This is a genomic window from Mycobacterium sp. (assembly GCF_035623875.1).
Lineage (GTDB): Bacteria > Actinomycetota > Actinomycetes > Mycobacteriales > Mycobacteriaceae > Mycobacterium.
Map to the genome: position 1 here is coordinate 1 of NZ_DASPSP010000283.1, position 41,193 is coordinate 41,193.

A 41,193-nucleotide genomic window follows, 5' to 3' on the forward strand; every position below is an offset into this window, starting at 1 on the left:
GTCGCCGCAGATCGGCAGGGCGCCGACACCGAGATCGCGCATGTGCTCGGCTGCGGCGGTCAGTGTTTCGTGCTCGCCGACACAGGTGGCTCGGGCGTGCATGATTTCCCGCGCAGTGGTCATAGCTTTCTCCCTAACTTCCGGATCTATTGGCCGATAGTCGGAACCTAGGGTGATAGGCCGGGAACCTGTAGGGCCATTGGGCCCTTCGTGAGAACAACTTGGGACCCAGCAGTGGTGCATGGCCGCCGGTTGATCTGCACACGGCCTGACGCGCACTACTCGGATCCCGATAGGCCACCCGCGGATGCAGCATCGACGGTGCCCATCGGCGAATATTCTCGGTTGTCGTGAAAGCCGCTGTGCGGCAGCAGCATTCAAAGAGGAGGATGCAGACGCCCTGGTGGCCACGGCAACTGGGTGATTGGGCAAGAAGATCCCCTATGTTTTCGTGGTCCTGCGCACGGCCAAACGCTGAACCGGCTGGCACTAGAGGTCCTCCGCCGTAAACCCCGCTACTCCGGTGCGCTGGCGCCGAGACTGCGACAACTCGAACTGCGCCTGATGGCACTCGCGTCATTTGGCTTCGAGTTGCTCGACAGCATTCTGAGTATCGTGCGAATCGTCGAAAAAGACTGAGGCGAACGGACCTTGCGCGTTGACCAGCGATCGGAGGTGTTGTGATCGCATGTCGTCGCCGCTTTCGCCTCTGGCTTGTCTGGGTATGTGGCTGCTTCTCGCCAACGGTATTAAGCGCGAGAAGCGCGCCGGGAGAGCCATTAGCTACCAAAGAGAGGTCTTTGGTCACGATCACCTGTTTCTTTGCGCCCTTACCGGCCAAGGAGGCGTCGGCACAAGATCGACACGTCCAGGGGCGGCAAAAGGGAGGTAATGCCATGGAGTCGCTGTCGTCTGTGTGTCGACCCCGTACGGGAACACCGGGCGACCTCGTCGGTCTCCGAGCGGGGCATCTGTTTCATGGGGGTGCACCCAAGGTTGCGGAAGTTCGCGCGTGATGGACCACGGGCCGCTGGCTCCCAGACTGCGTCGTGACTGATGGCAAGCGAAGAGTCGGCGTCTGCCGTTCTGGCGCTCGTAGGAGGCCTAGTCGCCGAGGTTCACCCCCGTGCGACGCCGCCCGCGGTGACGCTTGACAGCGCGTTCGACGACTTGGGCATCGGCAGCCTGGAGCTAGCGGAACTGTTGCTGCGGGTTCAGGACGAGTTCCGGGTGGCGCTGCCGCCGCACATTCTGGCCAGCGCAGAAACTCCGCGTGACCTCTTGCAGGCCGTCGCTCGCGCTCATCCCTCCACCGGCGAGAATCGCGGTGTGGTCTCGCCTCCGGCCATCGCGCCGGGCGGCGTGGCACCGGCAGCAGCCTCGACCTTGAACGAGGCCCTGGATTGGCACCTGGGCGCGACCCCGGACCGGACGCACATCCGCATCCTCGACGAGCCTGGCGGTCCCACGGACGTGACCTATGCGGCCCTGTACCAAGAGGCCGCTGCCGCAGCGACCGGGTTGCTTGCGCACGACATCATGCCGGGCGAGGCGGTTGCCATCATGCTGCCCACCTGCCGGGCGTATTTTGTCACCTTCGCCGGTGTGGTCCTCGCAGGCGCCGTTCCTGTTCCCGTTTACCCGCCGGCCCGGCCTTCCCGCCTGGCGGACCACCTGCGTCGAACCGCCGGCATCCTCGCGAACGCCCGGGCCGCGCTGCTGGTCACCGTGCCCGAGGCGGTAACGCTCGGACACGTATTGCGATCGAATGTCGAAAGCCTCCGTCACGTCGTCGTCCCCGAATCTCTCGCCGGCGCAAGCGAAGGCGCCCTTGCGCGACCGCGAGCCGACGACCTCGCGCTGGTGCAATACACCTCGGGTAGCACCGGTCAGCCCAAAGGGGTGGCGCTCACGCACCGGAACCTGCTCGCCAACATCCGCGCGATGGGGCAGGCCGCGGCGGTATCGGCGTCGGATACGTTCGTCAGTTGGCTGCCGCTGTATCACGACATGGGTCTGATCGGCGCTTGGTTCGGGTGTCTGTATTTCGGTGTTCCGCTGGTGGTGATGAGCCCACAGTCGTTCCTGATCCGCCCGTCATGCTGGCTATGGGCGATCCATAACAACCGAGGCACGATGTCGGCCGGCCCGAACTTCGCCTACGAGCTCTGCCTCGCCAAGGTCCGCGATGCCGAGATCGAAGGGCTCGATTTGAGCTTGTGGCGGTTAGCCTACAACGGCGCCGAGCCGGTCAGCCCCACGACAGTCGAGCGGTTCGCTGAACGCTTCGCTCCTTATGGGTTGCGGCGCAACGCGGTAACGCCGGTGTACGGGCTCGCCGAGTCCTCGGTCGGGTTGGCTTTCCCGCCCCTGGGCCGGGGTCCGCTCATCGACCGAATCGGCCGCGACAGGTTCGTGCGTTCCGGTCAGGCCGCGCCGGCGAAACCGGGTGAGCGCGATGAGCTTCGTTTCGTCGCCTGCGGGCGACCCCTGCCGGGTCACGAGATCCGGATTGTCGACGCCGCCGGCAACGAATTGGGCGATCGCCGTGAAGGTCGCATCGAGTTCCGCGGGCCGTCGGCGACCGCGGGCTACTTCAACAACGTGCGAGCGACGCGTGCGCTGTTCCACCAGGATTGGCTCGACACCGGCGATCTCGGCTACCTGGCCGACGCCGACTTGTACGTCACCGGTCGGGTCAAGGACGTGATCATCCGGGCGGGCCGCAACTTGCACCCCGCCGAGCTCGAAGAGGCGGTCGGCGACCTCGCAGGTGTCCGTAAGGGTTGTGTGGCCGTGTTCGCCTCACCCGATCCTCAGGGCGGCCCTGAGCGACTCGTGGTGATGGCCGAGACCCGAGCGAACGGAGACGCGCGCGCCGCGCTGCGCTCCGAGATCGCCTCCACGACAGCGGATTTGCTGGGTGTGGCCCCCGACGACGTGGTTCTGGCGCCGCCGCGCACGGTCCCGAAGACTTCGAGCGGCAAGATCCGGCGGGCCGCCAGCCGGCAGGTCTACGAGACAGGCAAGATTGGTGCCCGACCACGGGCGCTATGGTGGCAGTTGGCCCTTGTGCGCCTCCAAGGAGCCGTCCCGTCGCTGCGCCGCGTCGGTCGTGCGGCCACCGCTGTCGCGTTCGCAGCCTACACGTGGGTGCTCTACGCGGTCCTTGCGTTATCGGTCGTGGTCTTGCTGGCAGTGCTTCCGCGGGCGCAATGGCGCTGGCGGGTGGCCAAAGGCGCCGTCCGGCTGCTGGCCCGCCTAACCGGGACGGCGGTCAGTGTGCTTGGCCGCCACCGCCTCCCGCCAGGAACCTCCATCGTCGTGGCCAACCACTCGAGCTGGCTCGACGCAGTTGTGCTCGCCTCAGTGCTGCCGCGGTCGTTCCGCTTTGTCGCCGGCGAGGTACTTCAGCATCAGGTACTCAGCGGATTCGCGCTCAAGCGGTTGGGCACCCTATTCGTCGAACGCTACGAGCGCGAACACGGTGTGCTCGACACCGACCGCCTCGTTGCCCTGGTCCGAGCTGGGCGGTCACTCGTGATTTTCCCCGAGGGCCGCTTGGCGCGCGCGCCCGGATTGCGCCCCTTTCATATGGGCGCATTCATCGTGGCTGCCGAGTCCGCTGTGCCGGTCGTCCCCGTTGCCATCCGCGGGACGCGGGCAATGCTGCGGCCGGAGCATTACTTTCCGCGACGAGGAGCGATCGACATCGTCATCGGTGAGCCGGTCCAGCCTTCGGGGACAGACTGGGCTGCAGCAATAGAGCTGCAACGCGCTGCCCGGGGTGCCGTCCTGCGCCTCTCAGGGGAGCCGGACGTCGAATGACAAGACGGTCGCTGGTTTCCGCATAGAAATGTTTGTAACAAGCTGACGGCTGGCCGGGGCGGTACAGTCCGTCAGGCAGTCGAATAGCGCCGAACGAGCATGCCTCAGCTTCGACAACCACTCCCGGGTATATAGTGCCACTTGATATTTCGCCGTCTTCTCTCGTCCGACATCGAGTGCAATAGGCCACTGTGTCAGCTCGGGGGCGTTGGTCCCCGACGGGAGTGGCCATAGGACCCTTCAGTGCGTCGGCATATCGCCACACACTCAATGACATGCAATTTTGACCGCTGGACGGGTATCGGTGGCAGGGCATCTCACCGTCCCGGAGCATCCGGCCGCCAAGCATCGCGCGCAATAGATAGGAAGCCGCTATGGCCTTTTTCCAGGTGGTAGCGCTTGACCTCGATGGCACGCTCACGTCGCGAGGCGATCTCTCCGCCGAGGCCCTAGATGCCATCGACGAAGTTCGACGAGACGGAGTAGCGGTCATCCTTGTCTCCGGCCGGATCGCGGCGGAATTGCAGGCCGAGTTTCCCCAGATCACTGACCACGTCGACGCGTCGGTGCTCGAAAACGGGGCGGTCGCAGTTGTCGATGGAACGGCTCGTGCACTATCGACGCCCGTGGATGCCGCATTCGACGACGTACTCACCGATCGGGGCGTGCCGCATCGACGCGGAGAGGTGCTGGTGGCCGTTGACGGTGAGCATGCGGCAACCGTGCTGGAAGTGATCGGCGAGCTGGGACTTGACTGCCAGATGGTGCGCAACCGGGCTTCATTGATGGTGCTGCCGGCAGGAGTGACGAAAGGCACGGGGCTGTGCTCAGTGCTAAGGGAGCTGAACCTCTCGCCGCACAACGCCATCGCGGTCGGCGACGCCGAGAATGACCTGTCGTTGTTCGGGATGGCTGAAATCGGTGCCGCGGTGGCCAACGCTGTGCCTTCCGTCAGACAACACGCCGATCTGGTGCTCGAGGCAGAAGACGGGGCTGGTATCGCCAGCCTGCTGACCGGGCCCTATCTGACTGGCGCAGGACGCTTGTGCCCGCTACGACTCTGGATCGAGATCGGTACCTTCGATGACGGCACGCCAGCGCGAATACCGGGCAGTCAGGCCAGGATCCTGGTTACCGGCCCTGCCGGGTCGGGTAAGAGTTACCTGGTCGGACTATTGGCAGAGCGATGGATCCTGGCTGGCTATTCCATTCTGGTCATCGACCCCGAAGGCGACCACACCGAATTGCAGGATCTGAGCCAGGTGCACGTTGTCGATGCCCGTCGCTACCTTCCCGAGCCGACGGAGCTGGTCAATACACTGCTACACCCATACAGCAGCGTGGTGTTGGATATGTCAGTGGTCGCCGAGCGCGACAAACTTGATTACCTGCGCCGGATGCGCTCGACGGTCGAAGCGTATCGCGAACACCATGGGTTCCCACACTGGGTGATCTACGACGAGGCGCATCTACTCGGCACCGAGGAGGCAGCCCGATGGCTACGGCGAGCGGGCTACGTATTGTCTTCGTTCGCACCGGCATCGCTGCCGGCCCACGAGATCGACGATACCGACGTAGTGCTGGAGCTCGCGCACGACGAAATCCCCGGGGGAGTCGCCTCTAAGCCGCTCCCGCGGGCCACGTTGCGTCTTGGTTCCGAGCCTGCTCGTCAGCTCACACTCGCAGACCGCCGGACCACACACGTACGTCACCGTCACAAATACGCCGACGTCTCGTTGCCCAATGAGCGACGGTTCCACTTCCGGCGGGTAGACGGCCAGTACATCACGCCGGCCGCGACGATGCACGACTTTCATAGTGCGATACGGCATTTGGACCCAGAAGCGCTTCGCTACCACCTCGAACGGGGTGATTTCTCCCGCTGGCTGGGCAGCACCATTGCCGACAAGGACTTCGCCGCGCATGTGGCGGCATGGGAGGACGAGCTGCTGGCGCGTCAAGCCGCGGACCTAGAACGAATACGCCACCGGCTAATCCATGCTGTGGAGGAAAGGTATCTCGACACCGAAGACAAAAACTAAGAAGGTGGCTGTTGTGGTCACTTCGTCGTGTTGGCGATGGCGAGTTTCGATCGGACAAGAACCTGGGGCGCGTTGGAGTTGTGCGACTGGGGAATGGCCGCGAGAGTGAAGTCGGCGATCGCGCCGGGTCGAAAGACGAGGCAGTACGTCGAGCCGCCGAATTGGAAGTAGCCGAGTTCCTCGCCTTTTGCCACGTGGTGGCCGGGCGCGATTCTTTTGTCGATCATGCAAGAGGAGACCTCCGCTATGCCAACCCCTATGAACGCCACCAGGCCGATGACCGGATGTCGGCTTGGATGAGAATGATCGCCCGTACTGCCACGTGGGCCAGGTAAGGCTGTGAATCCGGGGGCTCAAGGATGTCCCAGCTCTCCGAAACGGCCTCTGAGTAGTAGGTGCCCGGTTGGACGAACGCCTTGATAATCGTCCCGGCCACCGGGCTGTGCCACCTGTGATAGTTCATCGCAGTTAGATACGCCTGATAGACCGTTCCGCCGACGAACTGATCAACCGACTCGTCGTTGGCCAGCATGTCCTGTAACGAATACGGTTGGCTTTTGATCCAGAAGCAATCCCGGCGCTGCACACCCGCGGCGATACGGTAGGGCGTCGACTCGCATGCGCTGACGATCACCTTGTCGTCGTTCGGCGCGGCGACTGGGCGCTCCCCCTCCTTGAAGCGTCGGGTGAAAAAGTCGTTCCACGAGACGAAGCCCCAGTGCTCACAGTCGGGATCGTGTTTGAACTGCTCGATGCCGATGGCACGGCGGGCCGCGGGGCACTGCCAGCCGGATGGCGAATCGTTGAGCACATACAGCGAGTCGGCGCTGTCGAGAAACTTGCACCATGCGGTCAGGATCTTTTTGAGCATTGCGTTGATCCGTGGGTCACGGAAGGCCGCGAACCCGGCTGGTGTGCCCATCGTCGAGTCGAAAATCGCGCCCAGTGAAATGATCACCGCGTTTTGGCCGAACGCCGGCGCCATCGTCAAGACCTCGTTGATCAAACGCAGCATCTGCTCGATACCGTGCAGGTGGCTCTTGCGGTACGGGTCGGTGCGCGGCACCTGGGCGATCATCTGATGGACGTACATGCGCACCACCGGATCGGTGTGGATCAGCTGCTGGAACTCGGTGAGTACAGGATGTAGCGCGATCCGCTCGCCTTTGGCTTTCATCCGCTCCCGATGCCCGGTAAGCCATGACTCTAAGTCGCCGTGATCCTGCGGCAACCAGCCGGCGCGGCGCCGCACATCCATACCCTCGGTAGGAGTCGTCACAAGAACCAAATTTAACGACGCCGGCTCTGGCATCAACCGCACATATCCAGAAAAGCCCTCCAGTTCGTTGCAGCATTGATCGACTGCCCCGTCATGCAACCCAGGTGCGTTGGGACGAGGCCCGACTTGATGCGTAGGGACCAAAGTCATCACTTCCCGATAAGCAGCTGACCTTCGCTGCTATCGGTCGTACGTTTATCTCGGAAGTGAACATGACCGAATTCATGCGCAACAGCGACGCCTTTACCTGGGCGATGGAAAGCGATCCACGGCTGCGATCAACCGTGGTCACCGTCGTGCTGCTGGAGCGAACCCCGGACTGGGACGAGGTACGCGAACGATTCGACCTGATGAGCCGCAACCTGCCGATGTTTCGACAACGGGTGGTGGCGTCGCCGCCCCCGGCCCCGCCTCGGTGGAAGTATGACCCGGACTTCGATCTGGACTATCACATCCGGCGAGCGGCTGCCCCCGGGGCCGGCACGCTCGACGACGTGCTCGAGACGGCTCGACTGGCCGAGATGCAGGATTTCGACCGGGCCAGGCCCCTTTGGGAGAACACGCTGATCGATGGCCTGGAAAACGGGGGCGCGGCCGTGATCTGCAAATTCCACCACGCCCTCACCGATGGAATCGGCGGCATCCAGATCGCGATGCACCTGTTCAACATTTCCGAAAAGCTGTATGAGCATCAGCCGCTGCCGCCCGAGCCACAGGCATCGAGACCGTCGTGGCTCAGCGGCTACCGCGACACCTGGCGCTACGACGCTGGACTGCTCGGTACTGCCGTGACAAGCCTGGTCAAATCGGCACCGCAACTCGTGTACAGCAGTGTTCGGCGGCCGGTCGCGACGGTCCGATCGGCAGCGGCGACGGCGGCGTCGGTCTACCGGACGGTGCGGCCCATAAGTCAGACCGGATCTCCGCTGGTGAAGAATCGCAGCAAGATCCGGCGTCTCGGGGTGCACCAGGTGTCGAGGCCACTACTGCGGGAAGCGGCGCACCGCAGCGGTGGGGCGCTGAACGACGCGTTTGTCGCCGGGGTGGCTGGCGGGTTACGCCGATACCACGAGAAACACGGCGTCGCAGTCGGCGACCTGCACCTCACCATGCCGATCAGCCTGCGGACCAAGGCCGATCCCATGGGCGGAAACCGGATCACCCTGATGAGGTTCGACGTGCCGGTGGGCGAGGCCGATCCCGGCGCACGAATAAGGGCAATACACCAACGCACCGGCGCGGTACGCGATGAAAAATCAATCCCTTATACACAATTAATTGCCGGCGTCCTCAATTTCATGCCGCGGTGGTACATCGGCGCGGTCCTGCGCCACGTCGATTTCTTAGCTAGCGACGTGCCGGGTGTACCGGTGCCGGTCTTTCTCGGCGGGGCCCCGGTGCGCGCGCAATATGCGTTCGGCCCGACGATCGGCTCGTCGGTCAATGTCACATTGCTCACCTACGTCGACACGTGCGCGCTGGGCATCAACGTCGACACCGCCGCGATCCCCGACTACGACGTGTTCTATGACGCTCTCGTCGCCGGCTTCGACGAAGTGCTGGCGCTCGCAGGCTGAATCAGCTCACCGTTGGCGAGGCCAGCGCATCTTGAACGTGTGCAGCCATCAGGGCCTCACGCGTCTCATTCCGCCCGGCGCGCATGAATTCGGCCCAGTCGCGAGTGCTGAGGAACTGGCGGTAGAAGCCGACGCCGCGCACCCTCTCGTAAGAAACCGGCTCGATCATGATCAGTTTCGAAGCCGCCCGGAGCCGAGCCAGATTTTCACGCGCGAGCTCGACCTGCTGGCAGGTGCGCACCTGGCTTGCGACATACAGAATGCTGGCCCTGCGATACTCCCAGCCGGTGGCGTCTTCCCCTTCGAATGCGGGCGGGTAGAACCCGTTGATCGCCAAGGTGACATCGCAGGGCTGCTCGATGTCGAGCAGAGGGTGGACTGGGAAGATATCGACGATCCCGCCGTCGCACCAATGAAACCCGTTGAACTCGACGGGCTGGATGAACAGCGGCAACGCGATCGCCATATGCACGGCGCGCGCTACCGGAAGCTCCGGATACGTTCGGGGACCGATGAATTCAACGCGATTCTGCTCGACGTTCCATATCGGCGCGTACGCAGGGACTGGCAGGTCGCCCAGCGTCATGTCCCCGAGTAGACGTCGGTAGGTGTCTTCGATCACGTCGCCGGCAATGATGCCGGCGAACCCCCGCCCGGCGGACAGCGCCAGCCGCAACAGCCGGCTCCAGTCGAGATCGACGTAGTCCCGGGGAAGCAGCCCGAGGGTGAAGGACGCCACTTTCTCCGTGCTGATCCCAGCCGCCAGGGGGAACCCGAATAAGGCCGAGCCCGAGCACAGCGAATAAACAGACGGACGCAGACCGGCTTCCTCGAGTGCACGCGCGGCACCCACCAGCGACGCCATTGCGCCGCTTCCACCTGTCGCCGCCAGTGCGATCCGCTGACCGCTCGCGACTCCGGTGGAGTACGGCTGGATCGCGGGGAAAGGTTGCCGCTTTTCGCCACTGACACCGCCAGCCGGCAGAGCCAGTGCGGCCCGAGCTGCATCTGTGAGCAACCCGGCGTCCTGACGCAATCCCGCCGCCCACTCACGGCTGCGGGTTATCGCGTTGAAGTACTGGCGAAGACGAAAAACGTCCAGCAGTGTGCCGAGCATGGTCACTGACTATGCATTGCCCCCGGATCGCAGCCCAGAGTCCTCGGTCACCAGCGCAGAGGCCGATTGTCCCGAGCCTCAAAGCGATTGTCGGCGTTACGCCTAGCCGCCGCCGTAGGTGGGCCCTTGCACGCCATCGCGGTAGGTAGTGCATTTCTGCGCGATGCAGCAGGTCTCGATCAGGCTGGGGGGCGAACCGAAGTGAGGTGACACCTCCTCCGACGTGTATTGGCCGCCGGAACTCGCACACTGACTCTGAACATCGGTCTGTGCATGGGCAAGAGGCGCGGCCAAGATAGTCACCGCCACCGCAATTCCGAAAGTAGCCGCGGGCCGGGCACTTAATACAGGGCGCTTCATGTTCCTCCGTAGATCTGACGGCAACAGTTTACCGGCTCCGTGCTCGACCTCGACTTCACCGGCCTTCGCACCTGCCCCTAGACGCAGGTAAACTACAGGTATGTAATTCGGCGTGACGCGGGCGAGATCGCCCTCACCGACCAAAGGAACGGCCCATGGACCCACTCAAAATATCCAATGTTGAACTCGACGATCGGGATCCTTTTCGAGCGACCTTCAACGTGCACCTGACCCGCGACATGACCGACTTCGAGCGCCAGACGCTGCCCCCGCTGCTCTCCGGCAGCTTCTCACCGTCAGAGGCTCGAGGCCCGGCGGTGGTGGCCATCAGAAACGCGACCATCGCGATGATCGAAGATCACCGGGACCTCCTCAAACAGATTGTGGCGGAAGCCGAATCCCTGGCTAAGACAATGGAACACGATCAACACGCGGTTGCCGCTCAAGTCGCAGCCAGAGTGGAGGACGTCCGGCAGCGCGCCGCCGCCATCGACTGGAGCTGACGCATTAGTCGCGGATAATAAGGCGATGACAGCTGCCACGCGTCGGTTCCTGGTCGCGCTGCTCGCCGTCGTGTCCGCCGCCAGTTGGGGTGCCCGCGCCAATGCCGATGTGCCTCCGCTCAGCGCCGCGGCGCGCTCGGCGGGATTTGTCGACGTTCGCTCCGTCGTTCCCAGCGCAGTGATCGATCTGCGCTACGCGACCTCGAATAATTTCACCGGCATCCCGTTGTATCCGGCCGATGCACGCTGCTTGGTGCACGAATCGATGGCACCCGGCCTTGCCGCGGCAGAAAAGACCTTGGCTTCGCACGGAGACGTGCTGGTCTTCTGGGACTGCTATCGGCCGCATGATGTGCAGGTCAAGATGTTTAATGTTGTGCCGAATCCCGCCTGGGTGGCCAAGCCCGGTCCTTATGCGCGCAGCCATGAGGCGGGACGCTCGGTGGACGTGACGATGGCAAGCGCACAGGCCCAATGCCCGCCCGCCCGGCAGTTGGGCGGGCTGTGCCTGGCCGATATGGGAACCGACTTCGATGATTTCTCGCCGCGCGCAACTGCCTTCGCCACCGACGGCGTCAGCGCGGACGAGCAGGCAAGCCGGGCCCGGCTACGCGATGCGATGAGCGCCGGCGGTTTGTCGGTGTACTCCGGTGAGTGGTGGCATTTCGACGGCCCCGGTGCCGGGGTCGGGCGCCCGATCCTCGACGTTCCCGTCGACTGAGCCTTCATACGTCTATCCCATAATATGGGATAGACGTTTCGTAATATGAAATACCCGGCGGTAGCCTCCGGTTCCGGGGATGGTTCGATCGCCGAGGAGCCGCACGATGAATAGCAAACCCCAGACCGTCTACACCCACGGGCATCACGAGTCGGTGCTGCGCGCGCACCGCAGGCGGACCGCGGCGGACTCCGCCGGCTACCTGCTGCCGCACCTGCGACCGGGGATGTCGGTGCTCGACGTGGGTTGCGGCCCCGGCACCATCACCGTCGACCTGGCCGCCCGGGTCGCGCCCGGCCGGGTCGTGGGCGTCGAAATGACCGATGAGGTTTTGGATCTGGCTCGCGCGGAGGCGCGCGAGCGCAACCAAACGAACATCGAGTTCGTGACTTCTGACGTGCACGCTCTCGACTTCCCCGACGACACCTTCGACGTTGCGCACGCCCATCAGGTGCTGCAACACGTGGCCGACCCGGTGCAGGCGTTGCGAGAACTGCGGCGGGTGTGTGTGCCGAACGGGATCGTCGCGGTCCGCGACGCCGACTACGCAGGATTCATGTGGTTCCCGCCGCTTCCGACGCTGGATCGCTGGCGCGAGCTGTACGACGACGCGGCGCGCGCGAACGGCGGTGAGCCCGACGCGGGGCGGCGGCTGTTGTCGTGGGCCCAGGAAGCGGGATTCGACGACATCACACCCACCGGCAGCATGTGGTGCTTTGCGACGCCGGAGACCCGCGACTGGTGGGGCCGGATGTGGGCGGACCGGATCGTCGAGTCGGCCCTGGCCCGTCAGCTGGTGGATTCGGGGATGGCCACCGCCGCGGAGCTCAACGAGATCTCATCGGCATGGCAAGACTGGGCGGCCGCTTCGAATGGCTGGCTGGCGATCCCTCATGGCGAGATCTTGTGCCGAGCCTAGAAAGCCCGCGGCCTCTCCTTTAGCCTGGTCAGGCTGCGGTATTGGCATTCTCTTTTTTTGCAAGTACGTTATCAGTCGATGGATAACCACACCGAAACCTCATCCGGCATCCCGCTGGAGCCCGTGTACGGGCCGGGGGATAGGAGTACCGAGCCGCCGCCACCGGGCGTCTACCCGTTTACCCGGGGCAACTTCGGCAGCGGCTATCGAGGCAAGCTGTGGACGTTTAGGCAGTACTCCGGGTTCGGCACCGTCGAGGAATCCAACCGCCGTTACCGCTACCTGCTGGAACAGGGCGGGACCGGGTTATCGGTGGCGCTCGACCTGCCCACCCAGTGTGGATACGACTCCGACGATCCGGAGTTCGGTGAGGAGGTCGGCCGGGTCGGCGTCGCGATCGACACCCTGGCCGACGCCGAGATCCTGTTTGACGGCATTCCGTTGGACAAGATCAGCACCAGCCTCACGATCAACGGCACCGCTGCGATCCTGCTGGCGTTCTACGTGGCGGCCGCTGAGCGTAAAGGCGTGCCGCGCGCCAAGCTCACCGGGACCATCCAGAATGACATCCTCAAGGAATACGCCTCGCGCGGCACCTGGATCTGGCCGCCCGAGCCGTCGCTGCGTTTGATCGCCGACACCATCGAGTTCTGCGCGGCCGAAGTTCCCAAATTCAACGCAATCTCGGTGGCCGGGGCGCACTTCCGTGACGCCGGGGCCAACGCGGTGCAGGAGATGGCGTTCACGCTGGCCGACGGCGTTACCTATTGCGACACCGTGGTCGAGCGCGGCCGCATGACCATTGACCAATTCGCACCGCAGATCTCGTTCTTCTTCTACACGCATGGCGATTTCTTCGAGGAGATCGCGAAATATCGTGCCGGACGGCGACGTTGGGCGACAATCGTGCGGGAACGCTACGGCGCCACAACCGACAAGGCGTCGATGTTCCGCTTCGGCTGCGTGTGCGGTGGGGCGTCGCTGTATGCCCCGCAGGCGCAGAACAACCTGGTGCGGGTGGCTTACGAGGCGATGGCCGCCGTACTGGGCGGCGTGCAGTCGATGTTCACCGCGGCCTGGGACGAGCCGTTCGCGTTGCCCACCGAAGAGTCCACCACGCTGGCGCTACGCACCCAACAGATCCTGGCCCACGAAACCGGTGTTGCGCGCGTCGCGGATCCGCTCGGCGGCTCCTACTTCGTCGAGGCTCTCACCGACGCCACTGAGGCCCGCATCATCGAGATCATGCGCGATCTCGAGCAGCACGGCGGGATGGTCCGCGCCATCGAAGACGGCTACCTGCAAGGCCTGATCGCCGACGAAGCCTTTCGGATCCACCAGGAGATCGAGGCGGGCACGCGCCCGATCGTCGGGGTCAACCGGTTCGTCTCCGAGGAGCCGCCGCCCGACATCGTCACCTACGCACTGGATGCCGAGGGACGTGACCTCCAACTCAAACGGCTCTCCAAAGTGAAAGCTGAAAGGGATTCTGCCGCAGTAGAATCCAGCCTTGCAGCGCTGTCGCGTGCAGCCGAGGGAACCGACAATCTGATGCATAAGCTGATCGACTGCGCAAACGCCTACTGCACGGTCGGTGAGATGGTCTCGACGCTCAAAGCGGTCTGGGGCGAATTCCAGCAGCCGGTGGTGTTTTGAATGGCAGTGCGGATCCTGGTCGCCAAGCCCGGTCTCGACGGACATGACCGCGGCGCCAAGATCGTCGCCCGCACGCTGCGCGACGCGGGATTTGAGGTGATCTACACCGGTATCCGGCAGCGCATTGAGGACATCGCGTCAATCGCCGTACAAGAAGATGTGGCGGTCGTCGGGCTGAGCATTCTGTCCGGTGCGCATGTCGCGCTGACCGCCCGCACGATCGAGGCGTTGCGTGCAGCCGACGCCGCCGACATCGCCGTGGTGGTTGGCGGAACGATACCCGAGGCTGATGTGCCCAAGCTGTTGGCCGCCGGGGCGGCAGCGGTGTTTCCGACCGGGACCCCGCTGGATGTTCTGGTGCGGGAGATCCGCACGCTGACCGGCAGTCCCCAACCCACAGTGGAGGAACCGTGCGCCTCGGAGTAATGATCGGCGCGGAGCGTGGCGATTCCGCGCGCAAGGTCACCAAACTGCTTGCCGACATCGAGTGGGCCGAAGCCGCGGGCATGGATACCGCTTGGATTCCCCAGGTGCCCAACGACTTCGACGCGCTGACGGCCGTCGCACTGATGGCCACCCGCACCACCCGCATCGAGCTGGGCACGGCGGTCGTGCCGCTACAAGCGCAGCACCCGATTGCGTTGGCGCGCCAAGCGTTATCCGTGCATGCCGCCGCAGGAGGTCGGCTGGCGCTCGGGGTGGGGCCATCGCATCACTGGATCATCCGCGACATGCTCGGATTGTCCTACGCGCGCCCTGCCGCCTACACCCGCGATTATCTGGAAGTGCTGCACGCCGCGCTGAACGGGCCGGGGCCGGTGGACGTGGAGAACGAGACTTTCACCGTGCACAATCCACTGGATCTCGGCCCGGTGGCGCCGCTGCCGGTGTTCGTCGCGGCGCTGGGCCCGGTGATGCTGACGCTGGCCGGGGAGCGGGCCGACGGCACCGTGCTGTGGATGGCCGACGAGCGGGCTGTCGCCGAGCACGTGGTCCCGCGGATCACCAAGGCCGCCGACAACGCGGGCCGCTCAGCGCCGCGAATCGTCGCCGGAATACCCGTTTGCCTGTGTGCGGCAAACGAAGTCGACGCGGCTCGCGAGCGCGCCAACCGGATCCTGGGCGAAGCCGAGGTCTCGCCCAACTATCAGCGACTGCTGGAGTACGGCGACGCGCGCGATGTCGGCGAAATCTGCGCGGCCGGCGACGAGGCGGCCATCTTGGCGCGGATGCGCCGGTTCGCCGACGCCGGGGTCACCGACCTGTCGGTGCGGCTGCTGCCGATCGGCGACAACCGGGATGAGCTCATCGCCTCCAAGCAGCGCACCCGCGAGATGATCGCCGCTCTCGCAACGGAACTGCGGTGACAACCGCTGCACCGCTGGCGGGGATACGAATTCTCGAAGTCGGCACGATGCTCGCTGGCCCGTACGCGACGATGCTGCTCGCTGACCTCGGTGCCGAGGTGACCAAGATCGAACCCCCCGGTGGTGAGATCTCGCGCAGTGTCGGGCTCAGCTACTTCGCCAGCCTCAACCGCAACAAGTCGAGCATCTGCCTGGACTTGAATTCCGAAACGGGACAGCAGCGTTTGGGTGAACTGGTGTCGGAATCCCACGCGCTGCTGGTGAATCTGAAGCCGTCGGCCATCCGGCGACTTGGCCTGACGTATGAGCAGCTGCGACGCTGGAACGAGCGGATCGTCTGCGTGGCGATCACCGGCTTCGGCCTGTACGGCGGCGATGACCCGGCTTTCGACTACGTGGTTCAGGCGGGTTTCGGTATCGCGGCATTGACCGGCGATCCGGACGGACCGCCCACGCTGCCCGGCTATTCATCGGCCGACAATTCCACCGGAATGTCTGCGGCGCTTGGGCTTCTGGCCAAGATCATCTCCGGCACCGGTGGACAAGTTGATGTGTCGCTACGCGACGTGATGCTCTCGCAGCTCAACTACCACGCCTCCGCCTACCTCAACGACGGTGTCGAGCCGACGCGCAGGCACAACGGCGCCCACTCGTATTACGTTCCGGCCCAGCTCTTCCCGACCGCCGACGGATACCTCGCGCTGTTCATCACGCACGACGGCTTCTGGAAATCCTTCGCCGCCGAGGCGGGTATCGACGGATTAGAACGGATGGCGGAAAGGGTCGCCCGGCGCGACGAGGTGCTCGCCGTCGTCACTGCCACCCTGGCGACAGATACCGCCGCCAATTGGGAATCCCGCCTTCGTCCGCTCGGGGTGCCTGCGGCCGCGGTGCGGACCTTGCCCGAAGCGTTGGAGGCGACACCGGAAATCGTGGTCACCGCAGGCGATTTCCGCCTGGTCGGCAATCCGATCCGGGTCGACGACTACCAGCCCGACTACCGCCCGCCGCCGAAGCTCGCCGACGACTGAGATCAGCCCGGCGGGGTGAGGTGCGCTTCGGCCAGTTTGCGGAAAGCCGCCAGCAATCGGCTGCGATCATCGGCCCGACTGGCCAATACGACGTGGCTGGGTTCGACACCCTCCAACGGGACTGTGACGATGTCGGGACGCAGGCTGTTGCCGTGAAAGCCGGCCGTGATAGCCACCGCCTGCCCGGCGGCAATGACTTCGAACTTGTCTTCCAGCGCCTCGATGAACGGACCATCCGGTGCGCGGCGCCCGTCGGGGCGCGGATCGACCCGCCAGAAGGCACTCCAGGTCGGATCGGAGCCACGCACACGTGGGATGGGTTCGTCCGCGATGTCCTCGAGGGTGACCGATCGCCTACCGGCCAGGCGATGATCGGACGACACCGCCAGCACCCGGGGCTCGTCATAGAGGATCGTCACGTGCAGGCGGTCGGTCGGAAAAGGCAGCCGGGTCACCACCGCGTCGACTCGATGGTCAAGTAGCGCGTCCCGCGCTTGGTCCCAATCCAGGTGCAAGACTTGCACTTCGGCGTCCGGGTGCTCGCGGCGCATCTCGCGCACCGCCGGGGTGACGATCAGGCCCGACGTATAGCCGACCGTGATGCGGCTGGGCTGGGCCGCCGCGCGGGCCTGTGCTGTGGCCTGCGATGCCGAGCGCAGCAGCGCCTTCCCGCGTGGCAGGAACACCTCGCCGGCCTCGGTCAGCCGGGTGCCTTGCGGCGTGCGATCCAACAGGCGCACACCCAACTGCTGCTCCAGGCGCCGGATCTGCCGGCTCAGCGAAGGCTGGGCGACGCGCAGGGCGGTGGCCGCGCGACCGAAATGTCGGTGCTCGGCCACCACGACGAAGTAACCGACCAGCCGCAGGTCGAGATCCACCACCGGCGATGCCGATTCAGTCATGCACGAAGTATAGCCACCTGAGCTAACACCGTAGCCGCACATAATCTTTGTGAACTGCGGTGATGCCTAAATTGCATCGCATCATATGGAATAGGACTTGGACAGGTTTGGTAGGGCCGTCGTTGACTTGATGACATCGACCAGGAAGGGATATTCCATGCACGTCTTTGTCACCGGCGCGACCGGGCACATCGGTTCCGCCGTTGTCACCAAACTCCTCGAAGCCGGCCACCACGTCATCGGGCTGGCCCGCTCGGACCAGTCCGCCGCCGCGTTGACGGCCAAGGGCGCCGATGTACGCCGCGGCGACCTTGACGACCTCGACGGCCTGCGGGCCGCTGCCGCGGCGTCCGACGGCGTCATCCATCTGGCCTACCGGCACGACTTCGATAACGACTTTGTCGGCGCCGCCGAGACCGACCTGCGCGCGGTGCAGGCAATGGGTGAGGTGCTGGCCGGCTCCGACCGACCCCTGGTCAACACGTCGGGAACGCTGTCGCTGGCGGGAATCGCGCAGGGACGGACCGCGACCGAAAACGACGCCGCCGAAAGCGGTCCGCGGATCGACTCAGAGAACGCGACCGTCGGGCTGGCCGAACGTGGCGTGCGATCGTCGGTCATCCGGCTGTCCCCGCTGGTGCACAGCACACTGGATCATCACGGCTTCGCCCACCGCCTGATCGACATTGCCCGCGAAAAAGGCGTCTCGGCATACATCGGCGATGGCACCAACCGATGGCCCGGCGTCCACACGCTCGACGCCGCGCACCTATACCGGCTCGCGCTCGAGGAGGCTCCCGCGGGCACCCGGTTGCACGGTGTCGCCGACGAGGGTGTGCCGTTCCGCGACATCGCCGCCGTCATCGGCCGTCACCTGAACCTGCCGGTGCAGAGCATTTCCCATGAAGAAGCGGGTGAGCACTTCGGATTCCTTTCCGTCTTCGGGATGCTCGACAATCCGACGTCGAGCGCCCTAACGCAGAAGCTGTTGGACTGGCATCCCGAAGGACCCGGGCTCATCGAGGATCTCGACCAAGGCCACTACTTCGTTCTCGGCTAGCCCTGCGTTGGGTTGGTGTAGACGCGGGTGGGTGAGATCAGCACAGCGGTGCGACGTTGTTCACGCATCACCCGGTCGTAGGTGTCCCAGTCGTCGTGGGTACCGCCTGCCGCGGTGAAGACCTCGCGGAGCAGGATCCGGAGCCGCTCGTCATCGACATCGGGGTGCGGATCGTCGGGTCCGATCAGCTGCGCGGAACCCTCGACGGTCGCCCACTGCCAACCGGTGCGGGCCACCACCGCGGTTCGCGGATCGGCGCGCAAGTTGGCCAGCTTGCGGGTGCCCCCGATAGCCACGAGCGCGACGATCGGCGCATTCGTCAGCGGGTGCTGCATAACACCGGCGTTGACGACCGATGCCTGGACACTCCCGTCGGCGCGCGTCGTGGTGAATGTGACAAGCCCATGGTCGGCGGCGGCGAGATCAGCGAAGGCTGAAAGGTCGGTCATGGTTGAGATTCCGTTCCAGCCCGGTTTTCCCTAACATCGCTGCAGTGCGGGGCTACTCGTAAACCACTGCCACCGACGTTGTGTCGGGCACCGCCTGACACGTCAAGATATAACCGTCGGCGAGCTCGTCTTCTTCCAGCACGTCGTTGGTGCGCATGGTGGCAGTGCCCTCGGTGAGCCTGGCCATGCACGTCCCGCAGTTTCCGGCCTCACAACTGAACGGCGGCGACAGCCCGGCCCGCCGCGCGGTCTCCAGCAGCGTCTCGCCGGCGACCTGCGGTACCGACACCTTCTTGCGCTCAAGGTGGATCGTCACGGTGCCACCGGCTGCACCAGGGTCGGGTCGGTCGGCGACCTGGGCTGGGGCCGCCTTCACCGGCGGTGACGCGTCGAAGTCCTCGACGAGGACTCGCGCGCCGGCTGGCAGCGCGGAGCGCACCACGGCCATGAATCCTTCCGGGCCGCATACATAGCATTCGGCATCGGTATCGCTGCCAACGAACTTCGCCACGGCATCCGCAGCCAACAACCCCTGCTCGGCGTCGATATGACGGTCCACCGACAGCCGGCCGGGGTAACGCTCGACGAGTTCGTCGATGACCGCCTCGAAGATCACCGACGCCCGGTCGCGGTCGGCGCACAGTATCCGCACCGCCCGGTCGGTGGTCGCCAATGCGCTCTTGGCCAGCGACAGGATCGGCGTCACGCCGCTACCGCCGGCAAAGGCCAGCAACGGCACCGCTGGGGCCGTTGCCGGGCTCAGGACGAAGGTGCCCGCGGCCCTGGTCATGGTCAGCTCGTCACCCTCGACCACGTTGTCGACCATCCAATTGGAAACCTTGCCGCCGGCCACCCGCTTGACCGTGGTCATCAGCTCGCTATCGGTTTCCGGCGCACTCGACATCGAATAGGACCGATACAGCTCCTCGCCGTCGACGGTCACATGGAACGTGCAGAACTGTCCGGCGCGATAGGGGAACGGTTGCTCGTGCGGGTCGAGCACAAATGTGCGGGTGTCGGCCGTCTCCTTGATGATCCGGGTCACCGTGGCCTGCTGGAACACGTGGCGTTCCGTCATGCCTGCACCCTCCACACTTTGCGTTCTTCATCTCAGAGAATACTATTCTCTCAAAACGATAGGATGTTCTCAATGTCCTCCATGTCGCAGCGCGGGTTGGCGCCGCCGCGTGAGCCGACCGCGCTCGTGTTCGACGACCGGCAGTACAGCCTCGGGCAGCTGGGCGCGCTGGCTGACGGGCTTGCGGCGGGCCTGCACGGGCGTGGCGTGACGGCCGGTGACCGGGTGGCGTTGATGGCGTCCAATCGCCCGGAGTTCGTCGTGGCGCTGCACGCGATCTGGCGGCTGGCCGCGGCCGTCGTGCTGATCAGCCCCGCCTGGAAGCGCGACGAAGTCAAGCATGCGCTGGCGTTGACGAATCCGTCCCATGCCGTCGGCGACCATGAACTGCTCTCGGAACTGATGCCGATGCTGCATCTCGACGAGCCGATCGCGCCGGGTGAACCGGCGTTCGGCACGCCGCCGCCGGATGCGGATGCAGTGTTGGCGTTCAGCTCGGGCACCACCGGCCTGCCCAAGGCTGTGCGGCATACCCACACGTCGCTGCGCGCCGCCGTCCGACATTGGCGTGACGCGCTGGGCTTGACCTTGCGCGACCGAATCCAGATCGCCACCCCGCCGTCGCACATTCTCGGCTTGCTCAACATCGAGACGGCGCTGCAGACCGGGGTATGGATGCGGTTGCATCGCCGATTCGACATCGACCGAGTCCTGCAGCACATCCAAACCGACCGGATCACCGTTGAGATGGCCGTTGCGCCCATCGCGCTGGCCATCGCCTCGCATCCGTGCCTCGAGTCCTACGACCTCTCGTCGTTGCGGTTCATCATGTGGGGCGCGACGCCGGTCAGCGAGAGCGTCGCCCAAACCGTCACCCGGCGCACCGGCATCGGTTGGCTTCCGGCATACGGGACTACCGAGCTGCCGGTCATCGCCTGCAACCCGCTTGACGGCGCCCGGCTCGACTCCGTTGGGCGGCCGGTGCCAGGCGTGCAAGTACGGGTGGTGTCGCTACAGAACGGCGAGCCGGTCGACCCGGGTGAGGTCGGCGAGATCCAGGCGCGGTCGGAGTCGCTGATGGCCGGCTATCTGCCGCCCGGGGCGACGCGAGATGCCTTGTGCGACGGCTGGTATCGCACCGGCGATGTCGGATATCTCGACACCGGAGGCTGGCTGCGGATCACCGATAGGTCCAAAGAGATGATCAAGGTCCGCGGCTTCCAGGTTGCGCCTGCCGAGATCGAGGCTGTCTTGCACGCTCATCCGGCCGTCGAAGACTGCGCGGTGTTCGGCATCCCGGACAGCGTCGACGGGGAGTCGGTGGTCGCCGCCGTCGCGACGCGGGCACCGGTCGACGCCGCCGAACTCACTGCCCGGGTGGGTGAGCGGCTCGCGTCGTACAAAAGCCTGAGCCGTGTGGTGTTCGTGCCCGAAATACCTCGGCTGCCTTCCGGAAAGGTGCTACGCCGAGTTTTGAAGGAGCGTTATGGATGTACGTCTGACAGCTGAACAACAGCAACTGCGCGACGCCGCGGCCAAGCTGGCCGACGACCTGGGCCCGGGGTCGGTGCAGGATCTTGCCGATAACGATCGAATTGCCCGGTTGGACAAGCAAATCGAGATAACCGGTTGGCGATCGCTGCGGTCCGACGGGGCCACCGGCGTGGAAGTGGCCATCGTCGCCGAGGAATTCGGCCGCGGATTGGTGGACGCGCCGTTTCTCGGTCCGGTGCTGGCCGACGACCTGGCCCGGCACATCGGCCGCGACGGCGCTGGGTGCACGATCGCCGTGGGCGGTCACGGTATCGACGCTCGGGGTTATCAGCGGGCGTTGGCGCTCTACGGGACGACGGTGCTGGCCGCCGAGCTGGGCGCGGCCGGCGAGGCCGTAGATCTGACCAGGTCCACCGCCGATGTCGCCGGAACGGCGGGCGCCGTCGGTGAGGTGGACTCCGACGGGGCCGGGCGGTGGCTGGCACTTGCCTTGGCCACCACGTCGGCGGACCTGGTCGGAACGGCTCGAGGTGCACACACCCTAGCTTGTGATTACGCGAAAATCCGTGAGCAATACGGTAGTTCGATCGGCTCCTATCAAGCCATCGCGCACCTGCTCGCGGAAAGCCTGGCGCTGATCGAGGGTTCGGTGAGCGTGCTGCGACATGCTGCCTGGGCGGTCGACGAGCTAGCGCCGGCCGAGGCGATCCGGGCTGCTCGAGTGGCCAAGATCTACTGCGCTCGTACCGCGCGAACGGTGTGCGAGACCGCCATCCAGGTGCACGGCGGCATCGGCAATACCTGGGAGTGTCTGGCGCATGTCTACCTACGGCGTGCGCTGACATCGACCGAACTGTGGCCCGTCAAGCTGGAGGAGATCGACGTTGGATTTTCGTGATTCGGCCGACGAAGCCGCCTTCCGTGACCGGCTGCGCTCCTGGCTTGCGTTGCACGCCAAGGAGTTTCCAAGCTCGGGCGACGAGTACTGGGCTCGGCAGGGCGAATGGCATCGGGCGCTGTATGAGGGCGGCTTCTTCGGGTTGTCTTGGCCGCGCGAGTACGGCGGACAGGAGCTGGCGCCGGTCTACGACGTCATCCTCGACGAAGAGCTGGCGCGGGCCGGTGCTCCGCCCCGGCCCAGCCTGGGCTACCTGGTCTCTGGCCTGACCCGACACGGCAGCAAGGAGCTGTGCCACCGGTTCTTGCCCGGCATGATCAACGGCACTGAGCGCTGGTGTCAGGGCTTCAGCGAGCCCGGCTCCGGCTCGGACCTCGCGTCGCTGACCACTACCGCCACCCGCGACGGTGACAACTATGTCATCCAGGGACACAAGATTTGGACCAGCTACTCCGATGTCGCCGACTGGTGTTTGCTGTTGGCCCGCACCGATCCGGACGCCAAGCGCCACCGCGGCATTTCGGCGTTCATCATCTCGATGAAACAGCCTGGCGTGCAACAGCGTCCGCTGCGGATGATCAACGGCGTCACCACCGAATTCGGGCAAGTGTTCTTCGACGGCGCGACGGTGCCGGCCGAGCACATGGTGGGCGCACCGGGCGAGGGCTGGCCGCTGGCCATGACGGTGGTCGGCCACGAACGCGAACCCTCCACGCTGGGCTACGCGGCTCGCTACGGCAAGCTGGTGCGTCAGCTGGCCGCGCGCACCGACGGTCCCGCGTCTCCCGAATTAGCTTGGGCCGCAGTGCAGACCGAGATGCTGACCCATCATGTCCGGCGGCGGTTGTCCGAACAACTCGACGGCGTGACGCACACGTCGGACGGATCGCTGGACAAGTTGCTGATGACCTGGGTCGAGCAGTCGGTCGGCCACGCCGCGCTGGCTGTCGCCGGCATCGACGACCCCGGCCTGCTCAGCGCCTACCTCTACAGCCGCGCCCAAAGCGTGATGGGCGGGACATCGCAGATCCAGAAAAACATCATCGCCTCACGAATCTTGGGATTGGGAGCCTGACGTGTACGACATGCCGACCGAAATCGACGTTCAGGCCGACGGGCCGCTGCGGATCATCACGCTGAACCGGCCCGATTCGCTCAACTCGGTCAACGACGACCTGCACCACGGGCTTGCGAAGTTGTGGCAGCGGATGAGCGACGATCGCGGTGCCCGTGCCGCGGTGATAACCGGTGCAGGCCGCGCCTTTTCGGCCGGCGGTGACTTCGCCTACCTCGCCGAATTGGCGGGTGACGCCGACCTGCGGGCGAAGACCATCGCCGACGGGCGCGAGATCGTCCTGGGCATGGCCCGCTGCCGGGTGCCGGTGGTGGCAGCGGTCAACGGCCCGGCCGTCGGGCTGGGGTGCAGCCTGGTCGCGCTCAGCGACATCGTCTACATCGCCGAAGACGCGTATCTGGCCGACCCGCACGTCCAGGTGGGCTTGGTGGCTGCTGACGGCGGACCGCTGACCTGGCCGTTGCACATCAGCCTGCTGTTGGCCAAGGAGTATGCGCTGACCGGCACCCGGATCCCCGCCGAGCGGGCGGTCGAACTCGGCCTGGCCAACCACGTGGTGGCCGATCCGGTCGCCGAGGCAGTGAAGGCCGCGAAAAAGATTCTCGAACTGCCGCAGCAGGCGGTCGAAAGCACCAAACGCGTCCTCAACGTGCATCTCGAGCGCGCCGTGCTGGCCACGCTCGACTACGCGCTGTCCGCCGAGAACCAGTCCTTCCAGACCGAGGACTTCCGCTCGATCGTGACCAAGTTGGCAGCCGGGAAGAACTGACCGGCCGCCGTTAGTCACGCCCGAGTGGCGTTCGGCGGCGACTGCTGCGCTGGCGTGACGCTCGAGGCGCACACGGCGGCGGCATGGGTTCGGCTACGGTCATCGAGGTTCCGGCTGCATGATCGTTAAATGACGATCGCTGAACTGATCGCGGCCGCGCGTGGCGGTTCCCCGCGGGCCGCAGGCCGGTTGCTCAGCCTGGTCGAAGGTGAGCGTCGCGACGAGGTGCTGGCCAGCCTCGGTCCGTCGTCGGTGCTCGTGGTCGGAATCACCGGCCCACCGGGCGCTGGTAAATCGACGACGATCGCGGCGTTGGTGGGGGCGTACCGCCAGCGCGAGTTGCGGGTGGCGGTGCTTGCCGTCGACCCATCGTCGCCATTCAGCGGCGGTGCGCTGCTCGGCGACCGAATCCGGATGGCCGCGCACATCAACGACCCCGATGTGCTGATCCGCTCGGTGGCCACCCGGGGTCATCTGGGCGGGCTGGCCGCGGCCGTTCCCGCAGCCATCCGACTGCTCGGGGCGCTGAGCTACGACGTGATCCTGCTGGAAACCGTCGGGGTGGGGCAGTCCGAGATCGAGATCGCCGCGGTCGCCGACCCGACCGTGGTCATCCTCAACCCCGGTGCCGGCGACGCGGTGCAGGCCGCCAAGGCGGGTCTGCTCGAGGTCGCCGACATCGTGGCGGTGAACAAGGCCGACCGGGAAGGCGCCGAGCAGACCGTCCGCGACCTTCGCGCCGAGACCAAAGCTCCGATCATCAGCCTGATTGCCGCCAAAGGCGAAGGGCTCTCGGAATTGATGGAGGCGATCGACGCCCATCACCGCGCCGACAGCCGCGATCGCCGGTCCGCTCGCGCGCGGGCCCAGATCCTGTCGCTGGCGCAAACCCTGCTGCGCACTCACCCGGACCTGGATCGGCTCGCCGAATCGGTGGCCGATGGCCGCGACGATCCGTACACCGCGGCCGAACAGTTACTGACCCCCGGGGCGGCGAGCGGGTTTACCGCGCCGGCAGGTTGAGGATGCGCCGTGTCGTGCGCAGCAGATCGGCGCGCAGGGTCTCGTCGTCGATGCCGGCAACCAATGGATGCATGACGCCGGCTGAGATTGCTCCCGACAGCATCGCTGCCGGAACGCGCCCCACCGGGCCGGTGTCACCGAGCAGCACCGCATAAAGCCGGCTGACGAACTGCTGGAACGGTTGATGTTCAGCGAGAAAGCGCACGATCACCGGGTCGAACTGCAGCACGCTCATCATCCGGCGGCGCGCGACGGCGATATCAATCACCTTGCCCAGCAGCAGCTCTCGCGCTCGTATCGCGGACTTTTCCGCTTCGGCCGCCTCCAAAGCAGGCTCGAGCCCGCCGAGTTCTCGTTCGGTGAGCGCGATGACGATGTCGTCTTTGGATTTGAACTGCCGGTAGACGGCGGCCTTCGTGACCCCGATCTCGTCGGCGATCATCTGCAGTGACGTCCCGCTGACTCCGTGCTGCGCAATCAAATTGAAGGCGGCGTCGAGGACGCGGGTCTGGGCGGCGGTGCGGGTGATGGTGCTGAACCGAATGGCGGACCGTGCAGAGACCACAGCAAGAGACTAGACGACCGGCATTGCCGTGCTGTTGCCGATCGGCTACTGTGCCGATCAATGAGCAACGACGTTTTGGTCATCATCGGTGTCGGCGGGATGGGGCTGTCGATCGCCCGTCGCGTCGGAGCTGGACGAACGATCCTGCTGGCTGACCTGAATGCCGCGGGTCTGAAGACCGCCGCGGATGCACTCGGTAACGACGGGCATCGGGTGCTGACCCGAGAAGTCGACGTCACCTCCCGCGGTTCAGTGGCCGCCGTTGCGGAGATGGCCGGTGAGGCCGGCCGTGTCACGGCTGTTGTTCATACCGCGGGACTTTCGCCGCAACAGGCATCCGCTGAGGCGGTTATGGCGGTCGACCTGCTGGGGGTCGCGCTGACGATCGACGAGTTCGGCCGGGTGATCGAGCCCGGCGGCGCCGCGGTCGTCATCGCCAGCATGGCCGGCCACATGCAGCCAGCGCTTGATCCCGCGGTCGAGCAGCAGCTGGCGACCGCGCCGACCGACGAGCTGCTCGGCCTCGAAGCGTGCTCCAAGATCACCGACAGTCGGATGGCGTACCCATTCGCCAAGCGGGCCAACCAAATCCGGGTTGCCGCCGCAGCCGGATCCTGGGGCGAGCGTGGTGCGCGGATCAATTGCATCAGCCCGGGCGTCATCTCCACCGCGATGGGCCGATTGGAGCTGAGCAGTGAATCCGGCGCACTGATGCGAGCCATGGTCGACAACTCCGGTCTGCGACGTCTTGGGACACCCGAGGACATTGCCGCCGCCACCGAGTTTCTGCTCGGGCCGTCGGCCGCGTTCATTACCGGCACCGACCTGTTGGTCGACGGCGGAGTCGTCGCCGCGATCCAAACCGGCACAATCGATCTCGCCAAGGCACTCGCCGATCGATGAGAGCCTCCATCGTGACGGCGCCGGGAGAGACGCAAATCATCGAGCTACCGAAGCCCACGACTGGTCCCAGCGATGTCTTGGTGAGGATGCGGGCCTGCGGTATCTGCGGGTCGGACGCGTTGTACATCTCGTTGGGCGGCGTGCCGCCGCGGCAGGGCCGGATGCCGCTCGGCCATGAGCCCGCGGGCGAAGTCGTCGAAGTCGGTCGAGACGTCACCGGCATATCCGTGGGCGATCATGTCGTCATCAACCCGATGGCCGCGCCGAGTGGCATCATCGGCAACGGCGGTCCCACCGGTGCGCTCGCCGACTATCTGCTCATCGAGGACGCTGTCCGCGGCAGAAGTCTCGAGGTCGTGCCCGATCACATCCCGTTCGAAGTGGCGGCGCTGAACGAGCCGATGGCTGTTGCGCGACATGGCGTTAACCAGGTGGCGCCGAAACCTTCGGACAAGGTCGTGGTCTTCGGCGCGGGCCCGATCGGACTCGGCGCGACTATCGGATTCAAATCAGCTGGCGTACAACACGTCACAGTGGTCGACTTGATCCAGTCACGGCTGGAAAAAGCCCTCAAAGTGGGAGCCGACGCGGTCATCAACTCCGCCGACGAAGACGTTGCGCAACGCCTGATCGATATCCACGGACCAGGCGAGTCGATGTTCCCGGGCAAGGCAGGCACCGACATCTACCTGGACGCCGCGGGCGCACCCGCGGTGATCAACACCGCCTTGACAGCCGCGAAGACGGGAGCCAAGGTCGCGGTTGTCGCCGTCCACAAAGAACCGGTACCGGTCGACTTTCTCAACATCATGAGCAATGAAGTCACCATCGTCGGGTCGATGGGCTACCCAAAGGAAATCTTCGACGTCACCGAAGACATCATCGCCAACTGGAAACAGTATGCCGTCATCGTCAGCCACACCCTGCCTTTCGACGACGTCGCGGAGGCGCTGCGGATGGCCACCACGCCCGGCGCCGCCGCCAAGGTAGTGGTCACGTTCAGCTGACGACGTGGTCTTGATTTGCTGCTTATCAACGTGTTCCATGAACCCATGACGCGTTCCGCCGATGAGCTGGTAACCGAATTCTGCAAGCTGTGGTCGTCTCCCAACCCGGAGGAGCTGGCCGGCTATTTCACCGAAGACGCCGTCTACCACAACATCCCCATGGAGCCGGTGCAGGGTCGCGAGGCGATCCAGCAATTCATCGCGGGATTCGTGGCCGTCGTCGACGGCATCGACTTCAACGTGCACCGACAGGTCAGCGACGGCACGGTGGTGATGAACGAACGCACCGACGTGATGCGCCGCAAGGACGGCGGAGAAGTTCCGTTGCCGGTGATGGGTGTGTTCGAGGTGCAGAACGACAAGATCGCGACGTGGCGTGACTACTTCGACATGGCAGCCATCACGCAGGCCTTTACCTAGGCGTCAGCTAGCTAATCAACCGGTTTGCCGGTCGCCGCGGAATAGCCAGCGCGGAAGCCGAAAACCATTGCCGGGCCGATGGTTCCGCCGGCGCCGCCGTAGGCGCGGCCGGTTACGCCGCCCATCGCGTTGCCGGCGGCGAACAGACCCGGTATCGGCCCGCCGCTGACATGCATGACCCGTCCGTCGCGGTCGGTCCGCGGCCCGCCTTTGGTTCCCATCGCACCGATCGAGACCGGGACCGCGTAGTAGGGAGCGGTATCGACGGGGCCGAGCGTCTTGCCGGCCGTCGTCGTCGCGCGGTCGTCGCCCCAATAGCCGTCGTATGCGCTTGAGCCACGGCCGAAGTCGGGATCCGATCCAGCGAGGACGTCGCGGTTCCAGTCCTCGATCGTGCGGTTGAGTCCGTCGGGGTCAATGCCGGTTTTGGCGGCCAATTCGGTCAGATCGGCCGACGGGCAGAACCAGTCCGGTACCGGCTCATCCGGCTCAACGCCGAGGAATCCGTAGTGCTTGTGGTGAATCGAGTCGAACACGATCCACGCCGGGTCGTTGACGTAGCCGTCTCGTGGGTCGAGGTAGTGGAAGGCGCCGGCCATCGAGTTGTAATCGCAGGCCTCGTTGACGAACCGTTTCCCGGCCCGGTTGACGATGATGCTGCGCGGGCGCGTTCGCTCCAGGCGCACGCTGCGGCTGCGTGGTTTCCCGTCGATCGTGTCGCCCGGGATCTGCACGATCGGCACCCACCACGCTTCGCCCATGTTGGCCAGGTCGGCGCCGTGAGCCATCGCCATGCGCAATCCGTCGCCGGTGTTGCTGGGCGGCGAGACGGCGCCGTGCATCGGTCCGCGCAGAAAAGCGTTCACCAACCCGGGATCCCATTCGAAGCCGCCGGTGCCGAGGACGACGCCGTGACGTGCACGCACGGCCAGCTCCTGGCCGGCGCAGCTGACCCGGACCCCGACGATCTCTCCGTTTTCGGTATAAAGCTCGTCGGCCCGGGCATTCGTTGTAGGGGTCACGCCGGAGTCCAGCAATCCCTTGAGCAGACCGGCAATCAGCGCAGTGCCTGCCACACACAGGTCTGTTGTGCTCTCATCGACCGCCGCGTGCAGCCTCGCCCGGGTCTCAGCGTCGAAACCGACGTTGGACCAGTCCGCGGGGAACGACGTGATCCGATCCCGCCACTCGCCCAGCCGGGCGAGATCGAAAGGAGCAGCGGTCAGCGATCGTCCGCCGCCCGGGCGGCCGCCCGGCAACTCGGGTTTGTAATCCGGGAAACCATGCGCGATTTCGAAATGCAAACCGCTGTGCGCCTCCACGAAGTCGAGCATGGCCGGCCCGGTTCGCACAAACGTCTCGACCAGCGCCGCGTCCATCGAGCCGAATGACTGCGCGTCGAGATACCTCAGCGCGTCATCCACTGTCAACTCGCCGTCGGGCGAACGATTATGCGCGGGAATCCACACCACGCCGCCCGAAACGGCGGTGGTGCCACCGACGGTCGCGGCTTTCTCGTAGACCGCCACCGAAGCGCCGTTGGCGGCCGCGGTCAATGCGGCGGTGAGTGCGGCGCCGCCGCTGCCAAGTACGACGACGTCGACTTCGTGGTCCCAAGACGGCATAAGCACGTTTTCCTTCCTGCTCGAGGTCAGCTGAGGATCGCCGATAATTCCTTGGCTGCTTTGATGACTGCGTCCTTGCCTCGCATCACCACATCTTCCCGGTGCGAAATCAGGTTGATACACGTCGGCGGCGACGGTGGCAGGCGGTGCACGGGGACGGCCAGGCCGTAGGTGTTCGGTTCGATCTCACCGTGGGTGATCACCCACTGTTGCTCGCGGGCGCGACCGACGAGATCGCGTTCTTCCAGGCGCGGGGGCATGCTCGCCAGCAGTGCGATGCCCGCGGCTCCCCGGTCCAGCGGGTATCGGCTGCCCTCGTGGAAGGCGAGCTGGTAGGCGACCTGGGTGGGGACGATCACCGCGACGGCAACCTGCTGGTCGCCCTCGGCGACGAGCAGCGAGACCGTGGTGCCGAGATCGTCGGCCAGGGCGCGCAGGGTCGGCAGACTCAACTGGCGCACATTGCGATCGAACGACGCACCGAGAACCGCCAGGCCCGCGGCCGGCCGGTAGCGCCCGTCGTCGCCCTTGGCGACGAACCGGAACTGAGAAAGCGTGGCGAGCAAACGGTAGGCGATCGTCCGATGCACGCCGACGCCGTCGGCGACCTGTTGCACGGTCAGCCCCGATGGCGCATCGGCCACCAGCTGTAGCGCATTGAGCCCCCGGGCCAGCGTTTGGGAACCGGGCGCGGTCGCGGGCTGGGTGCTCGGGGTCTCCGGCATGTCAGCGCACCGAAACCAGACGAGCCGACGGGACCTGCGCCCTCCTTGACAGACCACCGCCGGAGAGTGATGCTCTATACATAGTGCACATTAGTGTGCGATTTTAGCACACACGGTCGACGCAAAACGAGAACAAAATTTCCCAGCAGCGCGAGAGGAACGAGTGGCCGAGCACGAGAGCGTGTGGAGTGATCTGCAGGGTGTCCCGTTCGCGCAGGGCTACCTCGACGCCGGTGGCGTGCGAACCCGCTACCTCCGTGCCGGCGACCCGGCCAAGCCGGTGCTCATCTTGTTGCACGGGTCGGGTGGCCACGCCGAGGCGTATGTCCGCAATCTGGACGCGCACGCCGAGCATTTCTGGACCTGGTCGATCGACATGCTGGGTCACGGCTACACCGACAAGCCCGGCCATCCGCTGGAGGTCGACCATTATGTCGAGCACCTGATGGCGGTCCTGGACGCCATCGGCGCCGAGCGTGCCAGCCTGTCCGGTGAATCGCTCGGCGGCTGGGTGGCCGCCCGCGCCGCCGTCGACCATCCCGACAAGGTCGACCGGTTGGTCCTCAACACCGCGGGCGGCTCGCAGGCCGATCCCGAGGTGATGCGACGGATCATCACACTGTCCATGGCCGCCGCGGAGAATCCCACCTGGGAAACCGTGCAAGCGCGGATCAAATGGTTGATGGCCGACAAATCCAAGGACTACGACGATCTGGTCGCCAGCCGGCAGCGGGTGTACCGCCAGCCGGGCTTCGTCGCGGCGATGCGCGACATCATGGCCTTGCAGGATCCCGAGATCCGGGCCCGCAACATCTTGGGCCCGGCGGAGTACGGGGCCATCACCGCGCCCACCCTGGTGTTGTGGACCAGCGACGACCCGACCGCCGATGTCGCCGAGGGCCGCCGTATCGCGTCGATGATCCCCGGCGCGCGGTTCGAGGTGATGCCCGGATGCGGTCACTGGCCGCAGTACGAGGACGCCAAGACCTTCAATCGCCTGCATCTCGACTTCCTGCTGGGGCGCTGACTGTGGTCCGTAACCAAGAGGTCCGAGACGTCGACGTTGTCGTGGTCGGCGCCGGCCCGGTCGGTTTGACCCTGGCCAATATCCTTGGCCTGCAAGGTGTACGCACCCTGGTGGTCGACGAGCGCGCAACGCTGATTGACTATCCCCGCGGTGTGGGGCTCGATGACGAGTCGCTGCGCACCTTCCAGGCGATCGGTCTGGTCGATCGCATCCTGCCCCACACGGTGCCCAATCAGATCCTGCGATTCGTCGACGCCAAACGTCGGGTGCTTGCCGAAATGGCACCGCCCGACGCGCGTTTCGGCTGGCCCAAACGCAACGGGTTCGTGCAGCCGCTGGTCGATGCCGAGTTACTCAGCGGCTTAGACAGATTCGAGCACGTCGACGTGTGGTGGGGCCGTCCCATGACGTCATGCACCGAAACCGCCGACGGGGTGACCGTCGAACTCGACGGCGAGGGTGGGCGAAAGAACCTGCGGGCGCGTTACGTGGTCGGATGCGACGGAGGGCGGAGCACCACTCGGCGGCTGATGGGCGTGTCCTTCGACGGCACCACCTCACCGACGCGCTGGCTGGTCGTCGACGTCGCCAACGATCCACTGGGACATCCCAACAGCGAGGTCGGTGCCGATCCGCAGCGTCCCTACGCGTCGATCTCGATCGCACACGGGATTCGCCGCTTCGAGTTCATGATTCACGCCGACGAGACCGACGAGCAGGCCGAGGATCCGGCCTTTCTTGCGCGCATGCTTGCGTACTTCGTCCCCCACCCCGACCGAGTCGACGTGATCCGGCACCGGGTCTACACCCATCACTCACGGATCGCCGGGGCGTTTCGGCGGGGTCGCCTCCTGCTCGCCGGAGACGCCGCCCACCTGATGCCGGTCTGGCAGGGCCAGGGCTACAACAGCGGTATCCGAGACGCGGCGAATCTGGGTTGGAAGCTTGCCGCGGTGGTGACCGGATACGCCGAGGATGCATTGCTCGACACCTACGACGTGGAACGCCGCAAGCATGCGCGGGCGATGATCGACCTGTCGACAATGGTGGGCCGGGTCATCTCTCCGACCAACCGGCGGGTCGCCGCGGCCCGCGATCTTCTGGTGCGGTCAGCGTCAATTGTCCCTTCGCTCAAGCGGTATGTGCTGGAGATGCGGTTCAAGCCGATGCCGCGATACGAGCAGGGCGCCGTCGTGCACTCCGAGCCGCGCAGCGCCGACTCGCCGGTCGGCACCTTATTTGTGCAACCCCGTGTGGACACCCGCGAGCACCAGGACGTCCTGCTCGACGACGTCCTGGGCGGATGGTTCGCGGTACTGTGCTGGAACAACAACCCGCGTGAAATCTTGTGCGCCACAGCGTTTGCGAACTGGAAGGCGCTGGGTGCGAAGTTTGTGGCGGCACGGCCGCTGAGTCAGCTGCACTGGACCGGACACGACGATCCGGACGTTCTGGTCGTCGGCGACCGCGGCGGCGAGCTGAAAGCCTGGTTCGACACCCACAAAGAATCCGTGTTGTTTCTGCGCCCAGACCGTTGCATCGCGGGCGCCTGTATCGCTCAACTCGCACCCGAGCTGAGTGCCTCGCTCTTCGACGTCCTCACCTTGACACCGGGAGGAAACCGTGCCACTAGCCCTGTGCTGTATGTCCCACAGCCCGCTACTGAATCTGCCCGGGCCGGCGCAGGACCTCCTTGACGACATCGATGCGGCGCTTGTGCGGGCAAGGGAATTCGTCGAAGCCTTCGACCCGGAGCTCGTCGTCATCTTCGCCCCGGATCACTACAACGGCTTCTTCTACAAGCTGATGCCACCGTTCTGCATCGGTGCACACGCGCAGGGCGTCGGCGACTACGGCACCTACGCCGGGCCGCTCGACGTGCCCGAGGCGCTCGCGGTCGCATGCGGGAAGGCGGTCCTGTCCGCGGGCGTCGACATCGCGATATCGGCGCACATGGACGTCGACCACGGGACCGTCCAACCGCTGGAGAAATTGTTCGGCGACGCCAGGGCGCGCGCAGTGATACCGATCTTCATCAACTCGGTCGCGACCCCGCTGGGGCCGCTGCATCGTTGTCGGACGCTCGGCACCGCGGTCGGTCGCTATCTGGCCACTCTGAACAAGCGGGTCCTGGTAGTGGGATCCGGTGGGCTGTCCCATGATCCACCGGTTCCGACGCTGGCAACGGGGACGCCGGCGGTCGTGGAACGAATTGTGCACGGCCGGCCGATGACCCCCGAACAGCGGCTCGCGCGGCAGGCGGCGGTAATGGACGCGGCCAAGAGCTTCGCCGGCGGAGGGAGCGAACTTCAGCCCCTCAATCCGGCGTGGGATCACCAATTCCTCGAGATCCTCGACGGCGGGCAACTCGACGAGCTGGACAAGTGGTCCAACTCGTTCATCGCTCAGAAGGGCGGCAACTCCGCTCATGAGATCCGCACCTGGGTCGCCGCCTTCGCGGCGCTGGCGTCCACTGGGCCATATCAGACCGCGGCGCGCTATTACCGGCCAGCCGCCGAGCTGATCGTCGGCTTCGCCGTCAGAACGGCCGTGCCGACATGAGCCACCAAGTCGACGTACTGGTCATCGGTTCTGGAGGCGGCGGGATGACGGCGGCGTTGGCCGCCCACGCCTCCGGCTTGGAGACGCTAGTCGTCGAAAAGTCGAGTCACTTCGGCGGTTCCACCGCGCTGTCGGGAGGCGGCATTTGGGTACCGGGAGCGCCGGCGCAACGCCGAGCAGGCTACGCGCCTTCGCCGGACGGCATCGTCGACTACATGCGCCGGATAACCGAGGGCTTGGTCAGCGATGCGCGCATCGAGCAGTACGTCGACTCAGCACCGGAGATGATGGAGTTCCTTGAACAGCTCAGCCCGTGGTTCGAGTTCGTATGGAAGCCCGGCTATGCGGACTACTACCCGGAATTGCCGGGCGGTTCCGAGCTAGGCAGCACGATCAATGTTCCCCCGATCGATTTGCGCACGTTGGCGGAAGAGGAACAGCATCTGCTTGCGCCCTTGGCATTGGCGCCTCGGGGAATCTGGCTGGGGCCCAAGGAGCTTCGGTCGTTCTACCAAGTTCGCCAGTCATGGGTCGGCAAGGTCGTCCTAATGAAGCTGGTGTGGCGGATGATCCGGGCACACGTCTTCGGGGATCGGATCGCGGCGATCGGCCAGTCGCTGGCCGCGCGGCTCCGGCTGGCGATGAAGGACCGCGGTATCCCGCTGTGGCTGGACTCACCGATGACGGAACTGCTCACCGACGACGACGGGTCGGTCGCCGGCGCGACTGTCGTGAAAGACGGCACACCGCTGCGGGTCTACGCCAGACGTGGGGTCATCCTGGCCACCGGCGGATTCGACCACGACCTCGCGTGGCGCAAAGAGCACCAGCCGACCGTGGAACAGGATTGGAGCTTCGGCAACCCCGCGGCCACCGGCGACGGCATCCGCGCCGGCCAGAAAGTCGGCGCCGCCGCCGACCTGCTCGATGAGGCCTGGTGGTTCCCGGGCATCCAATGGCCGGATGGCCGAATGCAGTTCATGCTCAACGAGCGCATGATGCCGTCGCAGTTCATCGTCAACGGCGAAGGAAAGCGCTTCATCAACGAGGCAGCTCCCTACATGGACTTCGGCCACGCCATGATCAAGGGTCAGAAATCCGGTGTCACCCACATCCCGTGCTGGCTCATCACCGACCATCGGTCCTTCAATCGCTATGTCGTCGCCGGACATCTTCCGCTACCGAAGATTCCGGGCGCCCCGGTACCCACTGGGCGGAAGATCCCCGTCGCGTGGCTGGAGTCGGGAGTAGTCAAAGCGGCGAAGAGCTGGGATGAACTCGCAACCAAGATCGGGGTGCCGGCCGGCCAGCTTCGCGGTACCGCCGCACGTTTCAACGAGCTGGCCCGCAGCGGCCACGACGACGACTTCAACAGAGGTGACAGCGTTTACGACAATTACTACGGAGATCCCACCCTGCCCAACCCCAACCTGTATCCGCTTGGCAAGCCGCCCTACTACGCCTTTCAAGTCGTTCTCGGCGACCTGGGCACATCAGGTGGTCTGCGCACGGATGAATACGCCCGGGTGCTGCGCACCGACGGCACCGTCGTACCCGGCCTCTATGCCGTGGGGAACACCTCGGCAGCGGTGATGGGACGCAGCTACGCCGGGGCCGGCGCGACCATCGGGCCGGCGATGACCTTCGGCTACGTCGCGGCCAAGCACCTAGTCAGTGAAAACTTCATTCGCTCAATTATTTCAGGAGGTACCAGTTGAAAATCTCGTTGTTCTACGAATTCGCCCTACCCCGGCCCTGGCAGCCGGACGACGAGCACGTCCTGCTGAAGGACTGCCTCGACGAGGTCGAGGTGGCCGACAAGGCCGGCTTCTCTACCGTCTGGCTGACCGAACACCACTTCCTGGAGGAGTACTGTCACTCCACCGCGCCGGAGATGTTCCTGGCCGGGGCCAGTCAGCGGACCAAGAACATCCGGCTGGGATTCGGCATCATGCACCTTCCGCCGGCCGTCAACCATCCGGCCCGGGTCGCCGAACGCATTGCCACCCTTGACCTCATCTCGGATGGACGGGTCGAGTTCGGCACCGGTGAATCCTCGTCCATCGGTGAGCTGGGCGGCTTCGGCATCGACCCCGCCGACAAGCGGGCCCAGTGGGAAGAGGCGCTGGAGGTCGCGATCCGCTGCATGATCGAGGAACCTTTCGCCGGGTTCAAGGGCGAGCACATCGAGATGCCGGCCCGCAACGTGATCCCCAAGCCGCTGCAAAAGCCGCATCCGCCAGTGTGGGTTGCCTGCACCCGGCCGGCGTCGGTGCAGATGGCGGCTCAGAAATGCATCGGGGCACTGAGTTTCGCGTACACCGGCCCCGGCCCGCTCACCGAGCGGGTGAACGGCTACTACAAGGAGCTCGAGGAAAGCGGCGTGCCGATCACCCCGCAGATCAACCCGAACATCCTTGCCATCGGTGGCGATTTGTCGATGATGGTGGCCAAGACTGACAAGCAGGCACTCGAGCGCCTCGGGATGGGCGGCGGGTTCTTCTCATTCGGGATCATGCACTACTACATGACCGGTATCCACACGCCCGGACGAACAGGAGTGTGGAAGCGCTATCTCGAAGAATGCGAGAAGGACCCGACGCTGGCCTACGGTCCCGGTCGCGGCGCCATCGGGTCGCCGGCCACCGTCCGCGAGTTCCTCCGCGGTTACGAGGAGAGCGGCGTTGACGAGATCATCTTGCTGCTCAACCCGCGCAGCCACGAAGGCACCATGGAATCCATCGAGCTGATGGGTAAAGAGGTGCTGCCGGAGTTCATCGAGCGCGACGCAAAGGCAGTGGCGGACAAGGCCAAGCGGTTGGCGCCGGTGATCGAGAAGATCGAGGCGCGTCGGCCGGAGTCGACCGCTCCGAAGTTCGACGAGGGTTACTCATTCGGCGGCTTGCCCACCGGTCGCGGAGGAAAGTTCACCGCGACCGAGATCCCCGAAGCCATGGCGGAAATCAACGAAGGTCGCGTCCAGGCGGCGCAACGTGCCAAAGAGCAGAAAGCGCAGCAGTCGTGATAGCGGAAGTCGCTTGACAATTGGGACAGATCGAAGAGCTGTGGCGTTACGACGGTCGCCGTGCTGTGGTGACCGGGTGTGCGTCGGGCATCGGGGCCGATGTCGTCAGGCAGCTCACCGATCTTGGGGCCGACGTCGTTGGGTTGGATAAACATCCGCCGAGCACCGACATCGCGGAGTTTCATTCCCTCGACTTAACCGACCCGGGGTCCATCGACCGCGCAGTCGCGTCGATCAGCCGCGACATCGACGCGCTGTTCAACATCGCCGGTGTCTCCTCTGGCGTCGGCGATCCGTTGCTCGTCGTCACGATCAACTTCCTCGGCCTACGGCATGTCACCGAGGCGGTGCTGGCGAAGATGCCGGCCGGATCGTCGATCGTGAGTGTCTCCTCGCTCGCGGCGGCCGGGTACCGGGAGCATCAGCAGGTCGTCGGCGGGCTGCTGAACACCCGCACGATGTCCGAGGGAATCGAGTGGTGTCAGCGCCATCCGGATGCGCTGGCCGACGGGGGCTATCGGTTGTCCAAAGAAGCGATCATCCTGTACACCATGAGAAATACCGCTGTCCTCGGTGCTCGAGGTATTCGCATCAACTGCACCGGACCAGGCGTCACCGAGACCCCGATTCTTGATCAGGTGCGCGCTGCCTACGGCCAGCGGTACCTGGATGACATCCCCAAACCGTTGGGCCGGGTCGCTGACCCGGCCGAGCAGGCGGCGGTTCTGGTGTTCTTGAATAGCCGAGCCGCCAGCTACATCTCGGGCCAAGTCCTCTGGGTCGACGGCGGCAATATCGGCGCCGCAGTCGCGCGGGAACTCGAGGAGGGGCGCGCACTGTGGCCCGTCTGACCGATTTTCGCCGCGTCGCGCGCGATGTCTGTAACTGGGGACGCTGGGGCGACGACGACGAACTGGGCACGCTCAACTTCATCTCCGCGGACAAGGTTGCCCAAGCGGCCAGTCTGGTCAAGCACGGCAAGGTGTTTCCGCTCGGTGTGGACTTCGGGTCGTCGGGTCCGCAGGGTGCGTTCAAGTTCCGGCACAATCCGATGCACGTGATGACGGTGGACGGCGGCGACGTGAACACGTTGGCCCGTTACGGGCCGGAATGGGCCCGTAACCCCGGGGCGGCGGAACTCGGTAAATACTTCCAGGACAATCCGTTCCGCTTCAACGACGACATGATCATCATGCCGCTGCAGGCGGCCACCCAGTGGGATGCCCTCTCGCATGTCTACTACGACGACCAGCTCTACAACGGGTTTCCGGCTGACTCGGTGACCAGCCTCGGTGCATTCCGATGCGGCATCGACAAAGTCGACGGCAAGGGCATCGCGTCGCGTGGCGTGCTGCTGGACCTCGTTCGGCATCGCGGTGTGGAGACTTTTCTTGAGCTCGGCAATCCGATTACCCCGGCCGAGCTCGACGACGTCGCCCGATCGCAGGGCGTCACGGTGGGGCGCGGTGACATCGTGTTGATCCGAACAGGCTGGTGGGCAAGGTTTCTGGACACCGGAAACGGGGGCGAACCCGGCTCGGGATTGGACTGGCGGTGTGCCTCTTGGCTTCATGACCACGACATCGCGGCGGTGGCCGCGGACAATCTGATGGTCGAAGACCCGGTATCCGGGGTCGAGGGAACGTTCTTGCCCATGCACATGCTGTGCCTGCGGGACATGGGGCTGATGCTTGGCGAATACTGGGATCTCACCGCGTTGGCGGCCGACTGTGCGGCTGATGGCGTGTACGAGTTTCAGCTCATCGCCCCGCCGTTGAGAATCGTTGGTGCGGTGGGCTCTCCAGTGAATCCCATCGCGATCAAGTAAGGAGGGCACGGTCGATGTTGACGGAAGGCCCGGAAAGCCAAGGGCCGCTAGTGGTCGGTCTGGGCGGCACTCTGGCGTCGCAGTTGGTGACGTTCGCGCGATCAGGTCCGGGCCAGGTCGGCGGGTAGGGAAAGAACTATGCGGTTTGTGCTGGTGCACGGCGGGTTTCACGCCGCATGGTGCTGGAGCCGCACGATTCCCGAGCTTGAGCGGCTCGGCCACACCGCGTTGGCGGTCGACCTGCCCGGTCACGGCGACCGGGTCGCAGAGGAGTCGACCCTCGACAACCGCCGGGAGGCCATCGTCTCGGTGCTGCAGCCCGGTGATGTCCTGGTCGGACATTCTGGCGGCGGGTTCGATGCGACGCTCGCCGCTGACGCCGCGACAGATCGGGTCAGCCACATTGTCTATTTGGCCGCGGCGCTGCCGCGCGAAGGCCGTAGCTACCCCGAGGCGATGACGATGCGCAACTCCGAGGACGGTGAGTTCGACGGTGACGCCGGAAAGATGCTGGGCTACTTGCATTTCGCCGAGGACGGCGCGATGACCTTCGCTGATCTGCGAGGTGCGTGGGAGTACTTTTGGCACGACTGCGACGAGCAGACCGCCCGCTGGGCGTTCGAGCGGCTTGGCCCGGAACGCTTCGGCGAAACCACGGTGGCGCCGGTGTCTATCCCGCGGTTTTGGCAGGCCGATCTGCCCCGCAGCTTCATCCGCTGTTTGCAGGACCGCTCGATGCCCAGTTGGCTGGCGGATGTGGTGGCGCAGCGACTCGGCGTCGAGCAGTTGACCATCGACACGTCGCACTGTCCCTTCCTGAGTCGGCCGCGGGAGCTGGCCGCACTGCTGGTGCACGCGACGACTACCAAACCCATCGGCCCGCTTGACCCGAACTGAGGTGCTCGCCTTGCAGATTCGACGCAGAACCGTCGTCGTCGACGGATTGGTCACCAGCTACCTGGAAGCCGGTAATGGCGACCCGGTGATCCTGCTGCACGGCGGCGAATTCGGCGTCAGCGCCGAAATCGGCTGGGAGCGAACGATACCTGCACTTGCTGAGCGGTATCGAGTGTTGGCACCCGACATGTTGGGCTTCGGGCAGTCGGCCAAAGTCATCGACTTCAACGATGGGCGGGGGATGCGGATACGGCATATCGCCCGGTTCTGCGACGAGCTCGGCATTGACTCCGCACATTTCGTCGGCAATTCGATGGGCGCCATCAACTTGCTCACCGATGCCACGTCGGATTCGCCGGCGCTACCGATGCGCAGCTTGGTGGCCATTTGTGGCGGTGGCGAAATCCAGCGCAACCAGCACATGGAGGCGCTCTACGACTACGACGCGACCGTGCCGGCGATGCGCCGTATCGTCGAGGCGCTCTTCCACGACCCGTCGTATCCGGCCGACGACGACTACATCCAGCGTCGTTACGAGTCCAGCATTGCTCCCGGTGCGTGGGAGGCGCTCGCGGCCGCCCGTTTCCGGCGGCCCGGGGCTGCGCCGCCACCGCCTCCGTCGAGCAAACGCGCCTACGAGCGGGTCTTGATTCCTACGCTTGTGGTCGAGGGCGGGTGCGACAAGCTCCTTCCGCCGGGCTGGGCGAAAGAGATCGCCGACCAGATTCGCGGGGGGCGGTCAGCCGTGGTCGAGGCTGCCGGGCACTGCCCACAGATCGAGCAGTCGGCAATCGTCAACGAGCTGCTGCTGGCCTTCCTGGTAGAGGCCAACCGAGCCACCTGAGCTGCGCCGATGATGCTGCGGCAAAGCTGCGGTCGCGTCTAAGCAGGCAGATTCCTCGCAGGACACACAAAGCCAGCACAAAGCTGTCGTCAAAGATTCATTCATGTTTAGAGGGTTCTCTGTTGACGGTAAGCTCATCGTCCTGTTGCCGGGCGGCGACTCGTCTCCAGCGACGGATTAAAAGGAGCGTAGTGAAGGTCAACCGGTGCGCCGTCGCGGTGAGCCTGCTGGTCGTCGGCGCGCTGCTGTTGTCGGCATGCGGTAGCAAAAACAGCACCTCATCGTCGCCGTCTGGTTCCAATCCGCCGTCGATAGCCGTGGACTGCGGCGGTAAGAAGAAACTCCTCGCCAGCGGTTCGACTGCGCAGGAGAACGCGATCGAGCAATTTGTTTACGCCTATATCCGGGCGTGCCCGGGTTACACGCTGGACTACAACGCAAATGGCTCGGGCGCCGGGGTGGATCAGTTCCTCAATAACGAAACCGATCTGGCGGGCTCCGACAAGCCGTTGGATCCCGGCAAAGGCGAACCCGACCATGCGCAAGAGCGCTGCGGCTCGCCCGCGTGGGACCTTCCGGCGGTGTTCGGCCCGATAGCGGTCACTTACAACGTCGTC

Annotated in this window: 38 protein-coding genes and 2 pseudogenes; 29 read left to right on the plus strand and 11 right to left on the minus strand. The window is 65.2% G+C overall.

Annotated elements, in window-relative coordinates; translation table 11 throughout:
- Both VEI45_RS22760 and VEI45_RS22765 read right to left on the minus strand, forming a co-directional pair.
- Positions 1-123 (minus strand): annotated as a pseudogene (locus VEI45_RS22760) (CBS domain-containing protein); the annotation flags it as partial.
- Between the two features lie 459 nt (positions 124-582).
- Positions 583-690 (minus strand): annotated as a pseudogene (locus VEI45_RS22765) (hypothetical protein); the annotation flags it as partial.
- 366 nt (positions 691-1,056) lie between these two features.
- On the opposite strand from VEI45_RS22765, the gene VEI45_RS22770 reads away from it, so the two are divergent.
- Together VEI45_RS22770 and VEI45_RS22775 are read left to right on the plus strand one after the other, a co-directional pair.
- Positions 1,057-3,828, plus strand: a complete 2,772-nt coding sequence (locus VEI45_RS22770; RefSeq protein ID WP_324856788.1) for an AMP-binding protein — start codon at positions 1,057-1,059, stop codon at positions 3,826-3,828.
- A 374-nt stretch (positions 3,829-4,202) separates the two neighbouring features.
- On the plus strand, positions 4,203-5,870 hold the full coding sequence (locus VEI45_RS22775; RefSeq protein WP_324856789.1) for an HAD hydrolase family protein: 1,668 nt from the start codon (positions 4,203-4,205) through the stop codon (positions 5,868-5,870).
- Between the two features lie 17 nt (positions 5,871-5,887).
- Here VEI45_RS22775 and VEI45_RS22780 read toward each other — a convergent pair whose 3' ends face one another.
- Both VEI45_RS22780 and VEI45_RS22785 read right to left on the minus strand, forming a co-directional pair.
- The gene (locus tag VEI45_RS22780; protein WP_324856790.1) at positions 5,888-6,097 is read right to left on the minus strand and encodes a phosphatidylserine decarboxylase; all 210 of its coding nucleotides are present in this window, start codon (positions 6,095-6,097) and stop codon (positions 5,888-5,890) included.
- A gap of 29 nt (positions 6,098-6,126) precedes the next feature.
- Complete coding sequence (locus tag VEI45_RS22785) at positions 6,127-7,149, minus strand: phosphatidylserine decarboxylase family protein (RefSeq protein WP_324856791.1); 1,023 nt, start codon at positions 7,147-7,149, stop codon at positions 6,127-6,129.
- 212 nt (positions 7,150-7,361) lie between these two features.
- Between VEI45_RS22785 and VEI45_RS22790 the strand changes: the two genes are divergently transcribed.
- Positions 7,362-8,726, plus strand: coding sequence for a wax ester/triacylglycerol synthase domain-containing protein (locus tag VEI45_RS22790; protein ID WP_324856792.1), 1,365 nt, complete (start codon positions 7,362-7,364; stop codon positions 8,724-8,726).
- 1 nt (position 8,727) lies between these two features.
- On the opposite strand, the gene VEI45_RS22795 is transcribed toward VEI45_RS22790, so the two are convergent.
- Positions 8,728-9,843, minus strand: coding sequence for a patatin-like phospholipase family protein (locus VEI45_RS22795; RefSeq protein WP_324856793.1), 1,116 nt, complete (start codon positions 9,841-9,843; stop codon positions 8,728-8,730).
- A 515-nt stretch (positions 9,844-10,358) separates the two neighbouring features.
- On the opposite strand from VEI45_RS22795, the gene VEI45_RS22800 reads away from it, so the two are divergent.
- The 7 genes from VEI45_RS22800 to VEI45_RS22830 all read left to right on the plus strand — a co-directional run bounded on the left by VEI45_RS22800 (position 10,359) and on the right by VEI45_RS22830 (position 16,400).
- A complete protein-coding gene (locus VEI45_RS22800; protein ID WP_324856794.1) occupies positions 10,359-10,706 on the plus strand; it encodes a hypothetical protein in 348 nt (115 codons plus the stop codon).
- Between the two features lie 25 nt (positions 10,707-10,731).
- Positions 10,732-11,427, plus strand: a complete 696-nt coding sequence (locus VEI45_RS22805) for a M15 family metallopeptidase (RefSeq protein ID WP_414687567.1) — start codon at positions 10,732-10,734, stop codon at positions 11,425-11,427.
- Between the two features lie 106 nt (positions 11,428-11,533).
- Positions 11,534-12,346: a methyltransferase domain-containing protein gene (locus VEI45_RS22810; protein WP_324856795.1), complete on the plus strand. Its 813-nt coding sequence runs from the start codon at positions 11,534-11,536 to the stop codon at positions 12,344-12,346.
- A 78-nt stretch (positions 12,347-12,424) separates the two neighbouring features.
- Positions 12,425-14,002 carry a methylmalonyl-CoA mutase family protein gene (locus VEI45_RS22815; protein ID WP_324856796.1) on the plus strand — a complete coding sequence of 526 codons (1,578 nt, stop codon included), beginning with the start codon at positions 12,425-12,427 and terminating at the stop codon, positions 14,000-14,002.
- Positions 14,003-14,428 (plus strand): cobalamin-dependent protein, encoded by a 426-nt coding sequence (locus VEI45_RS22820; protein WP_324856797.1) that lies wholly within the window; start codon positions 14,003-14,005, stop codon positions 14,426-14,428. It abuts the gene before it with no gap.
- Entirely contained in the window at positions 14,413-15,369 is a 957-nt protein-coding gene (locus VEI45_RS22825; protein WP_324856798.1) for an LLM class F420-dependent oxidoreductase, read from the plus strand. The genes VEI45_RS22820 and VEI45_RS22825 overlap by 16 nt, the downstream gene beginning before the upstream one ends.
- Complete coding sequence (locus VEI45_RS22830; RefSeq protein WP_324856799.1) at positions 15,366-16,400, plus strand: CoA transferase; 1,035 nt, start codon at positions 15,366-15,368, stop codon at positions 16,398-16,400. Before VEI45_RS22825 ends, VEI45_RS22830 begins: the two co-directional genes overlap by 4 nt.
- A 2-nt stretch (positions 16,401-16,402) precedes the next feature.
- Here VEI45_RS22830 and VEI45_RS22835 read toward each other — a convergent pair whose 3' ends face one another.
- Positions 16,403-17,302: a LysR family transcriptional regulator gene (locus VEI45_RS22835; protein WP_324856800.1), complete on the minus strand. Its 900-nt coding sequence runs from the start codon at positions 17,300-17,302 to the stop codon at positions 16,403-16,405.
- A 157-nt stretch (positions 17,303-17,459) separates the two neighbouring features.
- Here VEI45_RS22835 and VEI45_RS22840 point away from each other — a divergent pair, with 157 nt between their 5' ends.
- A complete protein-coding gene (locus VEI45_RS22840) occupies positions 17,460-18,362 on the plus strand; it encodes an SDR family oxidoreductase (RefSeq protein WP_324856801.1) in 903 nt (300 codons plus the stop codon).
- On the opposite strand, the gene VEI45_RS22845 is transcribed toward VEI45_RS22840, so the two are convergent.
- Positions 18,359-18,811: a TIGR03618 family F420-dependent PPOX class oxidoreductase gene (locus VEI45_RS22845; RefSeq protein WP_324856802.1), complete on the minus strand. Its 453-nt coding sequence runs from the start codon at positions 18,809-18,811 to the stop codon at positions 18,359-18,361. The two genes, VEI45_RS22840 and VEI45_RS22845, sit on opposite strands and share 4 nt — an antisense overlap.
- Before the next feature lie 52 nt (positions 18,812-18,863).
- Positions 18,864-19,889: a ferredoxin--NADP reductase gene (locus VEI45_RS22850; RefSeq protein WP_324856803.1), complete on the minus strand. Its 1,026-nt coding sequence runs from the start codon at positions 19,887-19,889 to the stop codon at positions 18,864-18,866.
- Positions 19,890-19,970: 81 nt separating this feature from the next.
- On the opposite strand from VEI45_RS22850, the gene VEI45_RS22855 reads away from it, so the two are divergent.
- The 5 genes from VEI45_RS22855 (at position 19,971) to meaB (ending at position 25,148) form a co-directional block, all read left to right on the plus strand.
- Positions 19,971-21,398, plus strand: a complete 1,428-nt coding sequence (locus VEI45_RS22855) for a class I adenylate-forming enzyme family protein (protein WP_324856824.1) — start codon at positions 19,971-19,973, stop codon at positions 21,396-21,398.
- Positions 21,376-22,281 (plus strand): acyl-CoA dehydrogenase family protein, encoded by a 906-nt coding sequence (locus tag VEI45_RS22860; protein WP_324856804.1) that lies wholly within the window; start codon positions 21,376-21,378, stop codon positions 22,279-22,281. Before VEI45_RS22855 ends, VEI45_RS22860 begins: the two co-directional genes overlap by 23 nt.
- Positions 22,268-23,356, plus strand: a complete 1,089-nt coding sequence (locus VEI45_RS22865; protein ID WP_324856805.1) for an acyl-CoA dehydrogenase family protein — start codon at positions 22,268-22,270, stop codon at positions 23,354-23,356. The genes VEI45_RS22860 and VEI45_RS22865 overlap by 14 nt, the downstream gene beginning before the upstream one ends.
- Before the next feature lies 1 nt (position 23,357).
- On the plus strand, positions 23,358-24,125 hold the full coding sequence (locus tag VEI45_RS22870; protein ID WP_324856806.1) for an enoyl-CoA hydratase/isomerase family protein: 768 nt from the start codon (positions 23,358-23,360) through the stop codon (positions 24,123-24,125).
- A gap of 129 nt (positions 24,126-24,254) precedes the next feature.
- Complete coding sequence (gene meaB / locus VEI45_RS22875) at positions 24,255-25,148, plus strand: methylmalonyl Co-A mutase-associated GTPase MeaB (protein ID WP_324856807.1); 894 nt, start codon at positions 24,255-24,257, stop codon at positions 25,146-25,148.
- On the opposite strand, the gene VEI45_RS22880 is transcribed toward meaB, so the two are convergent.
- Positions 25,129-25,713, minus strand: a complete 585-nt coding sequence (locus VEI45_RS22880; protein WP_324856808.1) for a helix-turn-helix domain-containing protein — start codon at positions 25,711-25,713, stop codon at positions 25,129-25,131. The genes meaB and VEI45_RS22880 overlap by 20 nt on opposite strands.
- A gap of 60 nt (positions 25,714-25,773) precedes the next feature.
- On the opposite strand from VEI45_RS22880, the gene VEI45_RS22885 reads away from it, so the two are divergent.
- The 3 genes from VEI45_RS22885 to VEI45_RS22895 are packed head-to-tail and all read left to right on the plus strand — an operon-like array spanning position 25,774 to position 28,043.
- Complete coding sequence (locus tag VEI45_RS22885; protein ID WP_324856809.1) at positions 25,774-26,616, plus strand: SDR family oxidoreductase; 843 nt, start codon at positions 25,774-25,776, stop codon at positions 26,614-26,616.
- Positions 26,613-27,623 carry a zinc-dependent alcohol dehydrogenase gene (locus VEI45_RS22890; protein ID WP_324856810.1) on the plus strand — a complete coding sequence of 337 codons (1,011 nt, stop codon included), beginning with the start codon at positions 26,613-26,615 and terminating at the stop codon, positions 27,621-27,623. The genes VEI45_RS22885 and VEI45_RS22890 overlap by 4 nt, the downstream gene beginning before the upstream one ends.
- Before the next feature lie 45 nt (positions 27,624-27,668).
- Positions 27,669-28,043 (plus strand): limonene-1,2-epoxide hydrolase family protein, encoded by a 375-nt coding sequence (locus VEI45_RS22895; RefSeq protein WP_324856811.1) that lies wholly within the window; start codon positions 27,669-27,671, stop codon positions 28,041-28,043.
- Positions 28,044-28,054: 11 nt separating this feature from the next.
- On the opposite strand, the gene VEI45_RS22900 is transcribed toward VEI45_RS22895, so the two are convergent.
- Together VEI45_RS22900 and VEI45_RS22905 are read right to left on the minus strand one after the other, a co-directional pair.
- Positions 28,055-29,668, minus strand: a complete 1,614-nt coding sequence (locus VEI45_RS22900) for an FAD-dependent oxidoreductase (protein ID WP_324856812.1) — start codon at positions 29,666-29,668, stop codon at positions 28,055-28,057.
- Positions 29,669-29,694: 26 nt separating this feature from the next.
- Positions 29,695-30,393 carry an IclR family transcriptional regulator gene (locus tag VEI45_RS22905; protein WP_324856813.1) on the minus strand — a complete coding sequence of 233 codons (699 nt, stop codon included), beginning with the start codon at positions 30,391-30,393 and terminating at the stop codon, positions 29,695-29,697.
- Positions 30,394-30,556: 163 nt separating this feature from the next.
- Between VEI45_RS22905 and VEI45_RS22910 the strand changes: the two genes are divergently transcribed.
- The 10 genes from VEI45_RS22910 to VEI45_RS22955 form a co-directional block, all read left to right on the plus strand.
- The gene (locus VEI45_RS22910) at positions 30,557-31,420 is read left to right on the plus strand and encodes an alpha/beta hydrolase (RefSeq protein WP_324856814.1); all 864 of its coding nucleotides are present in this window, start codon (positions 30,557-30,559) and stop codon (positions 31,418-31,420) included.
- Positions 31,417-33,117, plus strand: coding sequence for a bifunctional 3-(3-hydroxy-phenyl)propionate/3-hydroxycinnamic acid hydroxylase (locus VEI45_RS22915; RefSeq protein ID WP_414687568.1), 1,701 nt, complete (start codon positions 31,417-31,419; stop codon positions 33,115-33,117). The genes VEI45_RS22910 and VEI45_RS22915 overlap by 4 nt, the downstream gene beginning before the upstream one ends.
- The gene (locus VEI45_RS22920) at positions 33,065-33,982 is read left to right on the plus strand and encodes a 3-carboxyethylcatechol 2,3-dioxygenase (protein WP_324856816.1); all 918 of its coding nucleotides are present in this window, start codon (positions 33,065-33,067) and stop codon (positions 33,980-33,982) included. Before VEI45_RS22915 ends, VEI45_RS22920 begins: the two co-directional genes overlap by 53 nt.
- On the plus strand, positions 33,979-35,700 hold the full coding sequence (locus VEI45_RS22925) for an FAD-binding protein (RefSeq protein ID WP_324856817.1): 1,722 nt from the start codon (positions 33,979-33,981) through the stop codon (positions 35,698-35,700). Before VEI45_RS22920 ends, VEI45_RS22925 begins: the two co-directional genes overlap by 4 nt.
- Positions 35,697-37,007 (plus strand): LLM class flavin-dependent oxidoreductase, encoded by a 1,311-nt coding sequence (locus VEI45_RS22930; protein WP_324856818.1) that lies wholly within the window; start codon positions 35,697-35,699, stop codon positions 37,005-37,007. Before VEI45_RS22925 ends, VEI45_RS22930 begins: the two co-directional genes overlap by 4 nt.
- Positions 37,008-37,027: 20 nt before the next feature.
- Positions 37,028-37,858, plus strand: a complete 831-nt coding sequence (locus VEI45_RS22935) for a coniferyl-alcohol dehydrogenase (RefSeq protein WP_324856819.1) — start codon at positions 37,028-37,030, stop codon at positions 37,856-37,858.
- Complete coding sequence (locus VEI45_RS22940; protein ID WP_324856820.1) at positions 37,846-38,835, plus strand: cyclase family protein; 990 nt, start codon at positions 37,846-37,848, stop codon at positions 38,833-38,835. The genes VEI45_RS22935 and VEI45_RS22940 overlap by 13 nt, the downstream gene beginning before the upstream one ends.
- Before the next feature lie 138 nt (positions 38,836-38,973).
- The gene (locus VEI45_RS22945; RefSeq protein WP_324856821.1) at positions 38,974-39,732 is read left to right on the plus strand and encodes an alpha/beta fold hydrolase; all 759 of its coding nucleotides are present in this window, start codon (positions 38,974-38,976) and stop codon (positions 39,730-39,732) included.
- A 10-nt stretch (positions 39,733-39,742) separates the two neighbouring features.
- Positions 39,743-40,576: an alpha/beta fold hydrolase gene (locus VEI45_RS22950; protein WP_324856822.1), complete on the plus strand. Its 834-nt coding sequence runs from the start codon at positions 39,743-39,745 to the stop codon at positions 40,574-40,576.
- A gap of 191 nt (positions 40,577-40,767) precedes the next feature.
- On the plus strand, positions 40,768-41,193 hold a 426-nt coding region (locus VEI45_RS22955), incomplete at its 3' end, for a substrate-binding domain-containing protein (RefSeq protein ID WP_324856823.1).

What these genes read in the sequence shown, in the direction of transcription:
- VEI45_RS22840 (WP_324856801.1), top strand. Translation starts at nt 17,460, where the DNA reads ATGCACGTCTTTGTCACCGGCGCGACCGGGCACATCGGTTCCGCCGTT.
- VEI45_RS22885 (WP_324856809.1), top strand. Translation starts at nt 25,774, where the DNA reads ATGAGCAACGACGTTTTGGTCATCATCGGTGTCGGCGGGATGGGGCTG.
- VEI45_RS22900 (WP_324856812.1), bottom strand. Translation starts at nt 29,668, where the DNA reads ATGCCGTCTTGGGACCACGAAGTCGACGTCGTCGTACTTGGCAGCGGC.
- VEI45_RS22805 (WP_414687567.1), top strand. Translation starts at nt 10,732, where the DNA reads ATGACAGCTGCCACGCGTCGGTTCCTGGTCGCGCTGCTCGCCGTCGTG.
- VEI45_RS22795 (WP_324856793.1), bottom strand. Translation starts at nt 9,843, where the DNA reads ATGCTCGGCACACTGCTGGACGTTTTTCGTCTTCGCCAGTACTTCAAC.
- VEI45_RS22800 (WP_324856794.1), top strand. Translation starts at nt 10,359, where the DNA reads ATGGACCCACTCAAAATATCCAATGTTGAACTCGACGATCGGGATCCT.
- VEI45_RS22945 (WP_324856821.1), top strand. Translation starts at nt 38,974, where the DNA reads ATGCGGTTTGTGCTGGTGCACGGCGGGTTTCACGCCGCATGGTGCTGG.
- VEI45_RS22820 (WP_324856797.1), top strand. Translation starts at nt 14,003, where the DNA reads ATGGCAGTGCGGATCCTGGTCGCCAAGCCCGGTCTCGACGGACATGAC.
- VEI45_RS22815 (WP_324856796.1), top strand. Translation starts at nt 12,425, where the DNA reads ATGGATAACCACACCGAAACCTCATCCGGCATCCCGCTGGAGCCCGTG.
- VEI45_RS22780 (WP_324856790.1), bottom strand. Translation starts at nt 6,097, where the DNA reads ATGATCGACAAAAGAATCGCGCCCGGCCACCACGTGGCAAAAGGCGAG.
- VEI45_RS22920 (WP_324856816.1), top strand. Translation starts at nt 33,065, where the DNA reads ATGTCCCACAGCCCGCTACTGAATCTGCCCGGGCCGGCGCAGGACCTC.
- VEI45_RS22790 (WP_324856792.1), top strand. Translation starts at nt 7,362, where the DNA reads ATGACCGAATTCATGCGCAACAGCGACGCCTTTACCTGGGCGATGGAA.
- VEI45_RS22845 (WP_324856802.1), bottom strand. Translation starts at nt 18,811, where the DNA reads ATGACCGACCTTTCAGCCTTCGCTGATCTCGCCGCCGCCGACCATGGG.
- VEI45_RS22855 (WP_324856824.1), top strand. Translation starts at nt 19,971, where the DNA reads ATGTCGCAGCGCGGGTTGGCGCCGCCGCGTGAGCCGACCGCGCTCGTG.
- VEI45_RS22860 (WP_324856804.1), top strand. Translation starts at nt 21,376, where the DNA reads ATGGATGTACGTCTGACAGCTGAACAACAGCAACTGCGCGACGCCGCG.
- VEI45_RS22775 (WP_324856789.1), top strand. Translation starts at nt 4,203, where the DNA reads ATGGCCTTTTTCCAGGTGGTAGCGCTTGACCTCGATGGCACGCTCACG.
- VEI45_RS22770 (WP_324856788.1), top strand. Translation starts at nt 1,057, where the DNA reads ATGGCAAGCGAAGAGTCGGCGTCTGCCGTTCTGGCGCTCGTAGGAGGC.
- VEI45_RS22905 (WP_324856813.1), bottom strand. Translation starts at nt 30,393, where the DNA reads ATGCCGGAGACCCCGAGCACCCAGCCCGCGACCGCGCCCGGTTCCCAA.
- VEI45_RS22890 (WP_324856810.1), top strand. Translation starts at nt 26,613, where the DNA reads ATGAGAGCCTCCATCGTGACGGCGCCGGGAGAGACGCAAATCATCGAG.
- VEI45_RS22895 (WP_324856811.1), top strand. Translation starts at nt 27,669, where the DNA reads ATGACGCGTTCCGCCGATGAGCTGGTAACCGAATTCTGCAAGCTGTGG.
- VEI45_RS22835 (WP_324856800.1), bottom strand. Translation starts at nt 17,302, where the DNA reads ATGACTGAATCGGCATCGCCGGTGGTGGATCTCGACCTGCGGCTGGTC.
- VEI45_RS22810 (WP_324856795.1), top strand. Translation starts at nt 11,534, where the DNA reads ATGAATAGCAAACCCCAGACCGTCTACACCCACGGGCATCACGAGTCG.
- VEI45_RS22925 (WP_324856817.1), top strand. Translation starts at nt 33,979, where the DNA reads ATGAGCCACCAAGTCGACGTACTGGTCATCGGTTCTGGAGGCGGCGGG.
- meaB (WP_324856807.1), top strand. Translation starts at nt 24,255, where the DNA reads ATGACGATCGCTGAACTGATCGCGGCCGCGCGTGGCGGTTCCCCGCGG.
- VEI45_RS22850 (WP_324856803.1), bottom strand. Translation starts at nt 19,889, where the DNA reads ATGACGGAACGCCACGTGTTCCAGCAGGCCACGGTGACCCGGATCATC.